The organism is Nioella aestuarii, assembly GCF_050896395.1.
Lineage (GTDB): Bacteria > Pseudomonadota > Alphaproteobacteria > Rhodobacterales > Rhodobacteraceae > Nioella > Nioella aestuarii.
Genome location: NZ_JBPBBA010000005.1, coordinates 107,458 through 158,174 on the forward strand (window position 1 = coordinate 107,458; position 50,717 = coordinate 158,174).

A 50,717-nucleotide genomic window follows, 5' to 3' on the forward strand; every position below is an offset into this window, starting at 1 on the left:
CTTCGTCGGTGGTGAACTCGCCGTCGGTGCCGACGATCTCGGTCATGAAACGGCCCGCGTCCTTTACCTTAACGGTATAGGTGCCATAGGCGCGGATGCGGGTCGGCCCAAATTCCGGGTCGCGCAGCATGATCGGGTTCTTGGTGCCCCATTTGAGATCCGTGAACCGGTTCGTGTTGACGAAATAGATTTCGGATTTGAAGGGCGACTGGAACCCGTGCGACCAATGCTGAATCGTGGTCATGATCGGCATGTTGTTCGTTTCGAGCATGTAGAGGCCCGGCGTGAACACATCGGCCATCTGGCCTTCGTGGATGAAGACCGCTGTCTGGCCCTCGCGCACTGTCAGTTTGGCGCCGTATTTGATTTCGTGGCCATGGCGTTCGAAGCGCCAGACCATCGTATCGCGGGTATCGTCCGTCCAGTGAATGACGTCAATGAACTGGCCGGAGAGGAAATCGAAAATGGACATCTGGTCCTCCTTTGAAAATCAGACCTTGGGGGTCAGCTTGGACCACCAACCAACCCGTCTGCAAGCTCTTGCAGGATCGGGCGGGCCTGATCGGGGGTCATGCCGGGGCGAAGGCGGGGGTTGTAGAGCATACTGAGCAGCATCTCGTCATGGGTGGTCAACAGCGCAAACTCCTCGTCATCGTTGAAGATCGAGGGGCGCGCCGTGGGGCTGTCATTTGGCAGGCCAAGGCCTTGGGCAACTTCCTCATGCACACAGGATCGGCGCTGCAGGTCTGGATGTTCGGTGCGGATAAAGGCGATGGCGGCCACGTAGACATCGGGCGCATCAGCGTTCGAGATCGAATAGACCGCGCAGAATTCGTGACGCGGAAGCGACGTTATCTCGCGGATCGTGCTGTCGCTGATGTTCGGCATGATCTGGCGCAGCAGGGGTTCCGCCGCAACCTGTTCATCCCGATTGAGGTATAGCACATGGAAATTGCCGCCCGATCCCACGGCGCGGATCGAATGGCCTGTAACCCGCGCCAGCCGGTCTGCGTAGCGGGCCAGTTCCGCGCGATCCCGGTCGCGCATATCCTCGGGAATGGATCCCCCGAAATGCGCCTGAAGGCGCACGGGGCGTTCCCACCGGCGCAGGGTGGCGGGGGTTTGCTGTGCCACGAACCGCCCGCCGGAGATGGCATATTCGTTATAAAGCGCGATGCGTTCGAAATTGGCCACCAGATTGCGGGCGACAATCGGCGTATCGGGCCCGCCACCATCGGTGCGCAGCAAGCCCTGGGTCAACAGCCGCTGCTGCACGCCCGCATAGTAACGCGCATAGGCAAGGCTTTCTGCGGAAGGTTCCACCGTCGGCGGCGCGACAATAGGGGTGGAGGGGCGCGAAGCAGGGGGCGGGGTTGCCTCTTCGCAGCCCGACAGCGCCGCCAAAGCGGCCACCATCAGAGCTGGAAACAGGGCCTTGCGCATACGGCCTCGCGCCTCCGGGTCTTGGGTCAGGTCCGCGGCACGGATGTGCCGACATTGTCGCCGGTGCCGTCGCCCCGCGCGGTGGCCGAGGCCAGCGTGTCACGCAGCTCGTGCTCCATCTTGACCATCTCGACCTCTGCTTCGGCACGACGGCGCTTGCCTTCGTCCGCAATTGCGAGGCTTTCCTCGATGGTGGCAATGAGGTCGGCATTGGCCTGCTTGACCGCTTCGATGTCGAACACTCCGCGTTCCATCTCTTCGCGGACCATCTTGTTGGACTCGCGCAGGTTTGCGGCGTTGGACTTCAGCAATTCGTTGGTCAGGTCATTGGCTTCGCGCACCGCCTGAGCGGCCTGCGTCGAGCGTTGAATGGTCAGCGCTTGTGCCAGTTGGGTTTCCCACAACGGCACGGTGTTCACGAGAGTCGAGTTGATCTTCGTGACCAGCGACTTGTCGTTTTCCTGCACCAGACGGATCGAGGGCAGCGACTGCATCGTGACCTGGCGGGTCAGCTTGAGATCATGGACCCGGCGTTCCAGATCGTCGCGCGCGGCGCGCAGATCGCGAAGTTCCTGCGCCTTCATCACCTGCTGGTTTTCCGGCGCGGCGGCCACTTCGGCCTCTTTCGCGGGGATCGTCTCTTCGTCGAGTTCCTTCAGCTTTTCCTCACCGGCGGTGATGTACAGCGCCAGTTCATCATAGAAGGCCAGCGTCTTGTCATAGAGCAGGTCAAGCGACTTGATGTCCTTCATCAACGTATGCTCATGGGCCAGCAATTCGTCGGTGATGCGGTCGATCTGGCCCTGCACGTCTTCATAGCGCGCAAGGAAGTCATGCACGGGCTTGGCTTTGCCAAACAGGCGTTCCCACCAGCTGCGCTTGCGGCCGGGATCCAGTTCATCGACGGAAAACCCGCGGATGGTGCCGACGATTTCTCGCAAGGAGTTGCCCGCCGGGCCCACATCCTTGTTCTTCACCCCGTCCAGCATGGCCTGCGAAATCTGCTGCAGTTCGGCCTGTGCGTTTGACCCGAAGGTGACAATCGAATTGGTGTCGGTCATGTCGAGCTCTGCCATCCGCGTCCGGATTTCCTCGGCGGTTGGGGCGGGCGCGTCGGCGAGCGGCACCAGCTCCGTCGAGGGTTCGGGCAGAACCACGGCGTTTATTTCATCGACAAGCTGCGCGGCAGCTTCGGCCTGTTGGCGGATCGTGTCACTCATGGGTTTTTGTCCTTATGTCTCAATATGCAGATTATCACGGTTCAGGCGGTCCCGCAGCACGTCGATTTCAACGTCGAGATCGCTGCGATCCGTCACCAGCATCCGCTTGGTACGGGCCGCGAAATTGGTTTCGAGGTCATCGAGAAGGGTGACGTAGTAGGCGCGCACGGCCGGGTCGCGGTCCCGGGCGTAGAGATCGGCAAACTTCACCGTCGCGTCACGGGCCCCGGTCAGGTAGACGCCCAGATACTTACGGGCCTGGCTCAGGTCGCGAGGGTCTTCTTCGACCGTGCGGAACATGTCGCGGGCGGTGGCCTGAAACGCTTCGACACGGGTTTCCAGCTGGCGGTCGCCCGCCCGGCGGATCGCGTCGGACATGGCCGCTAGCAGCGCCTCGGCCTCTTCGATCTTGCGGGCAACGCGGTCGGTCTGGAAATGGTCAACCCCTTCCAGCCCTTTGTCTTTCAATGGGTCGAGCCCGAAGGAAAAGAGGTGCAAAGCAGCGGCAAGTGTGCCCACAAGACCGGCATTCAGAACAGTCCATTGACCGCCGAATATCAGCAGACCCACGCCCGCACCGGTCAGAACCGACGCAAAGATTTTGCGGGGGATCGCGGGCCGCCGGGCGACTTTGCGTTCGTTATAGGCGTCTTCCGCCCGTACCCCGTCACGCAAAAGCCACGCGGCCAGAAGCAGCACGGCGCCGCCGGCGAAATCGGTGATCATCTCGGTCACCGGCTGGAAAAAGGCGGTCAGAAAGACCAGTAGCGGCAGGATGAACAAGATGTTGATCCGCGCACCGTATCGCGCCGGGCTGCGGCCGCGAAAGCTGGCCTCGATGGGCCGGGTTTCAGGCGCCTGAATCTCGGTGTTGTCGGGGTCGGGGCTAAACTTACCGCCATAACGCTGTGCCATCTCAGACCGCCCCGAATCCGCCAAAAATCGCCATCACGATGATGACCACGAGCGCCATGAAGGCCACCCCCTGAAGTCCGTTTGAACTCATTTAAGAACCCCTTTCCGCCCAATACGATAAGCACGCGGGGACGTAAAAAAAAGATGTCAGTGCTTGGAATCGTGAACCGGGACAGTTTCCGCCAATGCCCCGCGCGCCCTTTCAGCATCTAGCTTACGCTTATAGCCGGTTTGGATGAACTCGACCACGAACAGTACCACAACCGCGAAATAGAAAGTGGTCTTGGACATCGGGATCAGCGCGTAGCCGAAAATATGGATGCCCATGGTGGGGTCGTGGGTGGCGTGTTCAGCGGCAACGCCCGCCTCGCCGAGCAGCACCACGCCAACGATGAGCAGGATGAACAGGCCCAGAACCTCGTACATGCGGTTTTTCTCGATAAAGGCCGTCACCCCGTCGGCCAGCAGCAACATCGCGAGGCCCGACAACAGGATTGCAGCGGCCAGAACCGGGAAGACATCAGTAATTGCCAGCGCCGACAGGACGGAATCGAAGCTGAAGATCAGGTTCATCAGCACGATCAGCATGACCACCTGAGCGGCAGATTTCCCAGACTTTTCCGCGCCTTCATGGTGCAGGTCATGCATCGACAGAAGGTGCCCGATCTCTTTCACCGCCGTATACATGATGAACACGCCGCCAAAGACGAAGACGCAGGTTGCGAAGTTGACGCCGCCTTCCAGCACGCCGACCCAGTTCATGACGAAGAAGGGTTCTGACAGGCTCTCGATCAGCTGAATCATGGTAAACAGCAGGACAACTCGCAGCGCGACGGCAATGATAATCCCCCAGAAACGCACTGATTTCTGGCTTTCCTCCGGGGCCCGCTGGCTTTCGATCGAGATGTAAAGAAGGTTATCGAAGCCCAGGACCGCCTGCAGGAAGCACAGCATCAGCAGGTTGCCGAGATTTTCGAGGGTCAAAAGGTCAGCCATTTTTTATCGCCTTGATTTGTCGCTTGTTCCGGTCCGCGCCAGGTCTCTGTGCCTGAATAATCGCTTAAGGCGTCGCTTGTCACGCCTTTCACCCCGATCTCTCTTCCCTCTTGCCAAGGCCTGCGCGCTGACGTATCCCAACGCCACCGTGGCGATTTGTTAACCGGATTGCGGGCCACGTTAAACAAGCCGCTAAAGAGGTCGAGCAGCGCCATCCATGGCTCTTGCCCCCGACCGTTCACCCGGTTCGGGGTTTTTTCATGCCTCGGGCCAGCAAAGGACCGTGAATGACTATGGGACCGAAACAGCTTCCCACCGACGCAAAACCCCGCACCCGCGCCGTCCATGGCGGAACCCGCCGCAGCCAGTATGGTGAAGTCAGCGAAGCAATCTTCCTGACGCAAGGCTTCGTTTATGACAGCGCCGAACAGGCCGAGGCGCGGTTCATTGAATCGGGCGATGACGAATTCATCTATGCCCGTTATGGCAACCCAACCGTGCGCATGTTCGAAGAGCGCATTGCCGGGCTGGAGGGCACCGAGGATGCTTTCGCCACGGCCAGCGGTATGGCGGCAGTGAATGGCGCGCTGACCTCGATGCTGCGCGCGGGCGATCACGTGGTGTCGGCCAAGGCGCTGTTCGGCTCGTGTCTCTATATTCTCGAAGAGGTTCTGACGCGTTACGGCGTCGAGGTGACATTCGTGGACGGCACCGACCTGAACGAATGGAAGGCAGCCATCCGGCCCGACACCAAGGCGGTGTTCTTCGAGTCGATGTCGAACCCGACGCTGGAAGTCATCGACATAAAGGGGGTCAGTGAGCTGGCCCATGCGGTCGGTGCCATCGTGGTGGTGGACAACGTCTTTGCCACGCCGGTGCTGCAACGCTCTGGCGACCTTGGGGCCGATGTCATCGTCTATTCCGCCACCAAGCACATCGACGGGCAGGGGCGCTGTCTGGGGGGTGTCATCTGCGGCACCCGCCAATTCATTCGCAAGGTGGTGGAGCCTTACCTGAAGCATACCGGCGGATCGCTGTCGCCCTTCAACGCCTGGGTGATGCTGAAGGCGCTGGAGACGATGGATCTGCGGGTGCGCGCACAGGCCGAAAGCGCGTTCAAAATCGCCAGGGCCCTTCACGGCCAACCCGGCCTGAGCCGTGTTATCCATCCTTTCCTGCCAGATCATCCGCAGCAGAACCTCGCCATTGCGCAGATGGAAGCAGGCGGGACGATGATCTCAATCGAGCTGGAGGGCGGCAAATCGGCGGCGTTCAAGCTGCTCAACGCGTTGCAGGTTTTTGTGATCTCCAACAATCTGGGCGACGCCAAGTCGATCATCACCCATCCCGCGACCACGACCCATCAGCGGTTGACGCCTGAACAGCGTGCAGCCCTGGGGATCTCTGACGGGCTGTTGCGCCTGTCGGTGGGGCTGGAAGATCCGGCAGACCTGATTGCAGATCTTGAACAGGCGCTTAGCGCAGCCCGATGACCGAGATCACCATTCACCGCTTTCGGGCGGGGGAGGGCGACCTGCTTGGGCAGCTCTTCCACCGATCCGTGCACGAAGGTGCCGCGGGGGCCTATGACGCCGCGCAACGCGCAGCGTGGAGTCCGGAGCCGCCAAGTGGCCCGGTGTGGGAGGCCCGGCTGGCGGGCGGACTCACGCTGGTGGCATGGACCGGGCGGGACCCTGTCGGCTTCATGATGCTTATCCCGGAAACCGGCCATCTCGACCTGGCTTTTGTTGCGCCCGAGATGCAGGGGCAAGGGGTGGCGGCAATGCTTTATGGGCTGCTGGAACGCAGCGCGCGGCGGCGGGGTCTGGCGCGGCTGACCACAGATGCCAGCGAATTGGCGCGTGGCTTCTTTCTCAAGCAGGGATGGCAGGACGGGCCGAGGCGGCGAATTGAACGCCACGGCATTGCCTTGCACAATTACCCCATGGCAAAATCGCTGAAACCTGCGTTAGAACGGGCGGCATGAAACCGTTTCTGATCCTGCAACTGCGCCCCGAGGATGAAGCCGCCGACGAAGAGTTCGCCAGCTTTCTTGCCAAGGGCGGGCTATCTGAGGACGAGGTGCACCGCATCCGTCTGGACAAGCGCGACCTTCCCGGCGGCCTGGTGCTGGCCGATTATTCCGGCGTGATCGTGGGCGGCGGCCCCGGATGCGTGTCGGACGCGCCCGAGGACAAGACCCTGCAGGAAGCCAAGATAGAGGCAGAGATATTGGGGCTCATGCCCCGGATCACGGAAGGCGACGTGCCGTTCATGGGATGTTGCTATGGGCTTGGCATTCTGGCCCATCATCTTGGCGGCGAGGTCAGCAAGGCGCGCTATGGCGAGGCCATCGGCGGGGTCGATTGCACCCTCTCGGACGAAGGCGCCGCCGATCCGCTGTTCGAAGGGCTTCCGCGGACCTTCCGCGCCCTTGTGGGCCACAAGGAAGCCGTGCAGGACCTGCCCCCCGGCGCGGTGCATCTTGCCGCCGCCGACAGCTGCCCCTTTCAGATGATCCGCCACGGGAAGAACGTCTATGCCACCCAGTTTCATCCGGAGGCGGACGGGCAAAGCTTCGCCACCCGGATCCGCATCTACCGCAACAAGGGCTATTTCCACCCCGAGGAGGCCGACAGCCTGACCGAGGCGTGTTTGGCCGAAGAGATCACCGTGCCGGAACAGGTGCTGCGAAACTTCGTCAAACGCTATCGCGCAGGTTGAGCGAAGCGCGGGGAAAGCTCTTCGAAGAGCTTTCACAATTTTCTTCGAAGAAAATTCCAGCGCCCCGGAGGAAGCTGTCGCCGGATTGCCGCCGTTTCGCGCTCCTGTGCCGTTTTGAACTGGTCCCGCGGCGCCAGGCCGGTCTATCTCTCGCAACGGAAAACTTGGAATAGGGGGGCGGCTGGCCCATATTGTCAGTCTCCAGACCCCGGGAAGGCCCGTGCCATGAACCTGCATCTCAACGATCTTGCCACAGCGCCTGACAGCGATGAGGCCCGCAAAGCACTGGATACCCTGCGTGCCTGGGCGGCCACGGCATCGGCTGAGGAGCTGGCCGCGCTTGACCCATCCGTCGCGGGCCTGTTGCGCAATGCCCCTGTCTATCCCGATTTCAGCCGCGATTACCCTCAGGATTTTACTGTCGATGCCGAGTACAAGGACAGCCTTCCAGACCTACAAAACGGTCCTGCCTCGCTGATCAAGGGCCAGAAACGGGTGATCCAGCATGTGGGCATTTCCAATTTCCGCCTGCCGATCCGCTACCACACCCGCGACGATGGCGACCTGACGCTGGAAACCTCGGTCACGGGGACGGTCAGCCTGGAGGCGGAGAAGAAGGGCATCAACATGTCCCGGATCATGCGCAGCTTTTACAATCACGCTGAGCGGACCTTCAGTTTCGAGGTGATGGAAGCCGCACTTGATGCCTACAAGACCGATCTCGACAGTTTCGATGCCCGTATCCAGATGCGCTTTTCCTTCCCGATGAAGATCGAAAGCCTGCGCTCGGGCCTGACCGGGTACCAGTATTACGACATCGCGCTGGAACTGGTGGAACAGGGCGGCACCCGTAAGAAAATCCTGCATCTGGACTATGTCTACAGTTCCACCTGTCCTTGCTCTCTGGAGCTCAGCGAACATGCGCGTGAGTTTCGCAATCAACTGGCAACGCCCCATTCGCAGAGGTCCGTTGCGCGGATTTCCATCGAGGTGCCCTTTGGGGGGGAGTGCCTTTGGTTCGAAGACCTGATCGAGCTGGCCCGCAACGCGGTGCCGACGGAAACCCAGGTTATGGTCAAGCGCGAGGATGAACAGGCTTTTGCCGAACTGAACGCGGCAAACCCCATTTTCGTCGAGGATGCGGCGCGACTGTTTGCACAGGCCCTGCACGATGAACCCCGGATTGGCGATTTTCGTATCGTCGCCAGCCATCAGGAAAGCCTGCACAGTCATGATGCTGTCAGCGTTCTGACAGAGGGTGAGACCTTTGCAGCCACGAGCCTCGACCCAAAGCTGTTCACGACCCTGTTTCACATCGGCTGAGCCCTGTCCCTGGTGCAAGTCGGGGTTTCCGGATCGGCATTGGGCAAACGGGTCAGTATGCCATACCTTTTGGGCAAGGGAGGACACCGACCTTTTGCCAAAATAAAGGGGTTTCCCAATGGCTTCGATTGATATGTCTCTGGCAGCACCCGCATCACAGGGCGTTTTCGCCCGGATCATCGCGCGCCTTGTTCAGGCATCCACCGAATATAGCGTGGCGCTGTCGCGCGTCGATCAGGTTACGCGGTTGAACGCAATGACCGACGAAGAACTGGCCCAGATGCAGCTGCGGCGCGAAGACATCCCGCGCTATGTTTTCCGCGATATCCTTTACATCTGACGGCCCCTCACAAATCGGCCCGTGCATGGCAACACCGGTTGACACTGCGCGCGGGCCGGGCCAACGCTGCGGCCCATGTATGACCTGAGGCCCGTTGGATATGTGATCGGATTGCTCGTCCTGGTGCTGGGGCTGACCATGCTGGTGCCCCTCGGAGTCGATTTGTATTACGACAACGGGGAGTGGCAGGTCTTCTTGGAGAGCGCGATCCTGACCGTTCTGCCGGGGGGGCTGCTGGCTCTGGCCTCGGCCAATGGGGTCACCAAGCGGCTTTCGATCCAGCAAACCTTCCTTTTGACCACGGGCGTTTGGATGGCACTGCCTGTGTTTGGGGCCCTGCCGTTTGTGCTGGGGGCGACCAATGCCAGCTTTGTCGATGCGCTGTTCGAAGCCATGTCAGGGCTGACAACCACGGGATCGACCGTCTTCATCCGCCTGGAATTGCTGCCTGAGGGGCTGTTGTTCTGGCGGGGTATGCTGCAATGGTTCGGCGGTGTGGGCATTATCGTCGTGGCCATGGTGTTCCTGCCGGAGCTGCGCGTTGGCGGAATGCAGATCTTCAAGTCCGAAGCCTTCGAGACGATGGGCAAAATCCTGCCGCGTGCGGCGGAAATCGCGCAACAAATCTCGGTGATCTATGTGGGTCTGACGCTCGTTTGTGCCCTGACCTACGTGGCGCTTGGGATGCCGACATTCGAGGCCATCGTCCATTCCATGACAACGGTATCCACCGGCGGGTTCTCCACCTCAGATGCGTCTTTCGGGGCGTTTCAGGGACCGATGGAATATGCTGCGTCCGTCTTCATGCTTCTCGCCAGCCTGCCCTTCGTGCGCTACGTGCAGATCCTTGCAGGCAGTGCCCGCCCACTTTGGCTTGATACACAGGTCCGGGCCTATCTGACGACGATCCTGATTCTGACGATCTTCTTCGCGGTGTACCGGCTGGTCGTGAATGGCGACCACTTGGAGCACGGGTTCCGCGAGGCGATCTTCAATGTGACATCGATCATCTCGGGCACCGGATATGCCAGCGTCGATTACCAGGAATGGGGGGCCATTGCTGTCGTTGTGTTCTTCTTCATTGGCCTGATCGGCGGCTGTGCAGGCTCGACCGCCTGTTCGATCAAGATCTTCCGGTATCAGTTGTTGATGGCGTCAATCTCGACCCAGTTGCGCAGACTTTATGCCCCGCATGGCATTTTTGAGCCGCGCTATGAGGGCCGCAAGGTGAGCGAAGAGGTTCTGTCCTCGGTCATGGCTTTCTTCGTGATGTTCTTCGTCAGCCTGGGGGTCGTCTCGATGCTGCTGGCGCTGACCGGGCTGGACTTTGTGACATCCGTTTCCGGCGCGGCCACGGCTCTGGCAAATATCGGGCCGGGACTGGGGGCCGAGATCGGACCGGCTGGGACCTTCACCAACCTAAATGACACGGCCAAATGGATCCTGACCGTCTCGATGCTGGTTGGACGCCTGGAGCTGATGGCGGTCTTTGTTCTGTTCACCACTCAGTTCTGGCGGGGATAGGCGACGCCAGAAAAGGAACAGCGATATGCGGCGTATCGGTGCACTAATCTTCCCCGGCTTTGAGCTGTTGGATCTGTTCGGCCCGATGGAGATGTTCGGGATGCTTACGGATGAGTATTCACTGGAGTTGATCGCCGAAACCGCGGGTCCGATACGGGGCAATCCGGGGCTGGACACGGTGGCCAGTCGTGCGCTGGAGGATGCCGGAGACTACGATCTCCTCTTCGTGCCGGGCGGGCCGGGAACGCGGGCATTGGTGGATCATGCGCCGGTGCTGGACTGGCTGGCAGAGCAGGGCAGCCGGGCGGAATATGTTCTCAGCGTGTGTACCGGCAGCGCCTTGCTGGCGCGGGCAGGGCTTCTTGATGGATGCAAGGCGACCACCAATAAAGCGGCCTTTGCCTGGGTCGCTTCACAAGGACCGCAGGTCAATTGGGTCAAGCAGGCAAGATGGGTGGAGGACGGGAAATTCCTGACCTCCTCGGGGGTGTCGGCGGGCATGGACATGACCCTTGCCGCCATTGCGCTGATGCACGGGCGGGCGCTGGCCGAAGAGGTGGCGGTGAGCTGTGAATACACCTGGCACGATGACAGCACGGCCGATCCGTTCGCGGCCCTGCATGGATTGGCCTGACAGGTTGGACCCAGACATGAAAAGGGCGGCCAGATGGGGCCGCCCTTTAAGTTTATGAAAGCTTGGGGATCAGTTCCAGCAGGTCACCAGAACCGCCAGATCGCTGCCATAACGGGCCAGAGCGTTGCGGGTCATGGGATCGGCCTGCACGGGGGCGGCGTTGACGGTGACGCCTGCCCCGCCAAGGAATTCCGCCATCCGATCACCGCGCAGGGCAAAGCTGACGCCTTCGGGCAGGGCGCGGCCGGTGTCCGGCTCGGGAAGAACCATGCCGATAACGGCTCCGGTGGCGTCCAGAACCGGGGCACCGGCCTCGGATGGTTCGATCGACATCTCGAGGCGGGCCATCGTGTCCTCGCCGTTGAGCCCCTGCATATCGGCCAGCGTGCCGAAATTCATCGACGCCGCGCCAAGTGCGCCTTCATAGGGGTAGCCAGCCACCGCCACATCGGTGCGGATGCGCGCGGGAATGGTCGGGAAACCGGCATAGATCGACGGGGCCAGCGATTGCGTCGGGCGCAGAACGGCCAGCCCAAGCGCTGGGTCGGAATGGGCGACAGTCATCTCGTAGCGGTCATTGACCAGCACGCGGGTGCAGGACGCCACAGCCTCGGCAGTGGTCAGCACGGTGCCGGTGTTGTCGAGGTAGAAGCCACTGCGCGCCCGGTCGGGCTGACGCACTTCCAGCCCGGCCATCAGGTCCACGCCCTGTTCCATGCCAGGATCAACCGCGCCGGGGTCGAGCGTGCCGCCATAGGTGGAGAAACTGTCTTCCATCATGTCCAGAACACGGGTCATCTGCTGATCCCGCTCGGGCGTCCAGATCAGCGTGAAGCCCTTGATCTGGCCATCTTCCAGCCGTGCAACGGTATGGCTGCGCAGGGTGTCCGACTGACCGGTCAGCACGAAGCTGTTGGACCGGCGGTTGCGCTCGCCTTCCAGTGGCACGATCTCCAGCGTCTGCATGATCTCGTAGAGACCGCCAAGCGTGGCTTCGCTGCCTTCCTGGCTGATCAGCAGAACCTGAACGCCGGAATCACCGACGGAATCGAACTGGGCGAACGGAAACTCGTAGCGGGTGAACTCGACAATTGCCAAAGGCAGGTCGATCTCGATTCCCGCCCGTTCATCACGCACGGTCTGCATTCCAAGCGCATCGAGCTCACCCTGATAGGCGGCCAGCAATTGCGCCCGCTGGCGGGTGGTCAGGACGCCGGTTTCTTCATAGCCCTGCGCCGCTTGCCAGGCGGACATGGCGCCGCGGGTGCCGGGGCCGAAGGCGCCGTCGATGCCGGAATTGTAGAAGCCGAACCATTGCATTGCGATTTGCAGCGCCTCGCGGCCTGCCTGATCGAGCTGCGCCTCGCTTTGCCGGGCTTCGGCCACGGTTTCCTCTGGGATCACCGGTTCAGCAGGCTGCTGGGTCTCGCCGATGACCGGTGCATCGGTCACCGTACCAGGGGTCAAGGTATTGGCGCCAATGGGGAAAAACTGCTGCTGGTAGATATCGACCTCGGACAGATAGCTGTCCTGAGGGATCGCGCCTTGGGCGCGCAACTGGTTCAAAACCGTTGCGCCTTCGGCAGGCGTGTAGGGCCCAAGCGCGATGGCGTACCAGCCGGTGCGCAGCCGGTAGCCATTCACCGCCGGCAGTAGCCTAGAATAGGCACGAACCCGGCCCTCGGCAGTTGCCAGATCCGGATGAGCCTCCACCTGGACCCAAACGCGGTCCTGTGCCTGGGCGTCATTGGCCCCGAATACGGCCGTACCCAGAATAATCAAAAGACACAAAACAATCCGGCGTGCTGCCATCCTCTTTCTCCTAACCCCATGTTTCCTGCGGGCTTCGCCCGTTCACGATCGGCGGCAACCTATCAGACACACCAGCCGATGCACCAGAAATATGCGTGATCGGCCAATTGACCATGGCGGGGGGGACCACTATCACACCCCTGCCTTGCAACACCGGGAAATGACATGGCCGAGAAAAGCACGCCGCCGCGCAGTTTTCAGGAAATCATCCTGAGGCTCCAGTCCTACTGGGCCACGAAAGGCTGTGCGATCATGCAGCCCTACGACATGGAGGTCGGCGCCGGTACCTTCCATCCGGCCACCACATTGCGCAGCCTTGGCTCTCAGCCATGGGCCGCCGCTTATGTGCAGCCCTCTCGCCGCCCCACCGACGGGCGTTATGGCGAAAACCCCAACCGGTTGCAGCATTATTATCAATACCAGGTGCTGATCAAACCCAGCCCGCCCGATCTGCAAGCGCTGTATCTGGGGTCGCTGGAGGCCATCGGCATCGACATGGACCTGCACGACGTGCGCTTCGTGGAAGACGACTGGGAAAGCCCGACGCTTGGCGCGTGGGGCCTGGGATGGGAGGTCTGGTGCGACGGTATGGAAGTCAGCCAGTTCACCTATTTCCAGCAGGTCGGCGGCCATGACTGCAAGCCGGTCTCGGGCGAGCTCACCTACGGTTTGGAACGGCTGGCGATTTATATCCTCGGTGTCGATCATGTCATGGACATGCCCTTCAACGATCCCGACGCGCCGATCCCGCTGACATATGGAGACGTGTTCCGCCAGACGGAGGAGGAATACAGCCGCTTCAATTTCGACACGGCGGAAACCGAGATTCTGCTGCGCCACTTTGAAGATGCCGAGGCCGAGTGCGAGGCGATCCTGAGCCATCCGCATGACGACCCCAAGACCGGCAAACGCATCATCATGGCGCATCCCGCCTACGACCAGTGCATCAAGGCCAGCCATCTGTTCAACCTGCTCGACGCGCGCGGGGTGATCTCTGTCACCGAACGTCAGGCCTATATCGGTCGCGTCCGGGCGCTGGCCAAGAAATGCGCCGATGCCTTCGTTCAGACCGGGGCAGGCGGCTGGGTGAACGCGGATGGGTGACTATCCCGAAATTTCCAGCGTTCGACGTGCGAAGTACAATCTTCTGAGATTTCTTCCGGGACGATACGGGCGTCGCTATCAGGCCAAGCACGAGGAGGTCTTTCTTCATGCTGAGCTGCGGAAGCGTCAGGCCGGGCTTGCGGCTGAATTCGATGCTGCGCTGGAGAAATCCAAAGGAAAGATCGCGATTGATCTTGGGGCAAACCTTGGCGTGTTCACGTCCAAGATGGCTGCTCACGCGTCCAAGGTGTTCGCGTTCGAACCCGACCCATGGACTTGCGAGCTCTTGCGGAAGAACGTTGAAGGCTTGGCAAATGTCGAAGTCATCGAGGCCGCAGCAGGGGACGGAGAAGGTGTTCTGCCGCTCTATCGCCATGTCGGGTACGCAAAGAACCCGGAGGGGTTGTCGCAAAGCAGTTCGATCCTGGCAGAGAACCGTGATATCGACCCCCAAGAGGCGTCAGCTCAGGTCAGAGTGATCGACTTTGTCGACTTCCTTCGATCCTGCAACGGGCAGGTTGGCGTATTGAAGATCGATATCGAAGGCGGTGAACTGGCGCTTCTAAAAGCGTTGCTCGACAGCGACGTTCTGGAACGGATCGACTACATCTTCTGTGAAACGCATGAACGGCTTATGCCCGCTGCAGCTGATGATTTTGCCGCCTTGCGTCGCAAAGCAGCAGGCATCGAACACCCTAAAATCAACCTGGATTGGTTCTGACACATGATGGGGAGAATTCTTGTGTCCGCGATCGTTCTGACCGCCGCCGCCGCCGGCGCCCTTTTGTGGTGGACCGAAACGCGCGCCTATTATGAGCCGATCAGCATGGAGGCGGTGACGATCAGCGCCACGACCTTCGACGGTGTGGTCGACCCGCTGCCGATCGCCGATTTCGAGGGCATCGACGCCGACACCTCGCCCCTGCGCTTCCGGGCCTGTTTCACTACGCCCCTGTCGCTGGCCCTGATGACCGAGACCTACCAGCCCTATGACGGTGCCACGCCGCTCAACACGCCGGGCTGGTTCGACTGCTACGATGCGGGCACCCTGACCCGCGCGCTGGAAGCGGGCACCGGTCTGGCCTTCCTGGGTGAACACAACATCGTCTACGGCATCGATCAGATCGTGATGATCACCGAAGACGGCCACGGCTATGCCTGGCACCAACTGAACCATTGCGGGGAAGCGGCCTATAGTGGCGATCCCGTCCCCGAAGACTGCCCGCCCGCGCCCGAGAGGAACTGACATGCCCGATCTTCTGCTGGAACTGTTCAGTGAGGAAATCCCCGCGCGGATGCAGACCCGCGCCGCGGAAGACCTTAAGAAACTGGTCACCGACGCGCTGGTCGAGGCCGGGCTGACCTATGCCGGGGCCGGGGCGTTTTCGACCCCGCGCCGTCTGGTGCTGGCACTGGAGGGGCTGACCGCGGAAAGCCCCGACGTGACAGAGGAACGCAAAGGCCCGCGCACCGATGCGCCTGAAAAAGCGTTGGAAGGCTTTCTGCGCGCCACCGGTCTGACCAAGGACCAGTTGGAGGTGCGCGACGACAAGAAGGGCCAGACATATTTCGCCAAGATCGTGAAGCCCGGCCGCTCGGCAGAGGATATCCTGGCCGAGGTCATCCCCGCCACGATCCGCAATTTCCCCTGGCCCAAATCGATGCGCTGGGGTGCCGGGCCGCTCAGATGGGTGCGCCCGCTGCATTCGATCCTGTGTATCCTGTCGGATGAAAATGGCGCCCGCGTCGTGCCGCTTGATGTGGACGGCATGGCCGCTGGCAACACGACCGAGGGCCATCGTTTCATGGCTCCGGGCCGGTTTGCCGTGACCTCGTTCGATGACTATGCTGCCAAACTGAAAAAGGCGTATGTCGTGCTGTCCGCCGAAGAACGGGCCGAGCATATCTGGCACGACGCCACCAACATGGCCTTTGCCGCCGGGTTGGAGGTCGTGGAAGACAAGGGCCTGTTGGCAGAGGTTGCCGGGCTGGTGGAATGGCCGGTGGTCCTGATGGGTCCGATTGGCGAGGAATTCCTGTCGCTGCCGCCCGAGGTGCTTCAGACCTCCATGCGGGAACATCAAAAGTTCTTCTCGGTCAAAAACCCTACGACGGGCCGGATCGAGCGTTTCATCACCGTGGCCAACCGCGAAACCACCGATCATGGCGCGACCATATTGGCGGGCAATGGCAAGGTGCTGTCGGCGCGGCTGTCGGATGCGAAATTCTTCTGGGAAAACGATCTGCGCGTGGCCAAATCGGACATGTCCACCTGGACCCGCAGCCTGGAAAACGTGACCTTCCACAACAAGCTTGGGACGCAAGCTGCCCGGATCGACCGCATCGCAGCGCTGGCACGCGACCTGGCCCCGGTCGTGGGGGCCGACCCCGATCAGGCGGAGACGGCGGCACGGATCGCCAAGGCGGATCTCTCGTCCGAGATGGTCTTCGAATTCCCGGAGCTTCAGGGCCTGATGGGCCGTTACTATGCCGAGGCGGCCGGTTACCCGGCGCAGGTCGCTGCCGCCGCACAGGATCACTATTCGCCCCTCGGCCCGTCCGACGATGTGCCGACCGCGCCCATTTCGGTTGCCGTGGCGCTTGCAGACAAGCTGGATACGCTGACGGGCTTCTGGGCGATTGATGAGAAACCTACGGGCTCCAAGGACCCTTATGCGCTGCGGCGCGCAGCCCTGGGGGTGATCCGGCTGGTCCTGACAAACGGGCTGCGCCTCGATCTCGACCGGTTTTTTGATGCGCAGCTGGTTCGGGTCGAAGCTGCGGTCAATATCAGCCTTGGCGATCCCGCGCTGTCGGAGCTTTTGCAGGAAATAGCAGAACATGGCGTCTTCGGAGCGGCCTTTCATGCGGTGAAGGAACGTCTGGACGATTTGCACGATGATTTCCTTGCGCTGGAAAACAAGGTGCCGGATGCCTCCGACGACCTTCTGCGCTTCACCCATGACCGGCTTAAGGTCCATCTGCGCGATCAGGGCATCCGCCATGACGTGATTGACGCCTGCCTTGCCCTGCCGGGCAGCGATGATCTGGCGCGGCTTGTCAAACGAGCAGAGGCGCTGGCGGCGTTCCTCGCATCTGATGACGGCGAAAACCTCGTTCAGGGGTACAAGCGCGCCGCCAATATCCTTGCTCAGGCAGAGGCAAAGGACGGGGTGGAATACCGCTACGGAGCCGACGTGAAATTCGCCGAAACCGAAGAGGAAAAGGCGCTCTTTGCGGCGCTTTCCGAAGCAGAGGCTGCCGTTTCCCCGGCGCTTGAGGCCGATGATTTCCCCGCCGCCATGTCCGCCCTGGCCGGTCTTCGTGCGCCTATCGACGCGTTTTTCGAGGCGGTACAGGTGAACGCCGACAACGCCGTTCTGCGACGCAACCGTCTGAACCTGCTGCACGAGATCACCGCCAGCTGCGCCAAGATTGCGGACCTGTCCCGGATCGAGGGCTGATCGCTCTTTCCGTCTGGCTCAAGTACCGAGGATTTGGGACCCAAAAGAGCCAATGCTCTTGAAAAGAGCATTTGGGCCGGATCGCTGCCACGGGCACCGATCCGAACCTCCCCTCTCTGGATCGCGGCCTGCAGGGCCGCGCGGGTCGACGTGCCGAAGGCACGGCGAAAATCCGGGGCCAACAAACGCCGCACTGGACCCGGCGCGATTCCTCTGTATGGTCGCGACAACCTGTTTTTCTGCAAGTGCGAAGAAAATGCCCGACCGCCCGGATATCGTCCAGATCACGCCGACCGCGCCGATTGCCAAGGATATGCATGGCAACCGCGCCAAATGTCTGCAACGCCTGTTGCGGCTTGATCTGCCTGTGCCGCTTTCCGTGGCCCTGTCATTTGACATCGTGCGCCGGCTGGCACAGGGCTATGTCCCTGACATGGGTGCTTTGGCTGCGATTTTTGCCGAGGGTGATCTGCTCTCCGTCCGGTCCTCCAGCGAGGCGCCCGATTGGGGCGGGCCGGGGACGGTGCTCAATATCGGCATGAATGATGCCATCGCCGCGCGCATCGCTGAAGAGCATGGCCAATCTGCGGCTGACCAGCTCTATTTGTCCTTCATTCGTGCCTATGCGGTCGATGTTCTGCGTCTTGATGAAGACCTCTTCGCCGACCCAATCACCCCACGCATCGCGCTCAACCATTTCGAAGACGAGATGGAGGAGCCCTTCCCTCAGGATGTTGAAACGCAGCTGACCGAGGTCCTGCGTTCGATGGCGCGCGCGTGGGAGGGCACCTCGGCCCGCCTTCTGCGTCAGGCCAAGGGCGCACCGGCCGATGCGGGGTTGGGTCTTGTCGTGCAGCGCATGGCACTTTCCATCGGCAAGGAAGAGACCGGCGCGGGTGTTCTTCAGTTTGTGTCCACCGATACCGGAGAACCGCAGATCACCGGCCGCTACCTTCCCCAAAGCCAGGGGCGCGCGGCGCTGAGCGAGGCGGATGCCCAGTTCATTGAAACCGATGCGCGCGGCACAGCGTTGGGGGATCGTTGCCCCGACCAGGTTGCGGCGCTGCGCGATGCGGGTCATCTGATCCGCACGCGCCTTCGTGACGAAATGCAGATCGAGTTCACCCTGATGGAGGGAAAGCTCGCTATTCTGGATGCCGTGCGGGTGCCGCGGTCTGCGCGGGCCGATGTGCGCATCGCCGTCGATCTGGCCGAGGACGGGATTATTTCCCGCAACGAGGCACTCCTGCGCATCGCACCGTTTACGCTGAACCAGATGATGCACCGGCAGCTTGACCCAGAGGCGCATGGTGACGTGCTGACCCGTGGCATTGCGGCGGCCCCCGGCGCGGCCTCCGGCAAGATCGTGTTCTCTGCTGCTGCCGCGCAGGCCGCCAATGCGCAAAACGAACCCTGTATCCTCGTGCGACGCGAAACCAGCCCCGAGGATATTCGCGGTATGCATGCAGCCGAGGGTATCTTGACTGAACGCGGCGGCATGACCAGCCACGCGGCGGTGATTGCCCGTGGCCTTGGTGTGCCCTGCGTCTCCGGCGCCACAGACCTGCAACTGGACCACCGCAAGAAGACCCTGACAGTGCCGGGCCGCAAGGTCTTTCACGAGGGCGATATCATCACGATCGACGGCAGTTCCGGTCAGGTTCTGGTCGGGGCGGTGCAGATGATTGAGCCCGATATGGGAGGCGCGTTCGCCACGTTGCTGAAATGGGCCGATGACGCGCGCGATATCGGCATTCGCGCGAATGCCGACACACCCGAGGACGCGCGGCTTGCGCAGACTTTCGGTGTTGATGGCATCGGTCTGTGCCGGACCGAGCATATGTTCTTCGACCCGATCCGTCTGACCGTGATGCGCGAGATGATCTTCACCGAGGATCCCGCCGACCGAAAAGCGGCGCTGGAACGGTTGCTGCCCATGCAGCGGGGTGATTTCATAGAACTGTTCAAGCTGATGCAGGGCCAGCCCGTCTGCATCCGGCTGTTTGACCCGCCCTTGCATGAATTTCTGCCTGGCGACCGTGATGGCATCCGCGCGCTGGCCGAGGCGCTGGACCTTCCTGTCAGCCGGGTTGCTGCACGGATCGAGAATCTTCAGGAGTTCAACCCGATGCTGGGGATGCGGGGTGTGCGGCTTGGCATCACGGTGCCGGGCATCTACGAGATGCAAGCCCGCGCCATTTTCGAGGCGACGGTTGCGGCGTCAGAGGGCGGGGATCCGGTCGTGCCGGAAATCATGATCCCGCTGGTCAGCGCCAAGCGCGAGGTGGAGCTGATCAAGGACCGCGTCGATGCGGTCGCGGCTGCCGTGCGCAATGAAACGGGCGTGAACTTCACCTATCGGCTTGGCGTCATGGTGGAAACGCCGCGCGCCGCCCTGCGCGCCGGAGAGATCGCTGAACATGCCGCCTTCCTGTCCTTCGGTACCAACGACCTGACACAGATGACTTATGGCCTGTCGCGCGACGATGCGGGGCGGTTCATGTCGGCCTATGTCAATCAGGGCGTCTACCCCGAGGATCCATTCCAGCGGCTTGACCGTGACGGGGTAGGCGAATTGCTGCTGCTCGGATCAGCCCGTGGCCGAGCCGCGCGGCCCGGCATCACCCTGTCTATTTGTGGTGAACATGGCGGCGATCCCGACTCGATTGCCTTCAGCCGATCTGCCGGATTCGACTATGTCTCCTGCTCACCCTTCCGGGTGCCGGTCGCCAAACTTGCGGCAGCTCAACTGTCCATTTCTGACATATAATCGGCGCGATTCCAGTCCATTACAGCATGACGTTGAATGATTCTCTGCACTCTGACATCTATCCGTTGGGGTGTTGTTAAGGGAATGTCACTAGATTGTGCTCTGGTTTGGTCGATTGGCGGCCTTTCCGGTAACAGTATGAGGTCGAAGCAGAGCCGGGAAACACCGGTCAATGGGGGATGCCCAGAATGGGACAGCCAAAGATCATGCGTGCCTTCCGGGCCGCTACCGCCGCACTGATGTTCACCGCCGGTCTGGCGCAGGCCGATGTGGTGGCGTCTACGTCTACCGACCCGACACATACGCTCGGATCGCTGTTCACGTCTGTGATGGGACAGGAACATAGCGGGATGCGGGCTGTCAGCCCTTTGCGCCTGTCGGCGCTTGGGTCGCCCTATACGGGGCAGGGGCTGGATCACACCAGTGGCGTGGCACCCTATTCAGCAGCAGAACTTGATGCCATGGGCCGCGCCCGTGGTGGTCGGCAATGGCAATGCCTGACCGAAGCGCTCTATTTCGAGGCGCGCGGCGAAAGTGTCGAGGGCCAGTTCGCAGTGGCAGAGGTCATCCTGAACCGCGTCGATCATGCCAACTATCCCGACACGGTCTGCGGTGTCGTTAACCAGGGCACCGGGCGACGTTGGGCTTGCCAGTTCACCTATACCTGCGATGGGCGTCCCGAAACCGTGACCGATCACGCGATTCACGAACGCCTTGGCCGCATTGCGCGCATCATGCTCGACGGCGGTCCCCGTAATCTGACCGGAGGGGCCACCCATTACCACGCCAACTGGGTCAACCCGTCCTGGGCGCAGGACTTCCCCCAGACTGCCGAAATCGGTGTGCACCTGTTCTATCTCGGCCGCTGACCCAGGTCGTATTCCCGGCCAACAGTGACGCCTCAGGCCCGTGCATCCCGCGCGCTTGCCTGTTAGAAGGGCGCGACTGTCCTGACCGGCCCCGGAGGCCAAGCCCATGTCCGACGAAACCCGCCTCGCCTTCGCGCATCCGTCCGAGCGCGCCAAGGCCACTGCCGGAAATGACCCGCTCGACCGGATCAGCCTTGCCGATCATGAACGAGAGGTCGAGATCGGCGCCTTTCAGCAGGAACGCGGGTTGTTGCAGCGGGTGCGCTTCAATGTGGTGGTCGAAGTGCGCTCCGCCGCAGATCCCGATGCCGACGATGTCGACCGGATCCTGTCCTATGACACGATTTCCGAGGCCATCGACCACGAATTGCAGGCCGAGCGGCTGAATTTGCTCGAAACGCTCGCCGCCCGCATTGCCGAGCGCATCCTGGCCCATCCCCTGGCCGCGCGCTGCTTCGTCCGGATCGAGAAACTTGACCGAGGGCCTTTCGCGCTTGGGGTGGAAATCGTGCGCAGCGCCCCGGAGCGCCCCCGCCTGTCGCTTCTAAAGGACGGGGCCCCGCATCCGTTGGTGGTGTACCTGTCAAACGAGGCCATTGCGCGGCCCGACCTGGCGGCGCTGCTGGACCGGCTGGAGGATGAGGGCAAGCCGGTTATTCTCTGCGTGGGCCGCCCCGATACGGCGGTGCCTGTCGCGGATCACGCCATGCCTCAGCGACGCATTGACCTGTTGGCCATCGAACAGAACGCCTGGATTTTGGCCAGCCATGATGACCGTTGTGTCGTTGTTGACAGCCGGACAGAGCTGGACTGGGCGATGAAACACGGGCGGATTTCGGTCTGGGCCCCCTCCAAACTTGTGCTGGACAGCGTCGATGGCCCCGAAACCTCGGTCCGTTCGGGTGAGGCGCTGGCACTTTGGCTGGCCGAAAGCTTCGAGGCGGAGGGGATGCTGTTCTTCGGCGGCACTGCGCCCAAGTCAGATATTGCCCTGACTGTGCTGGACCCGAAGGCCATGCCCGCGCTCTGAGCCTTGCCCGACAAGGCCCTTGGCGCTATCCGGTCTGCCAACCCTTCAGAGGCCCAGATGACCTTATACTATCGCCCGATCGCCCAGACAGACCCGGCCCGTCCTGCTGCTGCCTTGCCGCTCGCGGGCACTTGGGCCTGGTTCACCCATGTGGAGGAACTGACACGAGGCCGCGCGCCGCGCGTGATCCCGGCCGATGCTGTGCCGTCTGGCGTGCTTGCCCGCCTGACCGCCACGCGCGCGCCGATTGCGGGCCTGTCGCTGGACGTTCCCCGCATCATGGGCATCCTGAACCTGACGCCAGACAGCTTTTCCGATGGTGGAGAGTTCAACACCCCCGCCGCCGCCATGGCACAAGTGTCTAGGATGCTGGACGAGGGGGCGGATATCCTCGACCTTGGCGGCGAAAGCACCCGCCCCGGTGCGCAGGAAGTGCCGATAGACGAAGAAATCGCCCGCACCGCTCCGGTGATCGAGGCCATCCGCGCGGCGGGAATTGACACGCCCATGTCCATCGACACCCGCAAGGCCCCGGTTGCCAAAGCCGCCCTTGCTGCGGGTGCGCAGCTGATCAACGATGTCTCCGCCTTTGCCTTCGACCCCAACATGCAGGGCCTGGCCGCCGAAACCGGTGCGCCCGTCTGCCTGATGCACGCACAGGGCCTGCCCGAAACAATGCAGGACAATCCTGATTACGCGGATGCGTTGCTCGATGTTTATGACAGCCTTGAAACATCCGTCGCCGCAGCCGAGGCCGCCGGTATCCCCCGCGAAAAAATACTCGTCGATCCCGGGATCGGCTTCGGCAAGCGCGATCCGCACAACCTGGCGCTTATCGGGCGGATATCCCTGTTTCACGCGCTTGGCTGTCCGATCCTGCTTGGCGTATCGCGCAAGGCCAGTATCGGGCGCATCGGCAATATCGCGGATCCTCACGATCGCGGCCCCGCATCGGCAGCAATTGGCCTATGGGCGCTTGGGCAGGGGGTCCAGATGCTGCGCGTCCATGATACAGAGGTGCACAGACAAATGATCGCGCTTTGGCGCGCGGCAGCAGAGGGACAGGCATGACTCGCAAACTCTTCGGCACCGATGGCGTGCGCGGCCGCGCCAACAGCTACCCGATGACGGCGGAACTGGCGCTGAAACTGGGCGCTGCAGCGGGTCGCTATTTCCGGCGGGATCAAAGCCCGGTCCACCGGGTGGTGATTGGCAAGGATACACGGCTGTCGGGCTATATGATCGAAAATGCGCTGACGGCGGGGCTGACCTCGACCGGTATGAACGTGCTGCTGCTTGGCCCGGTGCCGACGCCCGCTGTGGGCCTTCTGACCACCTCCATGCGTGCCGATCTGGGGGTGATGATTTCCGCCAGCCACAACCCGGCTATCGACAATGGCATCAAGTTTTTCGGCCCCGACGGCTTCAAGCTGTCGGATGAGGCTGAGATGGAGATTGAGGAGCTGGTCTTTTCCGAGATCCAGCCCGCGCAGGCCGAAAATATCGGTCGCGCCAAGCGCATCGACGATGGTCGCTCGCGCTATGTGGAACGGGTGAAAGGCACCTTCCCGCACGGGCTTAGCCTGGATGGGCTTCGTGTGGTCGTCGACTGCGCCAACGGTGCCGCCTACAAGGCCGCCCCCGAAGTTCTTTGGGAACTGGGGGCCGAGGTTATCCCGCTTGGCGTGGCGCCCAATGGTTTGAACATCAACGACGGCGTCGGCTCTACCAAACCCGCCGCCGCGCAGGCCCTCATCCGCGAAACCCGCGCCGACGTCGGCATCTGCCTGGATGGTGACGCCGACCGTGTGGTGATCATCGACGAAAACGGAGAGGTCGCCGATGGCGACCAGATCATGGCGCTGTTTGCGAACAGATGGGCAGAAGAGGGCCGCCTGAAGGGCCACACGCTGGCCGCGACCGTCATGTCCAATCTTGGGCTGGAACGCTACCTGGCAGAACGTGCGATCAACCTGCACCGTACCCCGGTCGGGGATCGTTACGTGGTCGAGGCGATGCGCCAATATGGCCTGAACCTTGGCGGCGAACAGTCCGGCCATATCGTGATGACCGACTATGCCACCACCGGCGACGGTCTGATCGCGGGTCTGCAATTCCTTGCTGAAATGACCCGCACAGGCAAACGTGCAAGCGAGCTGGCCCGCTGTTTCGAACGCGTCCCGCAGCTGTTGCAGAACGTGCGTTTCGCGGCGGGCCAATCCCCGCTGGAAGAGGCGCAGGTGCAGCAGGCGATTGCCGAAGCAGAGGCGCGGCTGGAGGGCTCTGGCCGGTTGCTGATCCGCAAATCGGGCACGGAACCGCTGATCCGCGTCATGGCGGAATGCGAGGATGAGGGCCTTTTGCGCAACGTCGTCAGCGAGGTCGTAGCGGCGGTGGAAGCCGTCGTCTGATCCTATTCCGGCCGCACGAGCCGTGCGGTGACAAAGATCACCAATTCACTATGCCGGTTTGTATTCGCACTCGACCGGAATGCGTGGCCAATGACCGGCAAATCCCCCAGGAAGGGAAGGGACAGGTCTGTTTCGACCCCATGTCTAGGAGCCTGGTGCATCAGACCCCCGATGATGATGGTCTCGCCATCTCGCACGGTCACCTGCGTTTGCGCCCGGCGGATCAGGATGCCGGGATCACCGGTGGCATAAACGTTTCCTGAGAACTCCAGATCGGTATCCCCGACGCGGGGCGCACCGGCAGCGGTTGCGTCCGATGTGATCAAGGATTGGGAAAGGTTCTTGACCACGCCACGGATGTTCAGCTGAACGCGGCCTTCTTGTGTGTTGAGCCGTGGTGTAACGATCAGGCTTAGGCCCCTTTGGCTGATCCCGTCCAGATCGGCATCGCTCATCACTCTGGGGGCATTGCGAAACAGCGTGTTCAGATGCCTCAGATTTGGAATCTGCAGCAGCTCGATACGATCGTCATCTTCAAGCTGGTTGAGAAAGGCCGTTGAAGGCGTGGCGAGCCCGGAAACAGCTCCCGCAGCCAACCCGGCAGTAAACAGACGGCGGTCCATGGCACGTCCTCCCCTTGTGGCAATGAAACCACTATGCCACAGAAAAGGGGTTTCTTCCGAGTCTGTGTCGGATCAGCCTCGGAAAAGCCGTTTCAGCGCGCCCCATTGGCTGAGGAAGACCCCTGCCAGAATAAGGGCCATCGCGGATAGCAGCGATGGCGGTAAAGGTTCCGACAGAACCGCCGCGCCAAGGATCACCGACCAGACCGGCACGATGTAGTTGGTGAGGCTCATGAATGTGGGCCCTGCCGAGCGGATCACCATGACACGCAGGATGTTCGCCCCCGCTGTCGGCACCAGCCCAAGCAACGCCAGCACGGCCAATGTCTGCCCGTCTACAGATGGCGGCAGCCCCTCGACGATCAAGGCGGCAGGAATGACCAGAACCGCCCCGATGATAAGCAGCACGGTCGCCAGCCCGATCGGATCAATCGCGGGCAGGCGGCGCATCAAGACCGAGCTAAGCGCATAGCACCCCGCCACCCCCAGACAGGCGAGCCGCCCGAACGGCTCCAGCGACGACCCGGTGGAGGAAAACGCTTCCCCCCCGATCAGCACCACGACCCCCGCAAAGCCGATCACGAAGCCAGCGGTCCGGCGCAGCGTCATCCGTTCCCCCGGAACCAGGAAATGTGCCAGCGGCAGCACCATCAGGGCCACGGCGGCCATAGACACACCGGCAAAGCCAGATGTTGTGTATTGCTGCCCCCAACTGAGCAGCATGAACGGTATGGCAGAGCTGAGCGCCCCAACAACGATCATCGTCGGCCAGTCCCGTGCGTCCTCCAGAAACAGTTTTCCGCCACGTACCAGCCAGACCGCCGTCATCAACGCCGCCGCAAAGCCGATCCGCGCCGCGGCCAGCCAGAAGGGCGTGATGCCGCGCAGGGCGATTTCGATGACCATGAAGGTCGCCCCCCAGGTCAGCCCGAGCACGAGGATCATGAACCAGCTTACGCGGGTGATATTGGGGGTCATATGGGGGCTCCTTCCCCGCGCACCTGACAGGGGCGGGCGGGGAAGGTCAATGGGCGACGCTTCGCTTCAGGACGAAGTGTGGTCTTGGCTAACGCAAGATGGGATCAGACGAAATCCACGAACTTGTTGAACGGCATCTCCCGCAGGCGCTGGCCGGTGGCGGCGAAGATGGCGTTTGCCAGCGCGGGCGCGGCGGGGGGCACAGGGGGCTCGCCGATGCCGCGCACGGTGCCGCCAAGCTCTACGCCGCGCACGGCGATGCGCGGGGCCTGCCAGATGCGCATTCCCTCGTGCCAGTCGTAGTTCGACTGTTCGGCGATGCCGTCCGCGTAGGTGATCTCGCAATTGATCGCATGGCCAAGGCCCCAGATCACGCCACCCTGCACCTGGTTTTCAAAGCCAATGGGATCGACCACCGTGCCCACCTCTGCCGCGATCCAGACGTCGTGGATGCGGATGCCTTGGGGGGTGGCCTCGACCTCTATGACTTCTGCCGTTGGCACGCCGAAGCTTTCAACCATGGCGATGCCAAGCCCCCGGTTCGCGGCCAATGAGCGGCCCCAGCCAGACATTTCACCCACGGCTTCCAGCACTGCCACCGCACGCGGGTCATTGGCCAACCGCAAGCGTTCGGCCAGCGGATCGGCCCCCGCCGCGTAGATCAGCTCATCCAGAAAGCTCTCCCCGAAGAACCCGCCTGATGACGCGCCCACGGACCGCCAGGACGAGGTTGGCGCAAGTTCCGGCACCGCATAGGCGCGCACCCTGTAGGACGGGATCGCATAGGGCGCATTCCAGACACCCGCCGGGATCTGGCTGTCGGGGCCGGGCACGTTCTGCCCAAGCCGGCCCATCTGACTGCGTGTGGGCGAAACGGCCGCAATCTGGATATCGGCAGCCGCGACCACCCCGTTTGCCACGGACCCGCGCGCCCGCGCCATACCGATCTGTCGGGGGAAATCCTGGGCGAAATCCTCTTCCCGCTGGTAGGTCAGCTTGACCGGTACACCGGGCATCTGCAAGGCGATCTCGGTCGCGAGCTTCACATGCTCGAATTCGAGCCGGTGCCCGAAACTGCCGCCCGCGAACTGGTTGTGGAAAGTCACCTGATCGGCGTCATGGCCCGTTACGGCGGCAACCTGCTGTTGCAGAAAGCGCGGCATCTGGTGAGCGGTCCAGACCTCGACGCCCGTCTCCGTCACCTGGACAATGGCGTTCAGCGGTTCCAGCGGTTGATGCGCCACGTAAGGCGCGCGGTATTCGGCCTCGATCACGTCGCCCGTCAGCGCAGCGTCCACATCTCCGTCATGGCGCCATTCCCGGTCCAGCCGGTCTTGGGTGAAGCTGGCGGCCACTTCGGTCCAATGGACGGCTTGATCGGCGGGATAGGGGGACGGCCCCCAATCACAGTCAATCGCGTTTACCGCCTGAAAGGCGCGCCAGGTGTTGTCGGCCACCACGGCCACGCCATTCGTCACCTCCAGAACACGGGCAACCCCGCGCATTGCTTGCGCGGTACTGGCGTCAAAGCTGTTCAGCACGCCCCGGCGCGGATTCACCCTCACGGCGGCATGGACCATGCCATCAACAGTTAGGTCTATCCCGTAGACCTGTTGCCCGGTGGACTTGGCGAGGATATCCAGCCGCTCGGTGTCCTGCCCGATTAGCCGCCAGTCGCTGCGCGGGGTCAGGGGGGCGTCCTGCACGGGGTCGAGCAATGCGGCCTGCGCGGAAAGCTCGGTGTAGGGAATGCGGGTGCCATCCACCAGCACCACCGCCCCCGCCTCGCAATGCAGCTGATCGAGTGGGATCGAGGTTCGGACCTCACCCGCCCGGCGCAGGGTTTCGCGCGCCATCGCGCCCGCCTGCCGGAGCTTGTCAAAACTGTCAGGGGTGGAGGATGACCCACCTGTCACCTGCATCCCCAACACCTTCAGCGCCGCCCCCATCACCGTGCGCGCCGTGCGGGCGGAAAAGCTTTGGTCGCTGGACAGGAACGGCGCGGCTTCCTCGCCCATGGCGGTGTTCCAATAGGCGGGTGAAGGATCGCCGAAGCTGATATCGAACTGCCCCGGCTCCAGCCGCATTTCTTCGGCAAGCAGCATCGCCTGCATGTGGGCGACGCCTTGCCCCAAATCGACATGCGGGGTGATCAGGGTGATCCGCTCGGGCCCCACCACAACCCACGGGTTGAAAGTGACCTCGCCGGGTTCCAGCCCCGCCTCCAGCGGGTTTTCATGCGGGCGGCGCACGGTATAGAGCCCGAAGGCCACCCCACCAGCCAGCACGGCAGAGCCAATGAGGAAACTGCGGCGGGCGATTTTTCCGGCACGCGACATGGCTTATCCTTCGCTCAGACGTGCGGCGGCGTCGTGAATGGCGGCGCGGATGCGCGGGTAGGTGCCACAGCGGCACAGGTTGCCGCCCATGACGGCGTCGATATCCTCGTCCGTTGGTGCGGGCGTCACGGCCAGCAAATCGGCGGCCTGCATCATCTGACCCGACTGGCAATAACCGCATTGCGCCACCTGATGGGCGATCCAAGCCTCTTGCACCGCGTGCAGCGCCGCCCCCGGTGCCAGGCCCTCAAGCGTGGTGATCTCTGCCCCTTCCAGACTGTCTGCGGGAAGCTGGCAGGACCGCATCGCGATGCCATCCACATGCACCGTACAGGCCCCGCATTGAGCGATGCCGCAGCCGTATTTGACGCTGGTGATCCCCAGCTCATCCCTCAGCACCCACAACAAGGGCATATCGCCTTCTACATCCACCTCTTGGCGGACACCGTTTAGTGTGAACTGCATGATCATCCTCATCTGCCCGTGGGCGCATAGGGTAGAGGTAGGAACGCCCCCGCCGCATGTCACTTGCAGATCGTGCCATTTCTCTGCCCTTCCGTGCCGTCACCCGGTTGCACAACGCCTGTTCGGGGGTGGCGCTTGATCGCGCCGGGGGGGCAGCTAGGTTGGGATCAAAGAAGGAGAACATCCATGGGCCTGATGATTGACGGGATCTACCATGCCGAAGACCCCGGCCCGGACACGAGTGCCGATGGCAAGTTCCAGCGTCAAAAGGCGACGATCCGGCACTGGATAACCCCCGATGGCCCCTTCACCCCCGATCCGGGGCGCTACCACCTCTATGCCGCGTGGAACTGCCCTTGGGCGCATCGTTCTCTGCTGATCCGGGCGCTGAAGAGTCTGCAAGATCAGATCACGGTCGCCTATGCCCGGCCGCGCCGGACGCCGGAGGGCTGGGTTTTTGATAGGGAAGGCGACTACGCGGACCCAGAGCTTGGCATTAACGCCCTGCATCAGGTCTATGCCCGCACGCCGCAGCCCTTCACCGGTCGTATCACCGTGCCGCTGTTATGGGACCGCGTAACGCGTCAGCCGGTGTCGAACGAAAGCGCCGATATCGTGCGGATGCTGAACGATGCCTTCCCCGGCCCAGATTTCGCGCCCGCCGCCCTGCGAAACGGCATAGACGACTGGAATGCCCGTATCTATCGCGATCTGAACAACGGGGTTTACCGCGCTGGCTTCGCCAAAACCCAAGCCGCCTATGATGAGGCTGTGGCGCAGGTCTTCGCCTTGCTCGACGAGATCGAGGCGCATTTGGCAGCGAACCGCTACCTGATGGGCGAGAGTTTCACCGAGGCCGATATTCGCCTGTTCCCGACGCTGGCCCGCTTCGACGTAGCCTATCACTATGCCTTCAAATGCAACATAAGGCGGCTGATGGATTACCCCAATCTCTGGGCCTATGCGCGCGAAATCTACGCCATGCCGGGTGTGGCAGCGACCGTCCGTTTCGACATCTACAAGGCCGGATATTTCTCGCCGTCAGAGCTGCGCAACCCGCTTGGCATCGTGCCAGCAGGGCCGGTCATCAACTGGTCCGCGCCTCACGGGCGGGGTCAAAGCACCGCCTGAAACGCTTCACGCAGCGTGTCGGTGTAGTAGATCATCGTCGGGCGGCTTTCGGCGGCGGCGGTGGTCAGCGCCTCGGGTAGTTCCGCAGGGTCCGCCACATGCGTCACGGCCCATCCGCTGGCCTCAGCCTGCGCCTTCAGGTCTGGCGTATAGAGGTCCACGCCCACGGTGCCGATCTGCTTGGCGATCATGTAGCTCTTGATCTCGCCATAGCCGGAATTGTCGTAAAGCATCACGATCACCGGGGCCTCGGCCTCGACCGCGCTGGCCATTTCGGGGGATGAGAACTGAAAGCCGCCATCGCCTGACAGCACCACGACCGGTCCGCCAGAGGCCAGCCGCGCCCCGATCCCGGCGGGCAGGCCATAGCCAAGCGTTCCGAACCCGGTGGTGGAGCTGTGGTAGTGCCCCGGCTTGGCGCTGGCAAAGGCCAGGTTGCCCGCATAGACCGCCTGGGAACTGTCACCCATGATGACCACACCCGGCAGCGTGTCTCGGATCATGTCCAGCATCGCCAGATCGCCCCGCATCGCCTTATCCAGCACCAGCCGCCCGGCACTGGCCGCCATGGCGCGCGCGGCCCCGTCCTTTCGCTGATCCGGCTTGGCCAGCCCCAGCAATGCGGTCGCTGTGGCAGCGGCATCAGCCACAATCCCGATCTCGGGGGCTGCGCTGCGGGCCATCTGCACCGGGTCAACATCGATCCGGATCATCCGCCCTTCGATCCGGAAGCCGCCATCCTCATACATATCGTAGTCGGTACGCCCCATCTCGGTGCCAAGCGCAAGGATCACATCGGCATTGGCCACCAAAGCCCGTGTTTCAGGTTGCGAGGCGGTTAGCGACACGCCAAGCGGATGGTCGGGCGGCAACAGGCCCCGGGCATTCGCTGTCATCACAACGGGCGCGTCCAGCGCCTCTGCAAGCGCGCGCAGGGCAACCGCCTCTTTCGCTCCGCCACCCGCCAGAATCACCGGCGCCTCGGCGGTGTTCAGCAGATCGGCTGCGTCCCTCAGGGCCGTGGCGTCCGGCGCTGCCCGCGCGATCCGCATGGGCGCATTTGGCAGCGGCATGTGATCGGCGGGCGCGGTCATAATGTTGATGGGTATCTCAAGATGCACGGGGCGCGGTCTGCCGCCTTCGAACACGGCAAAGGCCTGCGCCAGCGCCGGGGCCAGTTCCTCGACCGTGTGGATGGTGCGCGAAAAGGCCGACACGCCGGACACCAACGCCTGCTGGTTCGGCAATTCGTGCAGCCAGCCCTCGCCCGATCCCATGCGGCCATGGGAATTGACCGCAGAAATCACCAGCATTGGAATGGAGTCGCCAAAAGCCTGCCCCATGGCGGTGGCGATATTGGTCATGCCGGGGCCCGAGATGATGAAGCACACACCGGGCTTGCCGCTGACCCGCGCATAGCCATCGGCCATGAAGCCCGCGCCCTGTTCGTGGCGGGGGGTAACGTGGCGGATGCCGGACCCGGGCAGGCCGCGATACAGCTCTACAGTGTGCACGCCAGGGATGCCAAAGACCGTATCCACCCCGTAAAGGGCCAGAAGCTTCGTCAGGTACATGCCTGCGGTCAGTCCTGTCAGGTCGGTCATGGGGTGCTCCTTGTTTTGTCCCGCGGACAGTTCCAGAGCTTTGGTCCGGGCGCAAGCAGGTCGCGCCCGGACCCTGTTGTCAGGCCCTCAACCGGTGATGCAACAGGATCGGAACCACCAGATCCTCCTCATCCGTCAGGTGCCGGTTGAGAAAGCCGTTCAATTGCTCGGCCAAGTCGCGCACCGGACCCGCTTCTGCCGCCATTTGGGTAGGGTCCAGCGTGGCCAGTTGCACCACCCGATTGGCACCCCGCGTGAAGCGATCCAGCAGCGCGTCCAGTTCCACATGGTCGCCCTCCAGCATCTCCAGCCCCTCCGCAAAGCGAGGGTCCGCGGCCTGCAGTTCCGGGAAATACTCTCGGTCTTCCCAGGTGTGATGGCCATGCAGGTTGCGCACCAGCAGGTTGCCGAAATGCGCCAGCCGCCCGGCGTAACTGTCGGTTTCCATCCCCTTGTCGAGAAAGCGCTCGCTGTCTTCTTGCACGATCTCGCCAAGCTGGCGAAACATTTGATGGGCGCCCATCCAGTTCTGGATGGAGCGGGCGAAAGCGGGATGCGCCTGCCAGCCATCGCGTGGCAGGTCCCGCAGGAGGCTCCGCATTTCAGGCGGAAGGCCGTCCCGAGTCGTGATGTGGTGGGTCATGCCACGTCAGATGGGGGTCTCACGCAACCGTGACAATCCGCGCCTGCGCACAGGCAGGGGGCCCGATTGCAGAGTCGGCAATTCCGTGTAGGGTCTGGACAGGAGGAATTGACAATGACAATCATTACAGCCGCTGGAAGGCTCGCCACTATTTCGCTGGCGCTTGCCGCGCTGACCAACGTGGCTTCTGCCCAGATGCATGGGGGCAGTCACGGGCATGGTGCCGGGCAGGGTCTGAGGCACCACGGGGCAGACGGCACCGGCCATGATGAGGTGACGATGCCGGGGTTGCGGGGCCTGAACGCCACGCCCGAAGAAAGCGCCGATCTGATGGTCATGTTCCACCACTTCGACACGCTCTATCGAGAGGTTGAGAACCTGCCGAACGGCATCCGTACCCTGACCGGCGCGACCGACCCATACGTGATGGACGCGTTGATCCGCCACGTCACCCAGATGATCGGCCGGGTAGAGGCGGGCGACGACCCGCAGATATTCATCCAGAGCCCGACGCTCGACATCTTCTTTGCCCGCTACGATGGGTTGGTGAATGAAATCGAGGTGACGGAAATGGGCATCGTTGTCACCCAGACCTCGGACGACCCCGAACTGGTTGCCGCGCTGCAAACCCACGCCGCCGAAGTCAGCGACATGGCCGCGCGCGGAATGCAGGCGGTGCACGAACGGATGATGCACGGGGGATGAGCCCTGCGAAGATATCTCCGTAATCCCGGCTAAAATGTCTGGATCGGCGGCGTCCTTCCAGGCCCTGTACAACGATGTAAGATGTTCGAATGTCCTTGGTTCCACGCTCTGATAGCGCCGGATTACCAAACGGGCATCGCGAACCAAGCGGCAAACATTGCCCCGGATCATTCCGCGAAGCATAGCTTCGTCCAGATCGGCGCTCTCGATACCGAGGGCGATGAACTCATAGTAATTTAGAAGCGAACGAACCGCCTCTGCGCTTCTGCGGCGGCGATTGGCCTCATCATCCGAGATGTCCACTGTGCGTGTGGCGTCCAGATAGGCTGTGTAGGTGTCGGGATCTATGTCCGTTCCCTCGGCAAAGCAGTGCTTGCGTTGTTCCAATTGCTGCCGAAACTCTGGCGACATGCGAGTGGTGAACAGAATGTTGATGGTATGCTGCTTGCGGGACTGCGTTTCATTTTCCACAGACCGGTAGAAGAAGGAGAAGACAGCGAACAGCAGTGCCGCAATAGAGGCCGTTACTCTGGTATCGATACCGGTGAGCACGGTGGGTGTTATCAACTGCACGACAAGCAGGAGAACGAAGACAAGGCAAAGGCCTGGCGCTACGATGAGCGTGAGAAAATGCACTTTTGTGCGCAACTGGTTACTCCATACAAAAAGGCCGGAAACAAGTCCGGCCTTTCGCTTTATTCTTTATCCGTTTCCGGCGCCTTCTTTCAGCATACTAAGCCTCCGCTTCAAGCGATGAACCTAGGATGCAATATGACCCTTAACAGCGGGTTAATCAACGAAGGATCAGTTCTTGGCCTTGTCGACCATCTTGCCGGCGGAGATCCACGGCATCATGCCGCGCAGTTTCTCACCGGTGGCTTCGATCTGGTGTTCGTCGTTGATGCGGCGGGTTGCCTTGAAGGACGGCTGGCCAACGGCGTTTTCCAGCATGAAGTCGCGCACGAACTTGCCGGTCTGGATGTCGGTCAGAACCTCTTTCATCGCCTTCTTGGTCTGCTCGTAGGGCAGGATGCGCGGGCCGGAGACGTATTCGCCATACTCAGCGGTGTTCGAGATCGAGTAGTTCATGTTGGCGATGCCGCCTTCGTAGATCAGGTCCACGATCAGCTTCACTTCATGGAGGCACTCGAAATAGGCCATTTCCGGCGCGTAGCCCGCTTCCACCAGCGTCTCAAAGCCCATGCGGATCAGCTCAACCAGGCCACCACACAGAACCGCCTGCTCACCGAACAGGTCGGTTTCGCATTCTTCGCGGAAGTTGGTCTCGATGATGCCTGAGCGGCCGCCACCGATGGCGGAGCAGTAGGACAGACCGATTTCCAGCGCGCGGCCCGAGGCGTCGTTGTTCACGGCCACGAGGCAGGGCACGCCGCCGCCCTTGGTGTATTCGCCGCGCACGGTATGGCCGGGGCCCTTGGGGGCCATCATGATCACGTCGACGCCGGGCTTGGGCTCGATCAGGCCGAAATGCACGTTCAGGCCGTGGGCGAAGGCAATCGCCGCGCCTTCGCGCAGGTTGTCATGCACGTATTTCTTGTAGGTCTCTGCCTGAAGCTCATCGGGCATGGTGAACATGATCAGGTCGCACCAGGCCGCCGCTTCGGCGATGCCCATGACCTGAAGGCCTTCACCTTCGGCCTTGGCGGCAGAGGGCGAGCCTTCGCGCAGGGCGACGACGACATTCTTGGCGCCGGAATCGCGCAGGTTCAGCGCGTGGGCATGACCCTGAGAGCCATAGCCCAGGATGGCCACTTTCATGTCCTTGATCAGGTTGATGTCGCAATCGCGGTCATAGTAAACGCGCATGTCTGTTCCTCCGAAAGATTGACTGGCGCTTGTCTAGCGCCCTGCTTCCGCAAGTTCGAGACGTGTATTGGAAGAAAATCCTACATATGATAGAAAATCATTCTCAAAATATCGAAACAGTAGATATTATATGCTTGATGACACGGATCGGCGCCTTCTACGCCTGTTGCAGACCGACCCCGAGATGCCAGTGGCGGAACTTGCGGAAGCAGCGCGGGTTGCGGCCGCGACCTGCTATAAACGGCTCGACCGGATGCGCGAAGACGGCGTCTTGCGGGCGACGCGGACGGTGATCGACTGGCGGGCGCTTGGGTTTACGGTGGAGGTCTCTTTGCGGATCACGCTCGACAAGACCCAGAGCCGTGCCTTCGATGAGATCATGGAGGCGGCGCGCGAAATCCCGGAGGTGGTGGAAATTCAGACCTTTCTGGGTCGGGTCGATCTGCGCCTTCTGGTGCTGGCCCGCGACATGGCCCATTACCAACAGGTTTATCGAGACCGCATTCTGGCATTGCCCCATATCACCGATATCGAGGCGCTGATGCAGGTGGCGACGATCAAGGATCAACGGACCTTGCCGATATGAGCGATTGGGACGCAACGGATTTTGCGCTGCTGCGCGCGGTGCAGGAGGATGCGGGGCTGAGTTCCGCCGCGTTGGCGCGACGATTGGGGCTGAGCCAGCCTGCGGTCTGGCGGCGGCTGCGGCGGCTGCGCGAGGCGGGGGTGATCGCCGGGCAGGCGCTGGATCTTGACCCCGCGCGGCTTGGGTTCGGGGTGACCGTGTTTCTGGGGGTCAAGCTGGCCACCAAGGGGCGGGTGAGCCTTGAGGATTTCGAACGTGCCGTGGGGGCGATCCCCGAGGTGCAACAGGTCAGCCATGTACTGGGTCTTTATGATTACCGGCTGCGGGTTGTGGCGCGTGATATCCCCGACTTCGAGCGGGTGCTGCGCCGCCGGATCATGACCTTGCCGGGCGTGGGCAATGTCGAGGCCAACGTGCTGCTGAGCGAGGAGCGCCGTCCGGGGCCTTTGATGGCGGGGTGACGCTCGGCCCGCCCTGTCGGGACGTGCCATCGCCCCACCCGCCATCCCGTGGGGCGCCTTTGTTGAAAAACCTGCGCTGGCGTTTTCCGGCGGATCGTGAGTATTTGGACCAAGAAGAAAGATATGCCGCGAAAGGGAGGCTGCCATGACCGCTTTGCTGAATACCGTCGATCCCGACGGGCTGCTGGAGTTTTCGGTGGTCTTCACCGATCGGTCACTGAACCACATGTCTAAGCAGTTTTGCGGGGTGATGCGGGACATCGATGCCGGGTTGAAGCAGGTCTACAACGCTGATGCGACAGCGCTGGTCCCCGGTGGCGGCACCTTCGGCATGGAGGCCGTCGCACGCCAGTTCGCAACCGGCCAAAAGGTGTTGGTGGTGCGCAATGGCTGGTTCTCGTTCCGTTGGTCGCAGATCATCGATGCGGGGCAGATTGCGGCTGAGACGGTGGTGATGAAGGCGCGCCAGACCGGCAACGAGGCCACAGCGCCTTTTGCGCCCGCCCCGATTGATGAGGTTGTGGCGCGCATTCATGCCGAGAAGCCCGCCGTTGTGTTTGCCCCGCATGTTGAAACCTCCTCTGGCATCATTCTGCCCGATGACTACGTGACCGCGCTGGCCGCTGCGGCGCATGAGGTGGGGGCGCTTATGGTCCTTGACTGTATCGCGTCCGGTTGTGCCTGGGTCGATATGAAGGCAACCGGGGTGGATGTGCTGATCTCGGCCCCGCAGAAGGGGTGGTCGTCAACCCCTTGCGCCGGGCTGGTGATGCTGTCCGATCGCGCTGTGGCCCGGATGGAAGAGACACAAAGCAGCAGTTTTGCAGCCGATCTGAAGAAATGGCGGTCGATCATGGCCGCATATGAGGCCGGTGGCCATGCCTATCACGCAACCATGCCGACGGACGGTCTGAAGGCATTTCGGGATACCATGGCCGAGACGCTTGATTATGGCAGCGAAAAGCTGCGCGCGGCTCAGTGGGAACTGGGCAACAAGGTTCGCGCCCTGCTGGCGGAACGCGGTATCCGGTCGGTCGCGGCAGAGGGGTTTGGCGCGCCGGGCGTGGTGGTAAGCTATACGGACGATCCCGGTATCCAGAACGGATCGAAGTTCAGCGCCGAAGGTGTGCAGATCGCGGCAGGTGTGCCCTTGCAGGTGGATGAGCCGCAGGGGTTCTCTACCTTCCGCCTTGGGCTTTTCGGGCTCGACAAGCTCTATGACGTGGATGCGACGTTGGCCCGCCTGGAGGAAGCAATGACCAAGGCCATGGGGTGATCCCCGGCTTTCATCCTGGCAACGGTGTCGGCGTCAGCGGGCGGGGCAGAGCCCCACGCCTCTTTTTGCAGGAAACCTGATGCGTGACCCATAACGGGTCGCGCGGGTCGTTGCGCGAAGCGCGGCGAAACCGGTCTATCCGGCACGCCCGGTTCCCAACCCTGCGCGCATCAGCGTGGTCCGCACCGGCTTCACCGAATAAAACGCCCGCAGCGCCCGCATTCGCATGTCGCGCAAGCCTTGGAGTGACACCATCGACGCCCGGTTCAGGGCATCGATCCCAGCCACACGGGCGCGCACTTCGCCGTGGCGGGACTTGTGGTAGGACGTGAGCATCTTGCGTGAGCCGATGTCACCGGGGGCCGCTTCAGCAAGGTCCAGCAGGGCGCGCATGTCGCCCAGGCTCATATTCAGACCCTGCGCGCCGATCGGGGGCACAACATGGGCCGCTTCCGCCACAAGGGCCACCCGTTCGGCCTCCATCCGGTCGGCCACCTGGCTGATGATCGGCCAAACCGTGCGCCGGGTGATCAGTGAGAGGGGCCCCAACAGCCCGGCAGACCGGGCGGTCATCTCGTCTTCAAAAGCGGGCACCGGCAGCGAAGCGAGCCGGGCCACTTCCGGGCCGCGTTCCATCCAGACCACGGCAGAACAGGGGCTGCCTCGATGATCGGGCAGCGGCACCAGGGTGAAAGGCCCGCCCGAGCGGTGTATTTCGGTCGAGACATTGCCATGAGGCACCTCGTGGGTGACTGCGAAGGCCAGCGCCTTTTGCCCGTAGCGCGTTGTCTTGACGGGAATGCCCACGGCGTCGCGCACGGGTGAGTTTCTGCCATCGGCAGCGATGACAAGCCGGGCGCGGACACGGGTGCCGTCGGACAGGCTGACCAACGCCTCGCGTTCGCGTGTCAGAAGCCCGGCGGTGCCTGTGCCGGGGCGGAAATCGACATTGGGCATCTGCGCCAGATGCGCCACCATCTCTCGGCGCAACAGCCAGTTTGGAAGGTTCCAGCCAAAGGGGAGGTCCGAGATGTCGGAGGCGTTGAAATCATGGCTGCTGCGGGCTTCGGGTTCCTCACCGCCAGCATCGACGATCCGCATGATCTGAAGCGCGCTGGCAAACGGTTCGAGCCGGTCCCAGAGGCCGGCACGGATCAGGAAATCTCGTGACGGTTGCAGAAAGGCCGTGCTGCGCAGGTCTGATCCTTCCGCCTGCATCTCGGTCACCGGTGGGGCGGGGTCGACGCAGATCACGGTAAATCCCGCGGCCCCGAAGGCCGCCGCTGCCGTCAGCCCCGCAACCCCGCCGCCCGAGACCAGCACATCGGTTTCGATCATCTCGGTCATGGGCGGGTCTCCTTCGCGGGGGCATTGCCTGTCAAATACGCCTGAATCCGCGCGAGGTCCAAGCGGCAGAAGGGCGCGTCACCCAAGCGTGATGCGGATCAGCAGGTAGAAGCCGAAGACAACCGATGTCAGAGCGCCAATGATCAATCCGGCATATCCGAAAATGAGTGTGCCGGCGATCCATGCAAGGGCCAGAAGCGCGATGGCCCAAAGCATCACGGTGGAACTGTCCAAAGCCCGCAGAAGGGATCGCAACAGCGGGTGAATGCCCCTCGCAGGGCTGGAATGTGGAATGAAAGCCATGGGTTGTCTCCTGTTCGCACGTTTTCAGATAGGTGCTGAACCGGGGTCGGGAACGGGCCGAATGACGCAGTGCGACGGGCTGCCGCTGGTGATTTCGCCGGGGCTTTGCCGCCGTCGCCTGACGCCTCCTCACCAGTTGGATTTGAAGGAGGAACGGGTGGCCGGGTTCAATCTGCCAGACGCGACAGGAAATCGGTGAGGTTGTCGGTGTGATGATGGATGTGGTCGGCGGGCTCTGGTTCGGGCGCGACATGGACAGTGCGCAGCCCCATGTCGTGGGGTGCTGCGAGATTGCGAATATCGTCTTCGAACATTGCCGCGCGGGTCGGGTCTAGCCCGTCGCGGGCGAAGACTGTTTCAAACGCCCGACGTTCCGGCTTGGGGCGCAGCCCGGCATGTTCCACGCCATAGATCGCATCGAACAGGCCCGAGAGGCCGCGGGCTTCGATCACCTGTTCGGCATAGGGCGCCGTGCCGTTGGTGTAGATGATCCGTCGCCCCGGCAACGCGCGGATGCGGGCGGCAAGGTCGGGGTCCGGCTCCAGTACCGAAAAATCGATCTGGTGCACCTCGTGCAGATAGGGGCCGGGATCGACGCCGTGGATATCCATCAGACCCGCCAGCGTCGTGCCGTGATCGCGCCAGTATTTGTAGCGCAGGCGGTCGGCTTCGTCGCGATCAACGCCAAGCGCATCCATCACATAGGCCGTCATCTTGACGTTGATCTGGTCAAACAGCGCCATGTCAGGCGGGTACAGCGTATGGTCGAGGTCGAAGACCCAGGATGTGACATGCTCGAAATGCGCGCGTGGCATGGGCTGCGTCCTTTTTTGCCGCGCCCCGAAAGACTTGCGCTTGTGCCGGGGCGGTCCTAGCCTTGCCAGAAACCGGGGGGAAAACCAATGGCCAGTGCGAAAGCGCCGCAAAAAGACGCCTATGACCTGATTCTGAAAGCCATCGACGAGGGAACGTATCGTCCCGGTTCACGCTTGGTGGAATCAGAGCTGGCAGAGCGGTTCGGCGTCAGCCGCACGCCCATTCGCGAGGCATTGCAGCGGCTGGAAACCCAAGGGCTGCTTAGCCGTGACGGGCGTAGCCTCATCGTCGCATCGCTCGATCATGACCAGATGGCGCAGCTCTACATTGTACGGGCCGAGCTGGAGGGACTGGCAGCGCGTCTGGCTGCGCAACACGCTGCGGCGGAAGAGATCAAGGTGTTGCAGGAAATGGTGGCCGCCGATCAGGCGTTGCTGGACGATCCCTCGGCCCTGTCGCGCGCCAACCGGCGGTTTCACAAGCAGATCCATCTTGCCTCTCACAACAAGTACCTCGTGCAGCAGCTTGACCTTGTCCACCGGTCCATGGCGCTGATGGCGACAACCTCGCTTGCCGCCGAGGGGCGCAGCCCGGTGGCGCTGGAGGAACATGCCGCGATCGTGGCGGCGATTGCCGAGCGGGATGGCGAACGGGCCGCGCGGATGTTGAAGGATCACTTGTCGACCGCGTTCGAAGTGCGGCTGAAGGAAGAGGCGCGCAAGGTCTGACCCTGCATCAGTTCGGTTGCCTGCCCATCCTGTGAAAAACGGCCATGGGCGGTCTTGCGCCAGTGGAACGGTTTGACCAGCAATTCCGCCAACCCCAGTAGCGTGGCGACCGAGGCCAGCAGGAAATAGACATCCAGTAGCGGAATCCACAGCCGCAATCTGCGGTGGCGGGGCAGGGCGGCGGCACGCCATGCGGCGTAGAAGGTCAGAACCTGGCAAGCGATGAAGAAGACGGCGAGGCCCAGATATCCCTGCACCGTCAGATAGGCGTCCATCGGGTGCGGAAGGCCCGCAACCTTGACCACCAATGTCCACAGGACCGGGGCCAGCGAGAAACCCAGAACCGTTCCCAGAAGCTGTGCCTGAAGCGCGATGAACCGCCTTGTGCCAAGCTCTCTCCACAGTTGCACCGGATCACGCATATGGGTGGCCCAGGTCATCGCGTAACCCTTGAGCCAGCGGGACCGTTGCTTGACCCAGGGCAGCACGGCGGCGTTGGCCTCTTCATAGGTGGTGGTGTCGATGATCTCTGTCCGGTATCCGCGCCGGGCCAGCCGGAGGCCAAGATCTGCATCCTCGGTTACGTTATGGGCGTCCCATGCACCCATCTCTTCCAGCAGTGACCGGCGAAAAAACAGCGTTGTCCCACCAAGCGGCACGAAAAGGCCAAGCTTTGAGACGCCGGGCAGAAGAAGGCGGAACCAAGTGGCATATTCCAGCGTGAAACAACGGCTAAGCCAGTTGTGATGCGGGTTGTAGTAGTCGAGCTGTCCCTGAAGGCAGGCGACATTGGAGGGCACTTCGAGGAACCGTTGCGCGACCTTGCGAATTTGGTCGGGTTCCGGCGCGTCCTCGGCGTCATAGACGCCAACGATCGATCCGCGCGCGAAATTCAGCCCATAGTTCATCGCCCTCGGTTTGGTGCGCGGCTGACCCGGCGGCACGATGACAGCGCGCATCCAGAACGGCAGCTCGGCGCGGGCGAGGGCACTTCGAGTGGTCTCATCCTCCTCTTCGATCAGCAGGATCACGTCGAGCAATTCGCGCGGATAGTCCAGCCGACTGACCCGGCGGATAAGGTGCCCTGCAATGTCGGGCTCATTGAACAGCGGCAGCAGGATCGTCACGACAGGAAGCGGCATGAACGGATGTAAGGGCGGCGCTGTGGCAGGGTCCTGTGGTTTGGACGGCGGCTGGTCAATGCTATGAAGCGCCAGCCATTTAAGCGCGGCATTCACGGCGGCAACCAAGACGCCAAGCGCGCAAAGCCCCGCCACAACCGCCCCCGGTGCCAGCAGCAGCGCACCGGCAACGGCCAGCAATATGGCCATCCACCGCCGAAACGCGCGGGACGCGTCCCAATCACGGCAGCTATAGGGGCCGGGGGTTCGGGCCTCGGCGATGCGGGCAAGTTCGCGGCCATAGATGCTGGTCAGGGCCGCCTGCATTCGCGCGCGACTGGCCAGGGCAAGCAGGATCGGGCCATGATGCAGGGGCAGCGCTGCGCGGATCTCCTCGGCCCGGTCCGGCCGGTTGGTCATCACCACAAGGGCCGAGCCGGCGCGGCGCAACGGCACCGCGTTCAGGCGAATGGCAAGCCCGGCGGGAAGCAGATCGGCAAGGGCCGGGTCGGGGGGTGGATGATCTTCCGCCAATAGCTGGGTGCCGTTCTGCGCGGCAAGGGCCTCTAGCAGCTGATGTTCGGTGATCGCGGCCTGGGTGACGAGGATCTCACCGATCGGCAAATCTCGGTGGCGCTGGCTGACAAGGGCTGCGCGCATCTGTTCTTCGGTGATCGTGCCCTGATCCAGCAGCAGTTCCGCCAATCGCGGCCGGGTCCGGTCGGTCCGATCATCGGGTACGGCGCGCAGGTAGGCTGCGCTGGCAGTCGACCGCAAGTGGCCTGCCCTTTGATCCATCCGTTCCAACCAAAAATCCCCGGCCATGAGGAGCCGGGGATCATTAGGGGATCAATTTCCTAATATTTGGTTAAACCGTCTCGGCCTTGCGCGCCTGCATGGCGGCGGCGAAACGTTCGAACAGGTAGTAGCTGTCCTGAGGGCCGGGGCTTGCCTCGGGGTGGTACTGCACCGAGAAGACCGGTTTGTCAGCCACGCGGATGCCGCAGTTTGAGCCGTCAAACAGCGACACATGGGTTTCCTTGACACCTGCGGGCAGGGTCTGGCTGTCGACGGTAAAGCCGTGGTTCATCGAGGTGATTTCCACCTTGCCGGTTTCCAGATCCTTCACAGGGTGGTTCGCACCGTGATGGCCGTGGTTCATCTTGATGGTCTTGGCACCGAGCGCCAGTGCCAGCATCTGGTGGCCAAGGCAGATGCCGAAAACCGGCAGGTCTGCCTTGAGGACATCCTTGATCATCGGAACCGCATAGACGCCGGTCGCCGCCGGGTCGCCGGGGCCGTTCGACAGGAACACGCCGTCAGGCTGATGGGCCAGAACCTCTTCCGCCGTGGCGGTCGCGGGCAGGACGGTCACGTCGCAACCGGCCGAGGCCAGGCAGCGCAGAATGTTGCGCTTGGCACCATAGTCGATTGCCACGACCTTGAAACCGGGTTCAGTCCGCTTGGTATAGCCCTCGGGCCAGGCCCACCGTTTTTCATCCCACCGATAGCTTTGTGCGCAGGTCACGTCCTTGGCAAGGTCCAGCCCCTCCAGCCCGGCGAAACCACGGGCTGCGGCGACAAGCGCTTCCAGGTCGAAATTGCCGTCCGGGTCATGGGCCAGTGCAACATGCGGTGCGCCCTGCTGACGAATGGCGCGGGTCAGGCGGCGGGTGTCCACACCGCCGATGCAAATCCGGCCCTTGGCGGCCAGCCAGCTGGTCAGCTCCTGCTCCGCGCGCCAGTTCGACGGCCCGGTCGGATCCCATTTCACCACCATCCCGGCGGCGACGGGTTCGGCGGTTTCGTCGTCCTCGGTATTGACGCCGGTATTGCCGATATGAGGGAAGGTAAAGGTCACGATCTGGCCCGCATAGGAGGGGTCAGTCATGATTTCCTGATAACCGGTCATGGCGGTGTTGAAACACAGTTCGGCGACCGTCTGGCCGGCGGCGCCGAAGCCTCGGCCATAGAACACGGTCCCATCAGCGAGAACGAGGCAGGCGGTGGGGCGGGTTGTCATGGGCGACTCCGGTACTGGCGCGAAATTCGCGGCAACCTAAGGGCAAGGCCCCCCGGGGTCAAGCGGATGCGACGGCCTTGTTGCTGCGGGTGCATTCGCCTATTGTCGGGGGCTGTTGCGCAGGGAATCTGCATTCAGCTGGGGATGGAACCATGGCACTGAGGGAACGGATCACGACCGAGATGAAGGCCGCGATGCGCGAAAAGAACGCGCCGCGACTGTCGACATTGCGGCTGATCAATGCGGCAATCAAGGATCAGGACATCGCTGCTCGCGGCAAGGGGGAAACCGACGGCGTGGGCGAACCGGACGTGCTGGCGATTATCGGAAAGATGGTCAAGCAGCGCCAGGAAAGCGCACGCGCCTATGAAGAGGGCGGGCGGCTGGAACTGGCCGAGAAGGAACGCGAGGAGATCGTTATCCTTGAGGAATTCCTGCCGCGCCAGTTGTCTGAAGACGAAGTGGCCAAGGCGATCGCAGACGCGATCTCGTCCACCGGGGCCGAAAGCATCCGCGACATGGGCAAGGTCATGGGGGCGCTGAAGGGCAAATACACCGGCCAGATGGACTTCGGCAGTGTCGGCCCCAAGGTGCGGGACATGCTGGGGTAATTGCCATCGCGGCGTGATTGGGGCGGCCTTACTGGGTAGGAGGGCCGCTTTTTTCATGCTTAATTTGCTGCGGAACCGGCAGGGCCGGGCAGGGGCAATGATGCTCTTTGGGAGGGTGCGACCCCTTTGGGTCGGGTTGCCTTCGGACAGGCAAGTGGAATGCGGCGCCGCGTTCCGGCGCGGGGCATTTGGCGATTTTGGGACGCGTCCTTACCCGCTGGTGTCCACCTGAGCCCTTGTCAGGGGCTATCTGGGGCGGCAGCGGGCAGACCGGGCCACGCTTGGGAATCGGTTAACCTGCGTTCATCCTCGCAGATCGGTATGAAGGCCGGGTTAACGGAGGCGCCCGTCTAGGCGGGCCGCAGTTCCTTCAGCAGCAGGTGATACAGCTCTACCCGTTCCTCAGCGGCCAGAAACGCGCCGATCTCAACCTCTCGTCCCTCGCCTTTCAGGGTCACGTAATCGGGCACCCGGCCCCCCTGCGGGATCAGGCGGACCTGCACCCAATAGGGGTTCGCGTCCCACACCTGATCGGATTTGCGCGGGGCGGTGTGGGTCAGGCGCACGTGGTCGTCCCACAGAAGCAGTTCTTCGTGAAGGTCCATATCGCGCCAGGACCGCGTCAACCCCCACCAGATCGCCCAAACTGCACCCGCAACGAACGGCAGAAGGCCCCACAGAACCGGCGATCCGAATGCCGCCAGCAGAGGCAGTGCCAGCAAAGCTGCGGTCACGCCGACGAACCAGACGAAGCCGCGTGGTGTCAGCGATTTGTGCGGCCGCGCGACAAGGCGCAGCCGGGGGCGGCCATTGCCGCCATCGAAAAGGGCCCCGGAATGATCCGGAGCCCCTTCTGCGTATCGGGTGATGTCAACCGGCATCAGATCAGTGGTGCGGTTGCTTGTCCCACATGTCCTGGGTCGGGAGCTCTTCGAACGTGTGCTCCGGCGGCGGGCTGGGAAGGGTCCATTCCAACGTATCCGCGTATTCGCCCCAGTAGCTGTCCTCGGTCACGCGACGGCCTGCGAACAGCGTGTAGAACACGATGCCGATGAACATCAGGAACGAGGCGAAGGAGATGAACGCACCGATCGACGAGATGTAGTTCCAGTAGGCAAAGGCCTCGGGATAGTCGATGTAGCGGCGCGGCATACCCTGGACGCCCAGGAAGTGCTGCGGGAAGAAGGTGATGTTGGCACCAATGAAGAACAGCCAGAAGTGCAGCTTGCCCCAGAATTCAGGGTACTGACGGCCCGACATCTTGCCGATCCAGTAGTAGACACCGGCGAAGATGCAGAACACGGCACCAAGCGACATCACGTAGTGGAAGTGGGCGACCACGTAGTAGGTGTCGTGATAGGCGCGGTCGAGACCGGCCTGCGACAGCACGATGCCAGTGACGCCACCAACGGTGAAGATAAAGATGAAGCCGATGGCGAACAGCATGGGCGTCTTGAACTCGATCGAGCCCTGCCACATGGTTGCGATCCAGCTAAAGATCTTCACGCCCGTCGGCACCGCGATGACCATCGTGGCGACCATGAAATAGGCTTGCTGGTTCAGCGTCATGCCGACCGTGTACATGTGGTGTGCCCACACAACGAAGCCAAGCGCGCCGATTGCGACCATCGCATAGACCATCGGAAGATAGCCAAAGACCGGCTTCTTGGAGAAGGTCGCGATGACGTGGCTGACAATACCGAAGCCCGGGACGATGATCATGTACACTTCCGGGTGGCCGAAGAACCAAAGCAGGTGCTGGTACAGGATCGGGTCACCGCCCTCGGCCGGGTTGAAGAAGCCGGTGCCGAAATTACGGTCGGTCAGCAGCATGGTGATGGCGCCAGCCAGAACCGGCAGCGACAGCAGGATAAGCCATGCGGTCACGAAGATCGACCAGGGGAACAGGGGCGTCTTGTGCAGGGTCATGCCCGGTGCACGCATGTTCAGGAAGGTGGTGATGATGTTGATCGCACCCAGGATCGACGAGGCACCGGAGACGTGGATCGCAAAGATCGCGAAGTCCATCGAGATGCCGCCTTCGAGCGTGGATAGCGGCGCGTATAGCACCCAGCCAACACCAGAGCCCGCCTGACCGTTGCCCCCGGGGGCCAGCATCGAGGCGACGCCGAGCGACACACCGGCCACATACATCCAGTAGCTGAGGTTGTTCAGGCGCGGGAACGCCATGTCGGGCGCGCCGATCATCAGCGGCATGAAGTAGTTGCCGAAGCCGCCAAAGAGCGCGGGGATAACCACAAAGAACATCATCAGGACGCCGTGATAGGTGATCATCACGTTCCACAGGTGACCGTTCGGGGTACATTCTTCACCAGCGAAACCCGCCAGGAAGCGGGCACCTTCGTCACACATGAACTGAACGCCGGGATGCATCAGTTCCATGCGCATGTAGACAGTAAAGATCACCGACAGAAGGCCGACAAAGCCCGCGGTGAACAGATAAAGGATACCGATATCCTTGTGGTTGGTGGACATGAACCAGCGGGTAAAGAACCCTGGCTTTTCGTGGTCATGTCCCGAAATGGCAGCATCAGCCATGGACGTCTCCTGTTCCAAAGAAGCACGCAGACCAAGACTGTCCGGTCCCACGCGCCCTATTCCCTGTCGGATGTTCTAGTTTGCAGGTGGGGGGTTCGCAACGTGTTTGGCGGCGTCAGGGTGGGAAAAAATGCCTCAGCTTTCGCCTTTTTGGCGCGGCAGGCGGCGGAAATGGGAGGTATCTCAACCGGGCGTTGTGACCACCAGTCGGGGCGTCAACGCATTTCGCTGCCCTGAACCTGGCTGTCAGGGGTGACGATTCCGGGGGTATCACTTGCAGCCTGAGAGCCGGCAAAGGGAGCAGTCGCCTGTAATTCAGGGCTTTCTATCGCTGTGACAGAGGTCGAAACCGCAAGCGCGACAAGCAGACCAAGCGTCGCCAATGCCGCCATCATAACGGTCGCTTCAATCCTGTCATTTCGCTCGTGATTGGTTCCTTGGGTCACGGCTCAATCCTCATAACTGCCCGAATGGGCCTTCCCACTCGCTACTATGGGCCGGTTCACGCAATACAACCGGTCCAGTTTGGTATGGCCGCGATTCTCGTTCGATTTGGCGCGTGCCACGCGCTTCCACCTTCACCGCTGGTGCGGCAAGGTGACGAAGCTTTCCCGGAATTTGACGGGGAAACTAGGCCAAAAAATGGCAATGCCCGAACCACGGCGGAAACAATCCGTTTCAGGGGGCTTTCGGTCTTAGCGGCACCGGGGCGGTCCCGAAGATCTGCCCGAAGGTCTTTTCCAGTGCCACATCCACATCGTCCAGCGTCACCGGCAGGCCCAGATCGACCAGAGACGTCACCCCGTGGCCGGTGATGCCGCAGGGCACGATGCCGTCAAAATGGGTAAGATCCGGTTCCACGTTGATCGAGAGCCCATGGTAACTCACCCATTTCGTCAGCCGCACGCCAAGCGCGGCGATTTTGTCTTCGCGCGGAGTGCCATCGGGCAGGGAGGGCTTGTCAGGGCGGGCGACCCAGACACCGACACGTCCGTCGCGCTTTTCGCCCTTGAGGTTGAACTCGGCCAGGGTTGAGATGACCCAATCTTCCATTTGCTGCACGAAGGCCCGCACATCATGGCCACGCGCCGCCACATCCAGTAGCACATAGGCCACCCGCTGGCCCGGCCCGTGATAGGTATATTGGCCGCCGCGCTTGGTGTCATAGACCGGGAAGCGGTCGGGATCGGTCAGATCGGCGGGTTTGGCCGAGGTCCCGGCGGTGTAGAGGGCGGGATGTTCCAACAGCCAGATCGCCTCGTCCGCCTCGCCGCGCGCAATGGCGGCGGCGCGGGTCTCCATCCAGGTCACAGCGTCCTGATAGGGCACCGGTTCGTCCGAGCGGATCCATTCGACCATGTTCTATCCGGGCAGAAGCCCTGCCTCCCTGATGGCTGCGATGTTTGACCGGCTTACGGGAATGTCGCGTCCGTCCGACATCGTCAAGACCGCACGCGCCCCGTCGCGCCGGGCCGCGCGCACCTGGCCAAGCGCCACCCAATGGGACCGATGAACCTGTAGCCCGGCAACAGGGGTGGTCTCGCGGATGGCATCGGACAGGCGCATCAGCAGCATTTCCCGACCAGCAACGGTCGTGACCTCAACATAATGGTCCTGTACCGAAAGCGAAATAAGCGGTCCTCGCTTGTCCAGTGGCAGACGGTCCAGCAGCGGAACTGAGATGGCCGTTGGCGTCTGGTTCTCTGCTTCGGCGGAAGTTTGGTCGAGCATAAGCGTCGCGACGGTGATCGTGGCCGAAATGACAATGCCGTTCAGGGCAAGATCCCTGAGATAGCGCAGCTCTGTCGGCGGCAGGTCAAATACCGCCCAGTTCAACACGGCAACCTCGGCAGCGACGACCAGCCCTGCAACGGTCGCTGCAATGAGCGCGGCCAGTGCGCGAAGGAAGCCACGTCGTGTCAGGGCATGGTTGATCGGGCCGATCAGGGTGGCGCCAGTCAGGTAGGTGCCAAAGCACAGAAGCAACCAATAAAGAATGCGAGGCAACAGCCGCAAATGCTCTGCCGTGCCGAACGGTCCGGCGATGCCCGCAATAATGCCCGCTGCGCCCACCCCCACCAGCACCCGGCGATCCGCCAGAAGGGCATGCAACTCACGCTTCGCGGATTGCAGGGGGCTGTCGTTCACGAAGGGCCTCATTCGGTTCGCGTATCGGGGCTCGTGCCCTGTGAAGATGCCATGGCAGGCGGGGACTATGGTTTTCTCTTGCAATGAGGTCTTCACATGACAGCCCTGGCCCCTCTTTTCAACGCACCGCTTGCGGTACAACTGCATGTTGCCGGTGTCCTTCTTGCGATTTTGCTGCTTCCCCTGACGTTGTGGCGCCGCCGCAAAGACCGTGTCCACCGATTGGTGGGCTATGTCTGGATCTCGGCCATGGCCGTGGCAGCGCTTAGTTCGTTCTTCATCAACGGGCTGGCGATGGTGGGGCCGTTTGGGCCGATCCATCTGATCTCTGTCTATGTGCTCTATGCACTGATCATGGGCCTGCGTGCCGCGATCAAGGGCCGGTACGAAGCGCATCGCAGCCATCTTCAGGGCCTGGCGATTGGCGGGCTTGGCGGTGCGGGGCTTTTGGCGTTCCTGCCGGGCAGGATGCTGAACCAAATGGTTTTCGGGGACCATGCGCGAGAGGGTTTCGTGGCACTTGTCGCGGTTGCGGCCGTGCTGCTGGCGTGGCGCATGATAGGACAACCGAGGGCGAATCGGCGCTCGATCTAACGGCTGGGTTCAGCGAAAACCGGCCCTCCTCGTCGGCGTTTTTACGCTTTTATCGGGAAGCTTAACCAAAAAGTAACAGGTTTTCGGACTTTGGATTGAACCGAAACGTGATAGGTTACGACCAATAGTCGAGACACCGAATTGGAGGATGCCATGCTTATTAAATCCCTGACTGCTGCGACCTTTGCCGTCGCCCTTGCCGCTGTTCCCGCCCAGGAAGCCCGCGCTGACGCTGGCGATATCGTCGGCGGCCTGATCGTCGGCGGCCTGATCGGCGCTGCCATTGCCAATGGAAACAACGGCGGCGGCAACCGCGGAACCACCAGCGGCGGTGGCGGTATTCCCGCCAGCCAGATGGGCCGCGACACCCAGACCGCCCTGAACTATTTCGGCTTCAATGCCGGTGCCGTAGACGGCCAGATCGGCAACGGTACCCGCCAGGCGATCGAGCGCTATCAGCTTGTGATGGGTTTTCCCGTGAATGGCCGCGAATATGCCACCTACCAGTATGATCAGCTGATGCAGGCGTATTACTGGGGTCTTAATGGCGGATCGGCCCAGACTGGTCTTGTCGGCCAGCCCCTGCTGATGGCCTACCGCGATGCGCAGCTTGCCCCGCAGCAACCGCAGGTGGTTGTGGTGCCTGCCCCCGCCCCGGTACAGCCCGTCCCGCAGGTGGTGGCACAGCCCCCGGTTCAGACGATCATCGTCCCGGCGCCGCAACCGGCTGCTTCGAACAAGTAATTAGGGACCAAATCCCGCGAAACAAAGGGCCGTTCGCATCGCGGGCGGCCTTTTTGCTTGGGGCGGCCGGCTGTCCTGCGAAGGAAGTGAAAAGAGGTGACGAATCCCCCTTGCGCATCCCCGCACCCCTCGGCTAAACAGCCGCGCACTACCTGATCACGTGCGGTCGTGGCGGAATTGGTAGACGCGCAGCGTTGAGGTCGCTGTGGGGTAACTCCCGTGGAAGTTCGAGTCTTCTCGACCGCACCAATCGATCTGAAAATTTATAAAGTTTTTCAGATAGTTAGATTAGCGCTCTCAAATTTTGTCCCCCAGAATATCCCCCAGACTCGGTTTCCTGGATTTTTGTATCAAGTCATGATCGAATCTCTCTGGATTCTTAGAACATCTCTTGCGTAACTTGTTCGGTCGTGACCGCTTTCGGCCCACATGTATGTACCGGCTGCTGTCCGCAAATGATTTCTAGCATGTTCTCGGAAGTCGCTCATATGTATCCGGCCTGTTGA

At 62.1% G+C, this 50,717-nt stretch carries 48 protein-coding genes, 1 tRNA gene, 1 pseudogene and 1 riboswitch (1 of these 51 running past the window's edge); of the genes and pseudogenes, 26 read left to right on the top strand and 24 right to left on the bottom strand.

Annotation, left to right across the window (positions count from 1 at the left end; genetic code table 11):
- The 5 genes from ACROHD_RS05495 to ACROHD_RS05515 form a co-directional block, all read right to left on the bottom strand.
- Positions 1-472, bottom strand: the beginning of a protein-coding gene (locus tag ACROHD_RS05495; protein WP_432676351.1) for an SPFH domain-containing protein. The gene continues 656 nt to the left of window position 1, outside the view; the window shows 472 of its 1,128 coding nt (coding positions 1-472); it begins with the start codon at positions 470-472; its stop codon lies beyond the left edge, outside the window.
- A gap of 32 nt (positions 473-504) precedes the next feature.
- The gene (locus ACROHD_RS05500; RefSeq protein WP_432676352.1) at positions 505-1,443 is read right to left on the bottom strand and encodes a DUF2927 domain-containing protein; all 939 of its coding nucleotides are present in this window, start codon (positions 1,441-1,443) and stop codon (positions 505-507) included.
- A gap of 26 nt (positions 1,444-1,469) precedes the next feature.
- Positions 1,470-2,663 (bottom strand): toxic anion resistance protein, encoded by a 1,194-nt coding sequence (locus ACROHD_RS05505; RefSeq protein WP_432676353.1) that lies wholly within the window; start codon positions 2,661-2,663, stop codon positions 1,470-1,472.
- Positions 2,664-2,675: 12 nt separating this feature from the next.
- Positions 2,676-3,578, bottom strand: a complete 903-nt coding sequence (locus ACROHD_RS05510; protein WP_432676354.1) for a 5-bromo-4-chloroindolyl phosphate hydrolysis family protein — start codon at positions 3,576-3,578, stop codon at positions 2,676-2,678.
- Positions 3,579-3,725: 147 nt separating this feature from the next.
- A complete protein-coding gene (locus ACROHD_RS05515; protein WP_432676355.1) occupies positions 3,726-4,574 on the bottom strand; it encodes a TerC family protein in 849 nt (282 codons plus the stop codon).
- A gap of 138 nt (positions 4,575-4,712) precedes the next feature.
- A riboswitch (SAM riboswitch) is annotated at positions 4,713-4,791 on the top strand.
- 70 nt (positions 4,792-4,861) lie between these two features.
- On the opposite strand from ACROHD_RS05515, the gene metZ reads away from it, so the two are divergent.
- The 7 genes from metZ (at position 4,862) to ACROHD_RS05550 (ending at position 11,119) form a co-directional block, all read left to right on the top strand.
- Positions 4,862-6,067, top strand: coding sequence for an O-succinylhomoserine sulfhydrylase (metZ, locus tag ACROHD_RS05520; protein ID WP_432676356.1), 1,206 nt, complete (start codon positions 4,862-4,864; stop codon positions 6,065-6,067).
- Positions 6,064-6,561 carry a GNAT family N-acetyltransferase gene (locus tag ACROHD_RS05525; protein WP_432676357.1) on the top strand — a complete coding sequence of 166 codons (498 nt, stop codon included), beginning with the start codon at positions 6,064-6,066 and terminating at the stop codon, positions 6,559-6,561. Before metZ ends, ACROHD_RS05525 begins: the two co-directional genes overlap by 4 nt.
- The gene (locus ACROHD_RS05530) at positions 6,558-7,298 is read left to right on the top strand and encodes a glutamine amidotransferase (protein ID WP_432676358.1); all 741 of its coding nucleotides are present in this window, start codon (positions 6,558-6,560) and stop codon (positions 7,296-7,298) included. Before ACROHD_RS05525 ends, ACROHD_RS05530 begins: the two co-directional genes overlap by 4 nt.
- Positions 7,299-7,523: 225 nt before the next feature.
- Positions 7,524-8,621, top strand: coding sequence for a GTP cyclohydrolase FolE2 (folE2, locus tag ACROHD_RS05535; protein WP_432676359.1), 1,098 nt, complete (start codon positions 7,524-7,526; stop codon positions 8,619-8,621).
- Positions 8,622-8,739: 118 nt separating this feature from the next.
- Positions 8,740-8,961: a DUF1127 domain-containing protein gene (locus ACROHD_RS05540; protein WP_432676360.1), complete on the top strand. Its 222-nt coding sequence runs from the start codon at positions 8,740-8,742 to the stop codon at positions 8,959-8,961.
- A 75-nt stretch (positions 8,962-9,036) separates the two neighbouring features.
- Positions 9,037-10,485, top strand: a complete 1,449-nt coding sequence (locus ACROHD_RS05545) for a TrkH family potassium uptake protein (RefSeq protein WP_432676361.1) — start codon at positions 9,037-9,039, stop codon at positions 10,483-10,485.
- A 25-nt stretch (positions 10,486-10,510) separates the two neighbouring features.
- On the top strand, positions 10,511-11,119 hold the full coding sequence (locus ACROHD_RS05550) for a DJ-1/PfpI family protein (RefSeq protein WP_432676362.1): 609 nt from the start codon (positions 10,511-10,513) through the stop codon (positions 11,117-11,119).
- A 69-nt stretch (positions 11,120-11,188) separates the two neighbouring features.
- Here the strand turns inward: ACROHD_RS05550 and ACROHD_RS05555 are convergent, their stop codons facing one another.
- Positions 11,189-12,931 carry a serine protease gene (locus ACROHD_RS05555; RefSeq protein WP_432676363.1) on the bottom strand — a complete coding sequence of 581 codons (1,743 nt, stop codon included), beginning with the start codon at positions 12,929-12,931 and terminating at the stop codon, positions 11,189-11,191.
- A 165-nt stretch (positions 12,932-13,096) separates the two neighbouring features.
- Between ACROHD_RS05555 and ACROHD_RS05560 the strand changes: the two genes are divergently transcribed.
- The 9 genes from ACROHD_RS05560 to glmM all read left to right on the top strand — a co-directional run bounded on the left by ACROHD_RS05560 (position 13,097) and on the right by glmM (position 24,579).
- Positions 13,097-14,035, top strand: a complete 939-nt coding sequence (locus tag ACROHD_RS05560; RefSeq protein WP_432676364.1) for a glycine--tRNA ligase subunit alpha — start codon at positions 13,097-13,099, stop codon at positions 14,033-14,035.
- Positions 14,028-14,756 carry an FkbM family methyltransferase gene (locus ACROHD_RS05565; protein ID WP_432676365.1) on the top strand — a complete coding sequence of 243 codons (729 nt, stop codon included), beginning with the start codon at positions 14,028-14,030 and terminating at the stop codon, positions 14,754-14,756. Before ACROHD_RS05560 ends, ACROHD_RS05565 begins: the two co-directional genes overlap by 8 nt.
- A gap of 21 nt (positions 14,757-14,777) precedes the next feature.
- Positions 14,778-15,281 (top strand): DUF6446 family protein, encoded by a 504-nt coding sequence (locus tag ACROHD_RS05570; RefSeq protein ID WP_432676366.1) that lies wholly within the window; start codon positions 14,778-14,780, stop codon positions 15,279-15,281.
- Position 15,282: 1 nt separating this feature from the next.
- A complete protein-coding gene (glyS, locus tag ACROHD_RS05575) occupies positions 15,283-17,499 on the top strand; it encodes a glycine--tRNA ligase subunit beta (protein ID WP_432676367.1) in 2,217 nt (738 codons plus the stop codon).
- 256 nt (positions 17,500-17,755) lie between these two features.
- Positions 17,756-20,269, top strand: coding sequence for a putative PEP-binding protein (locus ACROHD_RS05580; RefSeq protein ID WP_432676368.1), 2,514 nt, complete (start codon positions 17,756-17,758; stop codon positions 20,267-20,269).
- A 188-nt stretch (positions 20,270-20,457) separates the two neighbouring features.
- Positions 20,458-21,138 (top strand): cell wall hydrolase, encoded by a 681-nt coding sequence (locus tag ACROHD_RS05585; RefSeq protein WP_432676369.1) that lies wholly within the window; start codon positions 20,458-20,460, stop codon positions 21,136-21,138.
- Between the two features lie 106 nt (positions 21,139-21,244).
- Entirely contained in the window at positions 21,245-22,168 is a 924-nt protein-coding gene (locus tag ACROHD_RS05590; protein WP_432676370.1) for a dihydroneopterin aldolase, read from the top strand.
- Positions 22,169-22,225: 57 nt separating this feature from the next.
- On the top strand, positions 22,226-23,239 hold the full coding sequence (gene folP / locus ACROHD_RS05595; RefSeq protein WP_432676371.1) for a dihydropteroate synthase: 1,014 nt from the start codon (positions 22,226-22,228) through the stop codon (positions 23,237-23,239).
- The gene (gene glmM, locus ACROHD_RS05600; RefSeq protein WP_432676372.1) at positions 23,236-24,579 is read left to right on the top strand and encodes a phosphoglucosamine mutase; all 1,344 of its coding nucleotides are present in this window, start codon (positions 23,236-23,238) and stop codon (positions 24,577-24,579) included. Before folP ends, glmM begins: the two co-directional genes overlap by 4 nt.
- A 2-nt stretch (positions 24,580-24,581) precedes the next feature.
- Here the strand turns inward: glmM and ACROHD_RS05605 are convergent, their stop codons facing one another.
- From ACROHD_RS05605 to ACROHD_RS05620, 4 genes are all read right to left on the bottom strand, one after another.
- On the bottom strand, positions 24,582-25,202 hold the full coding sequence (locus ACROHD_RS05605; protein ID WP_432676373.1) for a type II and III secretion system protein family protein: 621 nt from the start codon (positions 25,200-25,202) through the stop codon (positions 24,582-24,584).
- A gap of 72 nt (positions 25,203-25,274) precedes the next feature.
- Positions 25,275-26,180 (bottom strand): DMT family transporter, encoded by a 906-nt coding sequence (locus ACROHD_RS05610; protein ID WP_432676374.1) that lies wholly within the window; start codon positions 26,178-26,180, stop codon positions 25,275-25,277.
- 104 nt (positions 26,181-26,284) lie between these two features.
- Positions 26,285-28,519, bottom strand: a complete 2,235-nt coding sequence (locus ACROHD_RS05615) for a xanthine dehydrogenase family protein molybdopterin-binding subunit (protein WP_432676375.1) — start codon at positions 28,517-28,519, stop codon at positions 26,285-26,287.
- A gap of 3 nt (positions 28,520-28,522) precedes the next feature.
- Entirely contained in the window at positions 28,523-28,984 is a 462-nt protein-coding gene (locus ACROHD_RS05620) for a (2Fe-2S)-binding protein (RefSeq protein WP_432676376.1), read from the bottom strand.
- A gap of 186 nt (positions 28,985-29,170) precedes the next feature.
- Between ACROHD_RS05620 and ACROHD_RS05625 the strand changes: the two genes are divergently transcribed.
- Entirely contained in the window at positions 29,171-30,115 is a 945-nt protein-coding gene (locus ACROHD_RS05625) for a glutathione S-transferase family protein (RefSeq protein WP_432676377.1), read from the top strand.
- On the opposite strand, the gene ACROHD_RS05630 is transcribed toward ACROHD_RS05625, so the two are convergent.
- Together ACROHD_RS05630 and ACROHD_RS05635 are read right to left on the bottom strand one after the other, a co-directional pair.
- Entirely contained in the window at positions 30,100-31,719 is a 1,620-nt protein-coding gene (locus ACROHD_RS05630; protein ID WP_432676378.1) for a 5-guanidino-2-oxopentanoate decarboxylase, read from the bottom strand. The two genes, ACROHD_RS05625 and ACROHD_RS05630, sit on opposite strands and share 16 nt — an antisense overlap.
- 79 nt (positions 31,720-31,798) lie before the next feature.
- Entirely contained in the window at positions 31,799-32,362 is a 564-nt protein-coding gene (locus ACROHD_RS05635) for a hemerythrin domain-containing protein (protein WP_432676379.1), read from the bottom strand.
- Positions 32,363-32,476: 114 nt separating this feature from the next.
- Between ACROHD_RS05635 and ACROHD_RS05640 the strand changes: the two genes are divergently transcribed.
- Entirely contained in the window at positions 32,477-33,067 is a 591-nt protein-coding gene (locus ACROHD_RS05640; RefSeq protein ID WP_432676380.1) for a hypothetical protein, read from the top strand.
- A 69-nt stretch (positions 33,068-33,136) separates the two neighbouring features.
- Here the strand turns inward: ACROHD_RS05640 and ACROHD_RS05645 are convergent.
- Together ACROHD_RS05645 and ilvC are read right to left on the bottom strand one after the other, a co-directional pair.
- Positions 33,137-33,703, bottom strand: a pseudogene (locus tag ACROHD_RS05645) (DUF4760 domain-containing protein); the annotation flags it as partial.
- Positions 33,704-33,871: 168 nt separating this feature from the next.
- Positions 33,872-34,894 (bottom strand): ketol-acid reductoisomerase, encoded by a 1,023-nt coding sequence (ilvC, locus tag ACROHD_RS05650; RefSeq protein WP_432676381.1) that lies wholly within the window; start codon positions 34,892-34,894, stop codon positions 33,872-33,874.
- A 130-nt stretch (positions 34,895-35,024) separates the two neighbouring features.
- Between ilvC and ACROHD_RS05655 the strand changes: the two genes are divergently transcribed.
- The 3 genes from ACROHD_RS05655 (at position 35,025) to ACROHD_RS05665 (ending at position 37,217) form a co-directional block, all read left to right on the top strand.
- Positions 35,025-35,480, top strand: coding sequence for an Lrp/AsnC family transcriptional regulator (locus ACROHD_RS05655; protein WP_432676382.1), 456 nt, complete (start codon positions 35,025-35,027; stop codon positions 35,478-35,480).
- Complete coding sequence (locus ACROHD_RS05660; RefSeq protein WP_432676383.1) at positions 35,477-35,941, top strand: Lrp/AsnC family transcriptional regulator; 465 nt, start codon at positions 35,477-35,479, stop codon at positions 35,939-35,941. The genes ACROHD_RS05655 and ACROHD_RS05660 overlap by 4 nt, the downstream gene beginning before the upstream one ends.
- Before the next feature lie 145 nt (positions 35,942-36,086).
- Positions 36,087-37,217, top strand: coding sequence for an aminotransferase class V-fold PLP-dependent enzyme (locus ACROHD_RS05665; RefSeq protein WP_432676384.1), 1,131 nt, complete (start codon positions 36,087-36,089; stop codon positions 37,215-37,217).
- A gap of 135 nt (positions 37,218-37,352) precedes the next feature.
- Here the strand turns inward: ACROHD_RS05665 and ACROHD_RS05670 are convergent, their stop codons facing one another.
- The 3 genes from ACROHD_RS05670 to ACROHD_RS05680 all read right to left on the bottom strand — a co-directional run bounded on the left by ACROHD_RS05670 (position 37,353) and on the right by ACROHD_RS05680 (position 39,682).
- The gene (locus ACROHD_RS05670) at positions 37,353-38,564 is read right to left on the bottom strand and encodes a UbiH/UbiF family hydroxylase (RefSeq protein WP_432676385.1); all 1,212 of its coding nucleotides are present in this window, start codon (positions 38,562-38,564) and stop codon (positions 37,353-37,355) included.
- Between the two features lie 78 nt (positions 38,565-38,642).
- Positions 38,643-38,867: a hypothetical protein gene (locus tag ACROHD_RS05675; protein ID WP_432676386.1), complete on the bottom strand. Its 225-nt coding sequence runs from the start codon at positions 38,865-38,867 to the stop codon at positions 38,643-38,645.
- A gap of 167 nt (positions 38,868-39,034) precedes the next feature.
- The gene (locus ACROHD_RS05680) at positions 39,035-39,682 is read right to left on the bottom strand and encodes a pyrimidine 5'-nucleotidase (protein ID WP_432676387.1); all 648 of its coding nucleotides are present in this window, start codon (positions 39,680-39,682) and stop codon (positions 39,035-39,037) included.
- An 87-nt stretch (positions 39,683-39,769) separates the two neighbouring features.
- Here ACROHD_RS05680 and ACROHD_RS05685 point away from each other — a divergent pair, with 87 nt between their 5' ends.
- Positions 39,770-40,411 (top strand): GntR family transcriptional regulator, encoded by a 642-nt coding sequence (locus ACROHD_RS05685; RefSeq protein WP_432676388.1) that lies wholly within the window; start codon positions 39,770-39,772, stop codon positions 40,409-40,411.
- Here ACROHD_RS05685 and ACROHD_RS05690 read toward each other — a convergent pair.
- Positions 40,357-42,357 (bottom strand): glycosyltransferase, encoded by a 2,001-nt coding sequence (locus tag ACROHD_RS05690; RefSeq protein WP_432676389.1) that lies wholly within the window; start codon positions 42,355-42,357, stop codon positions 40,357-40,359. The genes ACROHD_RS05685 and ACROHD_RS05690 overlap by 55 nt on opposite strands.
- A 43-nt stretch (positions 42,358-42,400) precedes the next feature.
- A complete protein-coding gene (carA, locus tag ACROHD_RS05695) occupies positions 42,401-43,555 on the bottom strand; it encodes a glutamine-hydrolyzing carbamoyl-phosphate synthase small subunit (protein ID WP_432676390.1) in 1,155 nt (384 codons plus the stop codon).
- A 152-nt stretch (positions 43,556-43,707) separates the two neighbouring features.
- Here carA and ACROHD_RS05700 point away from each other — a divergent pair, with 152 nt between their 5' ends.
- On the top strand, positions 43,708-44,166 hold the full coding sequence (locus ACROHD_RS05700; protein WP_432676391.1) for a GatB/YqeY domain-containing protein: 459 nt from the start codon (positions 43,708-43,710) through the stop codon (positions 44,164-44,166).
- 350 nt (positions 44,167-44,516) lie between these two features.
- On the opposite strand, the gene ACROHD_RS05705 is transcribed toward ACROHD_RS05700, so the two are convergent.
- The 5 genes from ACROHD_RS05705 to ACROHD_RS05725 all read right to left on the bottom strand — a co-directional run bounded on the left by ACROHD_RS05705 (position 44,517) and on the right by ACROHD_RS05725 (position 48,873).
- On the bottom strand, positions 44,517-45,047 hold the full coding sequence (locus tag ACROHD_RS05705; protein ID WP_432676392.1) for a DUF2244 domain-containing protein: 531 nt from the start codon (positions 45,045-45,047) through the stop codon (positions 44,517-44,519).
- Positions 45,048-45,051: 4 nt separating this feature from the next.
- Complete coding sequence (gene ctaD, locus ACROHD_RS05710) at positions 45,052-46,725, bottom strand: cytochrome c oxidase subunit I (RefSeq protein ID WP_432676393.1); 1,674 nt, start codon at positions 46,723-46,725, stop codon at positions 45,052-45,054.
- Positions 46,726-46,940: 215 nt separating this feature from the next.
- Positions 46,941-47,171: a hypothetical protein gene (locus tag ACROHD_RS05715; protein ID WP_432676394.1), complete on the bottom strand. Its 231-nt coding sequence runs from the start codon at positions 47,169-47,171 to the stop codon at positions 46,941-46,943.
- A gap of 232 nt (positions 47,172-47,403) precedes the next feature.
- On the bottom strand, positions 47,404-48,084 hold the full coding sequence (lipB, locus tag ACROHD_RS05720; protein ID WP_432676395.1) for a lipoyl(octanoyl) transferase LipB: 681 nt from the start codon (positions 48,082-48,084) through the stop codon (positions 47,404-47,406).
- A 3-nt stretch (positions 48,085-48,087) separates the two neighbouring features.
- Positions 48,088-48,873 (bottom strand): LytTR family DNA-binding domain-containing protein, encoded by a 786-nt coding sequence (locus tag ACROHD_RS05725; protein ID WP_432676396.1) that lies wholly within the window; start codon positions 48,871-48,873, stop codon positions 48,088-48,090.
- A 96-nt stretch (positions 48,874-48,969) separates the two neighbouring features.
- On the opposite strand from ACROHD_RS05725, the gene ACROHD_RS05730 reads away from it, so the two are divergent.
- The 3 genes from ACROHD_RS05730 to ACROHD_RS05740 all read left to right on the top strand — a co-directional run bounded on the left by ACROHD_RS05730 (position 48,970) and on the right by ACROHD_RS05740 (position 50,460).
- A complete protein-coding gene (locus tag ACROHD_RS05730) occupies positions 48,970-49,467 on the top strand; it encodes a DUF2306 domain-containing protein (RefSeq protein ID WP_432676397.1) in 498 nt (165 codons plus the stop codon).
- Positions 49,468-49,620: 153 nt separating this feature from the next.
- Complete coding sequence (locus ACROHD_RS05735; RefSeq protein ID WP_432676398.1) at positions 49,621-50,211, top strand: peptidoglycan-binding domain-containing protein; 591 nt, start codon at positions 49,621-49,623, stop codon at positions 50,209-50,211.
- A gap of 162 nt (positions 50,212-50,373) precedes the next feature.
- Positions 50,374-50,460: transfer RNA gene (locus tag ACROHD_RS05740), tRNA-Leu, on the top strand.
- Positions 50,461-50,717 lie beyond the last annotated feature (257 nt).

What these genes read in the sequence shown, in the direction of transcription:
- ACROHD_RS05630 (WP_432676378.1), bottom strand. Translation starts at nt 31,719, where the DNA reads ATGACCGACCTGACAGGACTGACCGCAGGCATGTACCTGACGAAGCTT.
- ACROHD_RS05625 (WP_432676377.1), top strand. Translation starts at nt 29,171, where the DNA reads ATGGGCCTGATGATTGACGGGATCTACCATGCCGAAGACCCCGGCCCG.
- glmM (WP_432676372.1), top strand. Translation starts at nt 23,236, where the DNA reads ATGACTCGCAAACTCTTCGGCACCGATGGCGTGCGCGGCCGCGCCAAC.
- ACROHD_RS05620 (WP_432676376.1), bottom strand. Translation starts at nt 28,984, where the DNA reads ATGCAGTTCACACTAAACGGTGTCCGCCAAGAGGTGGATGTAGAAGGC.
- ACROHD_RS05580 (WP_432676368.1), top strand. Translation starts at nt 17,756, where the DNA reads ATGCCCGACCGCCCGGATATCGTCCAGATCACGCCGACCGCGCCGATT.
- ACROHD_RS05635 (WP_432676379.1), bottom strand. Translation starts at nt 32,362, where the DNA reads ATGACCCACCACATCACGACTCGGGACGGCCTTCCGCCTGAAATGCGG.
- ACROHD_RS05670 (WP_432676385.1), bottom strand. Translation starts at nt 38,564, where the DNA reads ATGACCGAGATGATCGAAACCGATGTGCTGGTCTCGGGCGGCGGGGTT.
- ACROHD_RS05590 (WP_432676370.1), top strand. Translation starts at nt 21,245, where the DNA reads ATGTCCGACGAAACCCGCCTCGCCTTCGCGCATCCGTCCGAGCGCGCC.
- ACROHD_RS05705 (WP_432676392.1), bottom strand. Translation starts at nt 45,047, where the DNA reads ATGCCGGTTGACATCACCCGATACGCAGAAGGGGCTCCGGATCATTCC.
- ACROHD_RS05560 (WP_432676364.1), top strand. Translation starts at nt 13,097, where the DNA reads ATGGCCGAGAAAAGCACGCCGCCGCGCAGTTTTCAGGAAATCATCCTG.
- ACROHD_RS05700 (WP_432676391.1), top strand. Translation starts at nt 43,708, where the DNA reads ATGGCACTGAGGGAACGGATCACGACCGAGATGAAGGCCGCGATGCGC.
- ACROHD_RS05610 (WP_432676374.1), bottom strand. Translation starts at nt 26,180, where the DNA reads ATGACCCCCAATATCACCCGCGTAAGCTGGTTCATGATCCTCGTGCTC.
- ctaD (WP_432676393.1), bottom strand. Translation starts at nt 46,725, where the DNA reads ATGGCTGATGCTGCCATTTCGGGACATGACCACGAAAAGCCAGGGTTC.
- ACROHD_RS05735 (WP_432676398.1), top strand. Translation starts at nt 49,621, where the DNA reads ATGCTTATTAAATCCCTGACTGCTGCGACCTTTGCCGTCGCCCTTGCC.
- metZ (WP_432676356.1), top strand. Translation starts at nt 4,862, where the DNA reads ATGACTATGGGACCGAAACAGCTTCCCACCGACGCAAAACCCCGCACC.
- ACROHD_RS05505 (WP_432676353.1), bottom strand. Translation starts at nt 2,663, where the DNA reads ATGAGTGACACGATCCGCCAACAGGCCGAAGCTGCCGCGCAGCTTGTC.
- ACROHD_RS05680 (WP_432676387.1), bottom strand. Translation starts at nt 39,682, where the DNA reads ATGCCACGCGCGCATTTCGAGCATGTCACATCCTGGGTCTTCGACCTC.
- ACROHD_RS05565 (WP_432676365.1), top strand. Translation starts at nt 14,028, where the DNA reads ATGGGTGACTATCCCGAAATTTCCAGCGTTCGACGTGCGAAGTACAAT.
- ACROHD_RS05675 (WP_432676386.1), bottom strand. Translation starts at nt 38,867, where the DNA reads ATGGCTTTCATTCCACATTCCAGCCCTGCGAGGGGCATTCACCCGCTG.
- ACROHD_RS05685 (WP_432676388.1), top strand. Translation starts at nt 39,770, where the DNA reads ATGGCCAGTGCGAAAGCGCCGCAAAAAGACGCCTATGACCTGATTCTG.
- ilvC (WP_432676381.1), bottom strand. Translation starts at nt 34,894, where the DNA reads ATGCGCGTTTACTATGACCGCGATTGCGACATCAACCTGATCAAGGAC.
- ACROHD_RS05730 (WP_432676397.1), top strand. Translation starts at nt 48,970, where the DNA reads ATGACAGCCCTGGCCCCTCTTTTCAACGCACCGCTTGCGGTACAACTG.
- ACROHD_RS05530 (WP_432676358.1), top strand. Translation starts at nt 6,558, where the DNA reads ATGAAACCGTTTCTGATCCTGCAACTGCGCCCCGAGGATGAAGCCGCC.
- ACROHD_RS05550 (WP_432676362.1), top strand. Translation starts at nt 10,511, where the DNA reads ATGCGGCGTATCGGTGCACTAATCTTCCCCGGCTTTGAGCTGTTGGAT.
- ACROHD_RS05665 (WP_432676384.1), top strand. Translation starts at nt 36,087, where the DNA reads ATGACCGCTTTGCTGAATACCGTCGATCCCGACGGGCTGCTGGAGTTT.
- ACROHD_RS05525 (WP_432676357.1), top strand. Translation starts at nt 6,064, where the DNA reads ATGACCGAGATCACCATTCACCGCTTTCGGGCGGGGGAGGGCGACCTG.
- lipB (WP_432676395.1), bottom strand. Translation starts at nt 48,084, where the DNA reads ATGGTCGAATGGATCCGCTCGGACGAACCGGTGCCCTATCAGGACGCT.
- ACROHD_RS05640 (WP_432676380.1), top strand. Translation starts at nt 32,477, where the DNA reads ATGACAATCATTACAGCCGCTGGAAGGCTCGCCACTATTTCGCTGGCG.
- ACROHD_RS05690 (WP_432676389.1), bottom strand. Translation starts at nt 42,357, where the DNA reads ATGGCCGGGGATTTTTGGTTGGAACGGATGGATCAAAGGGCAGGCCAC.
- ACROHD_RS05555 (WP_432676363.1), bottom strand. Translation starts at nt 12,931, where the DNA reads ATGGCAGCACGCCGGATTGTTTTGTGTCTTTTGATTATTCTGGGTACG.
- ACROHD_RS05585 (WP_432676369.1), top strand. Translation starts at nt 20,458, where the DNA reads ATGGGACAGCCAAAGATCATGCGTGCCTTCCGGGCCGCTACCGCCGCA.
- folE2 (WP_432676359.1), top strand. Translation starts at nt 7,524, where the DNA reads ATGAACCTGCATCTCAACGATCTTGCCACAGCGCCTGACAGCGATGAG.
- folP (WP_432676371.1), top strand. Translation starts at nt 22,226, where the DNA reads ATGACCTTATACTATCGCCCGATCGCCCAGACAGACCCGGCCCGTCCT.
- ACROHD_RS05655 (WP_432676382.1), top strand. Translation starts at nt 35,025, where the DNA reads ATGCTTGATGACACGGATCGGCGCCTTCTACGCCTGTTGCAGACCGAC.
- ACROHD_RS05605 (WP_432676373.1), bottom strand. Translation starts at nt 25,202, where the DNA reads ATGGACCGCCGTCTGTTTACTGCCGGGTTGGCTGCGGGAGCTGTTTCC.
- ACROHD_RS05660 (WP_432676383.1), top strand. Translation starts at nt 35,477, where the DNA reads ATGAGCGATTGGGACGCAACGGATTTTGCGCTGCTGCGCGCGGTGCAG.
- ACROHD_RS05545 (WP_432676361.1), top strand. Translation starts at nt 9,037, where the DNA reads ATGTATGACCTGAGGCCCGTTGGATATGTGATCGGATTGCTCGTCCTG.
- ACROHD_RS05500 (WP_432676352.1), bottom strand. Translation starts at nt 1,443, where the DNA reads ATGCGCAAGGCCCTGTTTCCAGCTCTGATGGTGGCCGCTTTGGCGGCG.
- ACROHD_RS05515 (WP_432676355.1), bottom strand. Translation starts at nt 4,574, where the DNA reads ATGGCTGACCTTTTGACCCTCGAAAATCTCGGCAACCTGCTGATGCTG.
- ACROHD_RS05540 (WP_432676360.1), top strand. Translation starts at nt 8,740, where the DNA reads ATGGCTTCGATTGATATGTCTCTGGCAGCACCCGCATCACAGGGCGTT.
- ACROHD_RS05615 (WP_432676375.1), bottom strand. Translation starts at nt 28,519, where the DNA reads ATGTCGCGTGCCGGAAAAATCGCCCGCCGCAGTTTCCTCATTGGCTCT.
- carA (WP_432676390.1), bottom strand. Translation starts at nt 43,555, where the DNA reads ATGACAACCCGCCCCACCGCCTGCCTCGTTCTCGCTGATGGGACCGTG.
- glyS (WP_432676367.1), top strand. Translation starts at nt 15,283, where the DNA reads ATGCCCGATCTTCTGCTGGAACTGTTCAGTGAGGAAATCCCCGCGCGG.
- ACROHD_RS05510 (WP_432676354.1), bottom strand. Translation starts at nt 3,578, where the DNA reads ATGGCACAGCGTTATGGCGGTAAGTTTAGCCCCGACCCCGACAACACC.